Origin of the sequence: Promicromonospora sp. Populi, from assembly GCF_041081105.1 — a bacterium.
In the GTDB taxonomy this organism is placed as follows: domain Bacteria; phylum Actinomycetota; class Actinomycetes; order Actinomycetales; family Cellulomonadaceae; genus Promicromonospora.
The window spans coordinates 1,373,189-1,430,416 of sequence record NZ_CP163528.1; the positions used below are offsets into that span (position 1 = coordinate 1,373,189).

Consider the following 57,228-nt stretch of genomic DNA (forward strand, 5'->3'; position numbering starts at 1 on the left):
GCTCAGGCTCTGGAAGAGGTCCGGGTCGTTGAAGCCCCACTCGGACGACTCGGCGCCGAAGAACGTGCCGATGAAGTTGTAGGTGTCGTTGTAGTCACCCGTCCAGCCCAGCAGGTGCAGCCCGTGGTTCGCGCTGCCCTGGATGGTGTCGAGGTAGGTGGGGCTCCACGGCTCCGGCGTTGCCGTCACCGTGATGCCGACCTCCTCCAGGTCGGCCGAGATGGCCTCGTAGATCGCCGCCGCGTCCGGCATGTACGGCCGCGAGACGTCGGTCGGGTAGTTGAACTCGAGCTCGAGGTTCTCCTGCCCGGCCTCGGCCAGGAGCTCACGCGCGAGGTCCTGGTCGTACTCGTACGTGGCGACGTCCTCGCTGTAGCCCGACACGATCGACGGGACGAACTGCGTGGCGACCTCGGTGCCCTCGGGGAGCGCGGCCTGGACCAGCGCCTCCTTGTCGATCGCGTGGGCGATCGCCTGGCGCACCAGCGGGTCGTCCAGCGGCGCCTGCGCCTGGTTCATGCCCAGGTACAGGATGTTGAAGGGCTCACGGTCCAGGATCTGGTAGCCGGCCGTCGCGAGTGCGTCGACGTCGGCGGGGGCGACCAGGTCGTAACCGTCGATGTCGCCGGCCTCGAGCGCCTGGCGGCGCGCGGTGGGCTCGGCGATCACCGTGAAGACGATCTCCTGGACGTCGCCGAACTCGCCCCAGTAGTCGTCGTACGCGCTGAGGTTGATCGACTCGCCGGTGTTCCACGACTCGAACGTGTACGGGCCGGTCCCGACCGGGTGCCCCATGGCGTACTCGGAGAGCTCGGGCGCGTCCTCGGCGCCACCGATCTCGTCAGCGCCGAACTCCTCCAGCGCCGTGGGCGACTGGATCGAGAACGACGGCAGCGAGAGCGCCGGCACGAGCTCGGGCAGCGGGCTCCGCAGCGTCACGACGGCCGTTGCGGCGTCGGAGGCCGCGCAGGACTCGTACTTGCCGTTCTCGCCCTGACCACCGAACACGTGCGTGTAGTAGTACGACAGCGACTCCGACGCGGCCAGGCCGGTCCAGCTGGCCCAGCGGTCGAAGTTGAAGCACACGGCCTCGGCGTCGAAGGGCGTGTCGTCGTGGAACGTGACGCCCTCCTTGAGGTGGAAGGTGTACTCCAGGCCGTCCTCGCTGATGTCCCAGCTCTCCGCGAGCAGCGGAGCGGGGTCGGCGGTGCCGGGCTCGACACCGACGAGGCCCTCGAAGATCTGGCGTGCGACCCGGAACGACTCGCCGTCACTGGCGAACGCCGGGTCGAGCGAGCCGGGGTCGGCGGAGGCGGCGAACACGAACGTGGTCTTGGCGTCCCCCCCACTACCCTCGGGGTCCCGCTCGCTCGCGACACAACCACTCAGCGCTACTGCGAGCGCGGTCACCAAGGTGACGCCGCCCGCGAGGCGCGTAGCGCGTCGACGCATGGCACTCTCCTTCCTCGGGCGCACCGGCGGGTCCCGGGTTCGGGCACGACGGCGCGCAGACGTTTGGGCTGACCTTAGGAGCCCTTTCGTTGCTTCCGTATTTCGCTCCTCCACTCGCAATCCAATCGTGACCCTTTCGTTACCGCCAGGACTGTGGTAAGTGGCGGGTAGTTCACCCAGCCGTGCGGGCGTGGATGATGGCTCCGTGAGCAACGACGAGCCCGTGTCCTTCGGCTACCGCGACCTGCCGGACGACGGCGGCGCGGCCCGCAGCTGGTGGGACGCCAACGCCGGCGAGTACCTCGACGAGCATCGGGACTTCCTCGGCGACGCCGGGTTCCGCTGGGGCCCGGAGGGGCTCACCGAGGCGGAGGCGGGCCTGCTGGGCGACGTCGCCGGGCGGGACGTCCTGGAGGTCGGGGCCGGAGCCGCGCACTGCTCGCGCTGGCTGGTCTCCCGCGGCGCCCGAGCGGTCGCCACCGACTACTCGGCGGGCATGCTGGCGGGCGCCACTCGCCTCGACGGCGCCACCGGCGTCGTCGTACCCCTGGTCCAGGCGGATGCGCGGGCGCTGCCGTTCGCGGACGGCTCGTTCGACATCGTCTTCACCTCGTTCGGCGCCCTCCCGTTCGTGCCCGACGCCGGTGCGGTGCACCGCGAGGTCGTCCGGGTGCTGCGCCCTGGCGGCCGCTGGGTGTTCTCGGTGACCCACCCCCTGCGGTGGGCGTTCCCGGACGACCCGACAACCCGCGGCCTGACGGCGACCCGCTCGTACTTCGACCGCCGCCCCTACGTGGAGGCCGACGCCGCGGGCCGCGTCCTGTACGCGGAGTACCACCGCACCGTCGGCGACCACGTGCGCGACATCGCCGCCGCGGGCCTGCGCCTGGTGGACCTGGTCGAACCGGAGTGGCCGGACTGGAACACCCAGACCTGGGGCGGCTGGGGCCCGGACCGCGGCCGCTACCTCCCGGGCACAGCAATATTCGTGACAACCCGCCCGGAGTAACGGCGAGACCTGGTGCCTGCGCCGATCAGTGGCCCGCCTCGTGCCAGGTCTGGCCCGTGCCTACCGAGACGTCCAGCGGGACGTTCAGCTCGAAGGCGGCGCCCATCTGGGTGCGCAGCACCTCCTCCGCCGCGGGCCGCTCCCCCGGCGAGACCTCGAGAACGAGCTCGTCGTGCACCTGCAGCAGGAGGCGCGAGGTGAGCCCCCGCGCGTCTAGCTCACGCTGCACACCGAGCATGGCGAGCTTGATGATGTCGGCGGCGCTCCCCTGGATCGGCGCGTTGAGCGCCATACGCTCGGCCATCTGGCGGCGCTGCCGGTTGTCGCTCGTGAGGTCGGGCAGGTAGCGGCGCCGGCCCAGGATGGTCGCGGTGTAACCCGTGGCGCGGGCCTCCTCGACCACACCCGCGAGGTAGTCGCGCACGCCCCCGAACCGCTCGAAGTAGTCGTCCATCAGGGTCTGCGCCTCGCTCGTGGCGATGTTCAGCTGCTGCGACAGGCCGAACGCGCTCAGGCCGTAGGCCAGGCCGTACGACATCGCCTTGATCTTGGAGCGCATCTCCGGCGTCACGTCGGCGGGCTCGACCTCGAACACCCGCGAGCCCACGTACCGGTGCAGGTCCTCCCCCGAGTTGAACGCTGCGATCAGGCCCTCGTCACCCGACAGGTGCGCCATGATCCGCATCTCGATCTGGCTGTAGTCGGCAGTCAGCAGCGACTCGAAGCCGGCACCGACCTGGAAGGCCCGCCGGATCTGCCGGCCGGCCTCCGTGCGGATCGGGATGTTCTGCAGGTTCGGGTCGGTCGAGCTCAGGCGGCCGGTGGCGGCGATGGTCTGCTGGAACGTCGTGTGGATGCGGCCGTCCGGGGCGACGGACTTGAGCAGCCCCTCCACCGTGACCCGCAGGCGCGACACGTCGCGGTGGGCCAGCAGGTGCGCGAGGAACGGGTGCTCCGTCTTGACGAACAGGTCCTGCAGGCTCGCCGCGTCGGTTGTGTACCCGGTCTTGATCTTCTTCGTCTTGGGCATGCCCAGCTGGTCGAACAGGACCTCCTGCAGCTGCTTGGGGCTGCCGAGGTTCACCTCGCGGTCGATCACGGCGTACGCGTCGGCGGCGGCGTCGGCCACCCCCTGCGCGAACTGCTTCTCCAGGCCGGTGAGGTACTCGGTATCGGCGGCGATGCCGGTGCGCTCCATCCGTGCCAGCACGGCCGACAGCGGCAGCTCGACGTCGTCCAGCAGGTGGGTGGCCCCGCGGTCGGCGAGCTCGCCCGCCAGGGCGGTCGCCAGCTCGGCGACGCCGTGGGCGCGCACCGCCTCGGCCTGCCCCTCGGACTCGCCCTCGAGCGAGAGGTCCAGGGCGCCCTGGGCGCCTTCGGGCTCCACGACCTTGAGCGGATGGCCGAGGTGGCGCACCGCGAGGTCCCCCAGGTCATAGCCCCGCTGGTCGGGGTAGCACAGGTAGGCCGCGAGCTCGGTGTCGAACACGACGCCGTTGAGGTCCAGGCCGCGCGCGGAGAGCATGTGGGCCGCCGCCTTGGCGCCGTGCAGGGTCTTGGGCGCCCCCGCGTCGGCCAGCCAGGCCGCGAGCGCCTTCTCGTCCTCGGGTCCGAGCTGCGTGAGATCGAGGTAGGCGGCCACGCCGTCGGGCTCCGCCACGGCCACGGCCCAGGCATCGCCGCCGCCGGGTACCGCCTTGCCGGCCACCTCCACGCCCACCTGCTCCGTCCGGGCCGCCAGCCAGTCGCCGAGTGAGCCGGGGATAACGTCGACCAGGTCGAGCTCGACCCCGGCCTCCGTCGGGACCTCCTCGTCGGCAACGCCCGCGGGGTCCACGGCGAGCAGGCGATCACGCAGCTGGCCGAACTGCAGGGTGTCGGAGACGAGGTGCACGGCCTCGCGGTCGAAGCCCTCCAGGGCGAGGTCGGCCACCCCGAGCGGCAGCTCGACGTCGGTCAGGAGCGCGTTGATCTCTCGGTTCAGCCGCACCTGCTCGAGGTGCTCGCGCAGGCTCTCGCCGGCCTTGCCCTTGACCTCGTCCGCGGCGTCGAGCAGCGCGGCGAGGCCGTCGTGCGCGGTGATCCACTTGGCGGCCGTCTTGGGCCCGACGCCGGGCACCCCCGGCAGGTTGTCGCTGGTCTCGCCCACGAGGGCCGCCAGGTCCGGGTAGCGCTCGGGCGGGACGCCGTACTTGGCCTCGACCGCTGCCGGGTCCATGCGGGCCAGCTCGGACACGCCCTTCTTCGGGTACAGCACCGTGACGTCGCGATTGACGAGCTGCAGCGTGTCGCGGTCGCCCGAGCACACCAGCACGTCCATACCGGCGGCACTGGCCTGCGTGGCGAGCGTGGCGAGGATGTCGTCCGCCTCGATGCCCGGGAGCTCGACCGACCGAACGCGCAGGGTGTCCAGCACCTCCTTGATGAGCGGCACCTGCCCCTTGAACGCGTCCGGCGTGGCGGCTCGCGTGCCCTTGTACTCGGGGAACCGCTCGGTGCGGAACGTCACCCGGCCCGCGTCGAACGCAACAGCCATGTGGGTCGGCTGCTCGTCCCGGAGCAGGTTCGTCAGCATCGACGTGAAGCCGTAGACGGCGTTGGTGATCTGTCCTGAGCTGGTCGCGAGGGTGTCGGGCAGCGCGTAGAACGCCCGATAGGCCATGGAATGGCCATCGATCAGCAGGAGACGGGGGCGGCCTGACGCAGGCTTGCCCGGAGTACGGCTTGGCACGGTGGAGGTCACGCCTGACAACATAGCCCGCATGACTGACACGAGCCCTTCCGCGACGCCCCCAGCAGCCGGCACGGAGACCAGCCCAGCGGCCACCCCGCCGGCCGTCACCGACTGGAAGGCCTTGTACGCCGGTGCGGAGACCACCGGCACGCTCTTCGAGCGGATGGAGATGGAGCTCCTGGAGCTCGCGCCGGACCGCGCGGTCGGGCGGCTCCCGGTGAAGGGCAACACGCAGCCGGCGGGGCTGCTGCACGGCGGGGCGTCGGTGGTGCTCGCCGAGACGCTCGGCTCGCTGGCCGCGCAGGCGCACGCTGGGCCGGGCAAGAAGACCGTGGGGATCGAGGTCAGCGCCACGCACCATCGCGGGGCCCGCGAGGGCTACGTCACGGGTACCGCGACGGCGGTCCACCTGGGCCGCACGACGGCGTCCTACGAGATAGTCATCGTCGACGATGCCGGCAAGCGCGTGTGCACGGCCCGCCTGACCTGCCTGATCCTGAGCTGACGCGCAGAGCTGACGCGCAGAGCCGAGGCTCAGCCGGCCTTCGCCGGGTGGCGGCGGGACGGCGCGCCGCCACCCACCGTGCGCATGTCGATGGGCCCGGACTCCATGACGGAGCGGGCGCGGCGGCGTCGGGCGATGAGGTCCTCGATACCGAGGCGAGCGGACCGGCGGCCGGCGGTCGCCGTGGCGTCGGCCGCGAGGCGGCGCTGCAGCGCGGCGACGGAGACCACGCGGTGGCCCGCGGCCGGGGCGAACCCGAGCCGGGCGAGGAAGCGCTGGACCCCGCGGTTGCCGGGTACCGGCGCGGAGTAGATGTCGTGGCACTCGTGCTGGGCGGCGAGGTCGGCGGCGGCGCGCAGCAGCGCGTGCCCGACGCCGTGGCGGCGCGCCCGCGGGGCGACGAACAGCATGTCGATGTACAGGCTCGCGTGCTGCGCGAACATGTACGCGGCCACCACCCGGCCGAGGATCACGCCGACGACCTGGCCGTCCAGCCGTGCGACCAGCACGTGGCCACCCGCCGAGAGGAGGACGCTGAGGTGCTCCAGCAGCCGGTCGGCCTCCTGGGCCCCGAGCTGTGCCCCGGTGGGCGAGTCGTCACGTGCCTCGGTGGCCAGCGCGGCGACGGCCGGCAGGTCGTCCTCGCGTGCGAGATGAATGTCGGACACTGTACGCACGCTCATCTCCTCCCGGGTTCCTTTGGGCACGGACGCGAGGTCCGGTTCCGCGCAGACACTAGTCCTGACCGGGCCCACAGAAAACCGGCTCACCCCTTTTTCACCCGCTCTAGGGCCGCCAGGCGTCAGACGCCTTCGCGGCCCCTGATCAGGCGCCGACCTGCTCGATGACGGCGTCGGCGACCTCGCGCATGGTCAGGCGGCGGTCCATCGACGTCTTCTGGATCCAGCGGAACGACTCCGGCTCCGACAGGCCCATCTTCGTCATCAGGAGGCCCTTGGCGCGGTCCACGCGCTTGCGGGTCTCGAAGCGCTCGGTGAGGTCGGCGACCTCGGCCTCCAGCGCGCCGATCTGCGAGTACCGGGAGATGGCGATCTCCACGGCGGGCAGCAGGTCGGCCGGGGTGAAGGGCTTGACGACGTACGCCATCGCGCCGGCGTCACGCGCCCGCTCGACGAGTTCGGTCTGCGAGAACGCCGTGAGCAGCACCACGGGCGCGGCGTGGGCCTTGCCGATGCGCTCGGCGGCGGAGATGCCGTCCAGCTCGGGCATCTTGACGTCCATCACGACGACGTCGGGCTTCAGCTCGATCGCCAGGTTGACGGCGGTCTCGCCGTCGCCGGCCTCGCCCACCACGTCGAAGCCCGCCTCGCGCAGGGTCTCCACCACGTCCATGCGGATGAGCGCCTCGTCCTCCACCACGATCGCGGTGCGGCGGGGGTTGGCAGGAGCGGCCGCCGGCTCGGCGTCGACCAGCGGGGGCAGATCCAGGGAAAGCTTCTCGGTGTTCTCGTCGGTCACGGGGTACATCCTACGATGCGCGGACCCGGGCTTGGGGCCTGGACCTGGGGTGTGGTTCGATGTCCGCCGGGACATGTTTTATGTCCAGCAGGCCGGGTTGGCGGAACAGGCAGACGCGGCGCTCTCAAAAAGCGCTGTCCGAGAGGACATGTGGGTTCGAGTCCCACACCCGGCACACATCCACAGGCCTCCAGGCCCAGCAAGGGCTCAGCGCACGGAGCGCAGGACTATCTCGTCGAACGCCCGGTCCGGAAGCGTGCGGCCGAGCTGCAGCAGGTCCTCCGCCATGAGGCCGACGGCGTAGCGCGTCTCCGGCCGGTCTGCCTCGATCGCCTTCCGGATCACCTCCGCGACCACGCTGCCCTCCGAACCCTGCTGGTCCGGACCGGACCCGGTGCGGGCCGCCATGGCGTTGGCCATGTGCCGGTAGGCGCCGTCGCCGGAGAACTCCCGGAGCTGGTCGGCGGCGTGCTCGCCGAACTCGGTCTTGATGATGCCGGGCTGGATGATCACCACGTCGATCCCGAACTCCCCGGCCTCCATGCGGAGCGTGTCGGAGAGCGCCTCGAGCGCGTGCTTTGCCGCGTAGTACCAGGCGCCGAGCGGCATCGCGATCTCGCCGGCGACGGAGGACACGTTGACGATCGTGCCGGACCCCTGCGCCCGCATGTGCGGCAGCACGAGCTGGGCCAGCCTGGCGGGCGCGAGCAGGTTCAGGTCGAGGTACTCGCGGGCCGTGCCGATCGGCACGTCCTCCACGGCTCCGTGCAGGACCGTCCCCGCGTTGTTGACCAGCACGTCGATCCGCCCCTGCTCCGCGATCACCGTCTCGACCACCCGGTCCAGGTCCGCGGGCTCGCGCAGGTCCGTCGGGACCACGTGCCCGCCCGCGGCCCGGAGCGCGTCCATCCGCCCGACGCGCCGCGCGGCGCCGTACACGACGTAGCCCGCGGCCAGCAGGTCGAGCGCGGTCGCCAGCCCGATCCCGGACGAGGCTCCCGTGACAAGACACACCTTCATCGCGCAGACCTTTCGAGCAGGGGGTTCGTGGACGGACCGTATCGCACGACCTCCAGGCCGAACTCCGCCAGGATCTCGGGCAGGAGCCGCACCACGTCGCGGTCCTTGTCCCGGTTCGCCTCGGACAGGTCCGCCCACGGCACGCCGATCATCGGGTGCACCCGGTTCTTGTCGTCCCGCACCGGTCCCGCCCGCCAGCCCTGCGCCACACGCACCGACTCCCACAGGTCGTGCTCCGCCTCGGCCAGCTTGTCCAGCTCGGCGCCCTCGAACACCACCTCCGGGGCCCCGTCGCGCGGCGCGATGGTCGCACCCATCCGCGCCAGGCGAGCGGGCAGGCCCACCACCCAGCCCCGGTTGGACGCCCGCAGGTCCTCGGACAGGTCCTCCCAGCGCACCATGGCGGGCACCTCGCCCCAGGCGACGCCCCGCTCCAGCTGGTTGCGCAGGTACACGTGATGCACGGACCGCGCGATCCGCTCGTACATGTCGTCGTGCGCGCGGGCCTCCGCGCGCTCGACGTCGGCGAGCAGGCCGCGCACGGTCACGGTCCGCAGCCGCCCGTCGAGGTTGTCGAGCACCCGCGAGGCCTCGGTGCCGAAGGCACCGGTCAGCCCCGCCAGGCCGTCGAGCAGCAGCACGAGCGACCCGGGGCCGCCGTGCCACAGCTTCGTAGCGGTGAGCGCGACCCGCAGGGATGCCCCCTCGTCGGCGTGGCACACGTACACGGTGTCCGGCGCCGCGGCGCCCCCACGCCCGGGCTCCGGCGCGACCCGCAGCTCGATCTTCTCGGCGACCGGCGACCACCGGGCGCGCAGCTCCGCGACCACCTCGACGGCGTCGTCGGCCAGCAGGTCGACCACCAGCCGCACGCGGTCGCCGGCGAGCTCCCACTCGCGCGCCAGGCCCACCACCAGCGCCTTGGCGAACTCGCCCGAACCGATCACCAGCACGTGCGTCGCCGTGGCGGGCCCGCCCGGGCCGTCCAGGATCCGCCGCACCTCGCGCACCGCGAGCGCCTGGGCGGCGATCACGTCGAGCGTGAAGAAGTCGACGCCCGGCTCGGCGCAGCTGAGGTGCCGCGCCTGGAGCGCTATGCCGAGGTCGGGGTCGCTGACGTGGGCGTACAGCCGCTCGGGGCCCTTGCCCGCGCGGCGCACGATGTTCTCCGCCTCGGCCACGGTCAGCACGTTGGCGGTTGCGTCGGTGGTGTCGTCGCCGCACGCGTACAGCACGGTCGCGCCGGTGAGGCCGACGGCGGGCAGGCCCTCGGCGTCCGCGGCGCGCAGGACCCGGTGGCCGGCCTCCTGCAGCGCGGCCGTGACGGTGTCCGCGGCGCCGGTCTGTCCGACGACGATGGCGTGCCCCCGGGCGCGCCGGTCCCTGAACCGGCGGATCTCGCCGGTGAACAGGGCGCGTGCCGCCTCGAACAGCGCGTAGACGGCAGTGCCCGGTGCGAGGAACCGCGCGACCTGAAGCTGCCAGGAGAGCGGGCCGCCGCCGCTGGCCGGGTCGGCGCCCATCACGAAGAGCTGCAGGTCGTGGTAGACGACGTCGTACCAGGTGCGGCCCGGGACGTGCGTGGTGTCGAGCGTGAGGCCCCACCACCCGAGGCCGAGCGAGACCACTACCAGGACGGCGAACCCGAGGCGGGTCCAGGGAAAGGAGGCGCGAGACACGAGAAGGAACAATAGCGACATCTACCCCAGCGCCTCGTCGCCCGGCCAAGGTCCGGGACACGAGAAGGCCCGGACTCCCGCAAGGGGGTCCGGACCCGTTCGTGCGGCCGGCGCTGCCGGCCGTCCACTTCAGTTGGTGCTGTACCCGTCGACGTGCGAACCGATGCGGTGCACCAGGATCGAGTTCGTGGTGCCCGGCACGCCGACCGGCGCACCCGAGACCACAACCACCAGGTCGCCCTTCTCGGCGAGGCCCTGCTTCTGCAGGGTCAGGTCCACCTGGTCGACCATCGCGTCGACGTTGTCGACCTTCGGCACCAGGTACTCGGTGGTACCCCAGGTCAGGGCGAGCGTGTTGGCGACGTCCTGCTCCGGCGTGAAGGCGAGCAGCGGGATGGACGAGCGCAGGCGGGACATCCGGCGGGCGGAGTCACCGGACTGCGTGAACGTGACGAGGTACTTGACCCCGAGCGTCTCGCCGATCTCGGCCGCGGCGCGGGTGATGGCGCCACCGCGGGTGTGCGGGGTCGAGCCGAGCGGCGCGATGCGCTCCCGGCCTGCCTCCTCCGTGGCCTCGATGATCCGGGCCATGGTCTCCACGGTGAGGATCGGGTAGTCGCCCACCGAGGTCTCACCGGACAGCATCACGGCGTCGGCGCCGTCGAGCACCGCGTTGGCGCAGTCCGACGCCTCGGCGCGGGTCGGCGTGGGCGACGTCGTCATCGACTCGAGCACCTGCGTGGCGACGATGACCGGCTTGGCGTTACGCCGCGCCATCTCGACGATGCGCTTCTGCACGAGCGGCACCTGCTCCAGCGGCATCTCGACCGCGAGGTCGCCACGCGCCACCATGACGCCGTCGAACGCCGCGATGATCTCGCTGAGGTTCTCCACCGCCTGCGGCTTCTCGATCTTGGCGATGACGGGGACCGTGCGGCCCTCCTCCTCCATCACGCGGCGGACGTCCTCGTAGTCCTTGGCGGACCGCACGAACGACAGCGCGATGAAGTCGGTGCCGAGCTGGAGCGCCCAGCGCAGGTCGGCCTCGTCCTTGTCGGACAGGGCAGGCACGGAGACCGCGACGCCGGGCAGGTTGATGCCCTTGTTGTTCGAGACGGGCCCGGGGACCTCGACCTCGGTGATGACACGCGGCCCCTCGACGGCGGTGACGCGCACGCGCACCTTGCCGTCGTCGATCAGCAGCGGGTCGCCGACCTTGGCGTCGTTCGGCAGCCCCTTGTGGGTCGTCGAGACGATCTCCCGCGTACCGTCGATGTCCTCGGTGGTGATGATGAACGTGTCACCCTTGTTCAGGAAGTGCTTCTCGTCCCCCGCGAACCGGCCGAGCCGGATCTTGGGGCCCTGCAGGTCGACCAGGATGGCGACCGACTTGCCCGCCTCCTTGGCGGCCTCTCGCACGTTGCGGTAGACGGCCGCGTGCGCCTCCTGCTCGCCGTGGCTGCGGTTGATCCGCGCCACGTTCATGCCGGCGTCTACGAGCTCCCGAAGTTTTTCGGGGCTCTCTGTGGCGGGTCCGATGGTGCACACGATCTTGGCTCTGCGCATGTCTCCAGCCTAGGCACGTTGGGCGCGGTGGCGCCCTGTGGGGGTGTACAACTCCCGGTGAAGTTCTCGGGTCACGATCGCAGAGCGAACGTGCGCGGACGCACCGGGGCGGGCAGCTCGGTGCTGCCCTGCAGGTAGGTGTCGGCCGCGGCAGCCGCGGCGCGGCCCTCCGCGATGGCCCACACGATGAGGGACTGTCCGCGGCCGGCATCGCCGGCGACGAACACGCCCGGCAGGCTTGCAGCGTAGTCCTCGCCGCGGGCCACCAGGCCACGCTCGGTGATCTCGATGCCGGTCTGCTCCTCCAGCACCCCGGTCTCGGGACCGGTGAAGCCCATGGCCACGAGCACGAGGTCCGCGGGGATCTCGTGCTCCGTGCCCGGGGTCGCGGCACGACGGCCGTCGGGCAGGTACTGGGTCTCGGCGACCCGGAGGGCCCGGACGTTGCCGTCGGCGTCCGGCAGGAACTCGACCGTTGAGGCCAGGTACGTGCGCTCGCCGCCCTCCTCGTGCGAGGTCGAGACCTCGAACAGGATCGGGTCGGTGGGCCAGGGCTGGTTCGCCGCGCGCTCGACCGGCGGCTTCTTGCCGATCGCCAGCGTGGTGACGCTCGCGGCGCCCTGGCGCAGCGCGGTGCCGAGGCAGTCCGAGCCGGTGTCGCCGCCGCCAATGATGACCACGTGCTTGCCGGCCGCCGACGGCGCCCCCTCCGGGAGCACCTCCGGGGTGCCCGCCTCGGCCGCGTGGTTGGCGGGGGTCAGGTAGTCCATCGCGAAGTGGATGCCGGCCAGGTCCCGCCCGGGCAGGGGCAGGTCGCGCGGCACGGTGGCGCCGGTGGCGACGACGACGGCGTCGAACCGGCGACGCAGGGCGTCCCAGCTCATGTCCTCGCCGATCGTGACACCCGCGCGGAAGCGCGTCCCCTCGGCCTCCATCTGCGCCAGGCGGCGGTCGATGTGGTGCTTCTCGAGCTTGAAGTCGGGGATGCCGTAGCGCAGCAGGCCGCCGATGGCGGGGTCCCGCTCGTAGACGACGACGGTGTGCCCGGCGCGTGTCAGCTGCTGCGCCGCGGCAAGGCCCGCGGGGCCCGAGCCGACGACGGCGACCGTGGAGCCCGTCAGGCGCTCCGGCACGTGCGGCGTGACCAGGCCGCGGGCGAACGCCTCGTCGATGATGGAGACCTCGACGTTCTTGATCGTCACCGCGGGCTGGTTGATGCTCAGCACGCAGGACGACTCGCAGGGCGCCGGGCACACCCGCCCGGTGAACTCCGGGAAGTTGTTCGTCGCGTGCAGGCGGTCGATGGCGTCGCCCCACTGCCCGCGCCAGACCAGGTCGTTCCAGTCCGGGATCAGGTTGCCCAGCGGGCAGCCCTGGTGGCAGAACGGCACGCCGCAGTCCATGCAGCGGCCCGCCTGCTCCTTCAGGAACGGCTGGCCCTCCGCGCGGTGCGCGTGGGTGTCCTTCCAGTCCCGCAGACGCACCTCGACGGGCCGGTTCGGCGGGAGCTCCCGCTCGGTGACCTTGAGAAATCCTCTGGGGTCAGCCACGTGCCACCTCCATGATCTGGTTCCACACCGACGGGTCCCACTGGGTCCGGCCCGAGAGGTCGGCGCCGCCGGCCTCCGCCTCGGCCAGGGCCAGGCGCACACGCGCCCAGCCGGGCGGCAGCAAGCGGCTGAACCGGCCGCGGGCCGCAGCGGGGTCGGCCAGCAGCTCGGCCGCCACCGCCGAGCCCGTCTCGGCGTGGTGCCGCTCCAGCAGGCTGCGCACGGTCGCCCAGTCGGCGTCGTCCAGGACGCCGATGGCGAGCTCGCCCGACTCCAGCGCCGCCTGGTTGACGCGCGAGACCCGCAGGTCCAGGAAGTACGCGGTGCCGCCGGACATGCCGGCGCCGACGTTGCGGCCCGTGGGGCCGAGCACCAGCACGGTGCCGCCCGTCATGTACTCGCAGGCGTGGTCGCCCACGCCCTCCGACACGAGGGTGGCGCCGGAGTTGCGCACGCCGAACCGCTCCCCCACGCGTCCGCGCAGGTAGACCTCGCCGGACGTGGCGCCGTAGCCGATGACGTTGCCCGCGATGACGTTGCCGCCGTCGAGCACCGCCGCCCGGTCGGGGCGCACCGCTATGCGGCCGCCGGACAGACCCTTGCCGACGTAGTCGTTCGCGTCGCCGAACAGGCGCAGCGTGATCCCGCGCGGCAGGAACGCGCCGAGCGACTGGCCGGCCGAGCCTGTGAGGGTCACGTCGATCGTGTCGTCGGGCAGGCCCGCGCCGCGGTACCGCTTGGTCACCTCGTGGCCGAGCATCGTGCCGACGGTGCGGTTCACGTTCCGCACGGGCAGCTCGATCCGGACGGGCTCGGCGCGCTCCAGCGCCGGCGCGGCCGCCTTGATGAGCTGGTTGTCCAGCGCCCGGGCCAGGCCGTGGTCCTGGGCCTGGGTGTGGCGCAGGGAGGAGCCCTCCTTGAGCTGCGGCCGGGCGAGCACGGGGGTCAGGTCGAGCCCCTGCGCCTTCCAGTGGTCCACGGCGCGCCGCGTGTCGAGCACCTGCACCTGGCCCACCGCCTCCTCCAGGCTGCGGAAGCCCAGCGCCGCGAGGTGCTCGCGCACCTCCTGGGCGATGAACTCGAAGAAGTTCACGACGAACTCCGGCTTGCCGGTGAACCGGCTGCGCAGCTCGGGGTTCTGCGTGGCGACGCCGACCGGACAGGTGTCCAGGTGACAGACCCGCATCATGACGCAGCCCGAGACGACCATCGGCGCCGTCGCGAAGCCGAACTCCTCGGCCCCGAGCAGCGCCGCGACGATCACGTCGCGGCCGGTCTTCATCTGCCCGTCGACCTGCACCACGATCCGGTCGCGCAGGTCGTTGAGCACGAGCGTCTGCTGGGTCTCGGCCAGGCCGATCTCCCAGGGGGTGCCGGCGTGCTTGAGCGAGGTGAGCGGAGAGGCGCCCGTACCGCCGTCGTGCCCCGAGATGAGGACGACGTCCGCGTGCGCCTTGGACACGCCTGTGGCCACAGTGCCGACGCCGAACTCGCTGACCAGCTTCACGTGGACGCGCGCCGCCGGGTTGGCGTTCTTCGCGTCGTGGATGAGCTGGGCCAGGTCCTCGATCGAGTAGATGTCGTGGTGCGGCGGCGGCGAGATGAGCCCGACGCCCGGCGTCGAGTGCCGCGTGCGCGCCACCCACGGGTACACCTTGTTGCCGGGCAGCTGGCCGCCCTCGCCGGGCTTGGCGCCCTGGGCGAGCTTGAGCTGGATGTCGGTGGCCTGCGTCAGGTACTCCGAGGTGACGCCGAACCGGCCCGACGCGATCTGCTTGACGCGTGAGCGGCGCTCGTCGTCGTACAGGCGCTCTGGGTCCTCGCCGCCCTCGCCCGTGTTGGACCGGCCGCCGAGGCGGTTCATCGCTATCGCGAGGGTCTCGTGCGCCTCCGCAGAGATTGACCCGTAGGACATGGCGCCCGTGTTGAACAGCTTGACGATCTCGCTGACCGGCTGGACCTCGTCGATCGGCACGGGCTCGCGGTCCGGGCTGAAACGCAGCAGGCCGCGCAGCGTCATCAGGCGGTTGGACTGCTCGTCCACGCGCCGCGTGTACTGCCGGAAGACGTCCATCCGGCCGGACCGGGTGGCGTGCTGCAGGCGGAACACGGTCTCGGGGTCGAACAGGTGCTCCTCGCCGTCGCGCCGCCACTGGTACTCACCGCCGGTGGTCAGTCGCTCGCCCGGCTTCTTGTTGCCCGACGGCGGGTACGCCTCCGCGTGCCGGGCCGCGACCTCGGCCGCGATGACGTCCAGGCCGATGCCGCCGAGCCGGGAGGTGGTGCCGGTGAAGTAGTCCTCGACGAGGTCGTGGGATAGGCCGATGGCCTCGAAGATCTGGGCGCCGCGGTAGGACATGATCGTGGAGATGCCCATCTTGGACATCACCTTGAGCACACCCTTGCCGAGCCCCTTGATGAGGTTGGCGACCGCCTTCTCGGGCGTGACGTCCAGGTACCCGCGGCGGGCGAGGTCCTCGACCGTCTCCATCGCGAGGTACGGGTTTACCGCTGCCGCGCCGTAGCCGATCAGCAGCGCGACGTGGTGCACCTCGCGCACGTCGCCCGCCTCGACCACCAGGGAGACCCGGTTGCGGGTGTGGTTGCGCACCAGGTGGTGGTGCACGGCGCTGGTCAGGAGCAGCGACGGGATCGGGGCCAGCTCGGAGTTGGCGTCCCGGTCGGAGAGCACGAGGAAGCTCGCCCCCTCCTCGACGTACCGGTCGACGTCGGCGAAGATCGCCTCGAGGCGGGACAGCAGCGCGGCGCCACCCCCGGAGACGTCGTACAGGCCCTGGATGGTCTCGGCCTGGAACAGGCCCTCCAGCTCCCGGTCGCGCTCGACGTGCACAACCTTGGCGAGCTGGTCGTTGTCCAGCACCGGGAAGCCGAGCACCAGCTTGCGCGCGTGCTCGGGCAGGTCGGCGAGCAGGTTCGGCTCCGGCCCGATGGCGCTGCCGATGGCGGTGACCAGCTCCTCGCGGATCGCGTCCAGCGGCGGGTTGGTGACCTGCGCGAACATCTGCGTGAAGTAGTCGAACAGGAGCCGCGGGCGCTGCGAGAGCACCGCCACGGGTGTGTCGGAGCCCATGGCGCCGAGCGGCTCGCCGCCGGTGGTCGCCATGGGCGACAGGATGATCTTGAGCTCTTCCTCGGTGTACCCGAACGCACGCTGCCGACGACGGACCGACGCCGGGCTGTGCGCCACGTGCTCGCGGTCCGGCAGGTCCTCCAGGCGGACCGAGTGCTCGCGGATCCAGTCCCCGTACGGGTGCATCGCCGCCAGGCCCGACTTGATCTCCTCGTCGTCGACGATCCGGCCCGAGCCGGTGTCCACCAGGAACATCTTGCCGGGCTCCAGGCGGCCCTTGCGGACCACGGTGGCGGGGTCGAGGTCGAGCACGCCGGCCTCGGAGGCCAGCACGACGAGCCCGTCCTCGGTGACCCACCAGCGGCCGGGGCGCAGGCCGTTGCGGTCGAGCACGGCGCCGATCAGGGTGCCGTCGGTGAACGTGAGGGAGGCCGGGCCGTCCCAGGGCTCGATGAGGTTCGCGTTGTACTCGTAGAACGCCCGCAGCGCGGGGTCCATGCCCGGGTTGTTCTCCCAAGCCTCCGGCACCATCATCAGCACGGAGTGCGGCAGGGACCGCCCCGACAGGTGCAGCAGCTCCAGCACCTCGTCGAAGCTCGCCGAGTCGCTCGCGCCGGGCGAGCAGACGGGCTGCAGCGCCTTGAGATCACCGAGCAGGTCGGACTCCATGGTGCCCTCGCGCGCCGCCACCCAGTTGCGGTTGCCGCGCACGGTGTTGATCTCGCCGTTGTGGGCCAGCAGCCGGAACGGCTGGGCCAGGGGCCACGACGGGAACGTGTTGGTGGAGAACCGCGAGTGGACCAGCGCGAGCTCCGTGGCGTACCGCGGGTCCGACAGGTCGGGGAAGAACGGCTCCAGCTGCGCGGTGGTCAGCATGCCCTTGTACGTCAGGGTCCGGGCGCTGAGCGACGCGAAGTACAGGCCGATCTCGTTCTCCGCGCGCTTGCGCAGGCGGTACGTACGCCGGTCCAGGTCGATCCCGGACAGCCCGCGCGACGGGTCCGCGACCACTATCTGACGGAACACCGGCATGGAGGCGCGCGCCGTCGGGCCCACGATCCCGGCGTCCACCGGGACGTCGCGCCACGCCAGCACGTCGAGCTTCTCCTCGACGGCCAGCGCCTCGACGCGGCGCACGACGGCGGCCCGCTCGGCGTCGTCGGTCGGCAGGAACGCCGTACCGATCGCGTACATGCCTGCGGGCGGCAGGTCGACGCCCACCACGTCGCGGACGAACGCGTCTGGGATCTGCGTCAGGATGCCGGCGCCGTCGCCGCTGTCCTCCTCAGCCCCCACCGCGCCGCGGTGGTCCAGGTTCAGCAGGGCGGTAAGCCCGGCATCGACGATGTCGCGCCCGGGCGTGCCGCGCAGGGTCGCCACGAAGGCGACACCGCACGCGTCATGCTCGGCCGCCGGGTCGTACAAGCCCTGTGCGGGCATCCCCACCTGTTGTGTCGGCAACGGCTTGGTCATGGGTCCTCACAGGCACCCGGCCGCAGCCGAGCGCAGATCCTTGCGGTGGTCCGGGACGACGGCGGCCCGGTCGGTCAGGGGCTCGTCGTCCGGTGGTCCCGGCGGTCGTGCCCCTCAGGTGCGCGCGGAGGTGTCCGCGTCGGACTCCTCCACTGCTGCTGTCTTGCCTTCCTCCGGCTCGGCAGCTGCCTCGTCGGTCTCTTCACCTTCTGCTGGGTCAGGCTCCGGCCCGGCCTCACCTACGGCCGGCGGATGATCCTCCGTTGGCCTGGGCCGCACCGACTCCTCCCGGGTGGGGAACCTGCGAGCCAGCACTATCGAGACCACCAGAGCTGCCAGTCCCAGGAGGACCGAGGTCCAGACGTTGAGGCGGAGCCCCAGCACCTGTTCCGCATCGTCGATGCGAAGCATCTCGATCCAGACCCGTCCGAGAGTGTAGAACAGGACGTACGCCCAGAATACCCGCCCATGACCCAACTTGAACCGACGGTCTAGATAGAGCAGAACTCCGGCCATCACCAGGTTCCACAGGAGTTCATACAGGAAGGTCGGGTGGAAGAGGGTGCCCTCCGGGTACGCCACGCCGGTGGCGGGGTTCGCGACCAGGTACTCGGCGTCGATCCGCAGGCCCCAGGGCAGCTCGGTGGGCTGCCCGTACAGCTCCTGGTTGAACCAGTTGCCTCAGCCGGCCCACGGCCTGCGCGACCAGCAAGCCGGGCGCCACGGCGTCGGCGAAGGACGAGAAGCGAACCCCCTGGCGGCGGCAGCCGATCCACGCGCCGACGGCGCCGAGCGCCACCGCGCCCCAGATGCCGAGGCCACCCTCCCAGACGTAGAGCGCCGCGACGGGATCGCCTCCGCCCGAGAAGTTCTCGCCGAAGTACCGGTCGGGCGACGAGAGCACGTGGTAGATCCGGCCGCCGACGATGCCGAACGGCACCGCCCAGAAGGCGATCTCCAGCACGTCGTCGGGGTTGCCCCCGCGCGCCTTCCACCGCCGCGCGGTCATCCAGAGCGCGATGACGATGCCAGCGAGGATCGCGAGCGCGTACGCGCGCAGCGGGAAGATCCCGAGGTACCAGGTGTGCTCGGGCGGGCTGGGGATCTCGGTGGCCAGAGCGGCCGGCAACACAGCGGACAGCTCAGCGGGCACGGAGGCCTGCAGGGCGGTCAGCAGCGTCACGGGGCCTCTCCGGAGGTTGTCGTCGGGCCGGCGGCCGGGTCGGCGGGCAAGTCGGCGGGCGCGGTAGCGCGTGCCGACCGTACCCCGGCCGCCAGGTCCTCCGTCAACGCGGCCAGATTTCTGAGACGGGCCGCCCACTCGTCGTCTCGCACCGGGCCCTCGGGCACCAGCCCGTCCGACAGGAGCTGCCGCACCAGGGCCGAGCCGACGATGACGCCGTCGGCATACCGGCCCACCTGTGCGGCCTGGGCGCCGGTCGAGACGCCGATCCCGACACAGACGTTGGTCGCGCCGGCGGCGCGCGTGTCGGCCACGAGGCGCTCCGCGTGCGAGCCGACCTCGGACCGGATCCCCGTCACGCCCATCAAGGAGGCCGCGTAGACGAACCCGCGCGACGCATTCACCGTGAGCCGCAGGCGCTCCGTGGTCGAGCTGGGGGCGACCAGGAACACCCGGTCCAGCCCGCCCGCACCACCGTGCGCGTCGCTCGCCGCGAGCCAGTCCGCGGCCTCGTCCGGAATGAGGTCGGGGGTGATCAGGCCGACGCCGCCCGACGCCGTCAGGTCGCGCGCGAACGCGTCCGGCCCGTACTTGAGCACCAGGTTCCAGTACGTCATGACCACCACCGGGACCTGCGGCGCGTAGTCGGTCAGCTCGCGCAGCACCCGGAACACGTCGTGCACGCGGACGCCCGCGTCGAGCGCGCCCTGCGCCGCAGCCTGGACCACTGGACCGTCCAGCACGGGGTCGGTGTACGGGAGGCCGAGCTCGATGATGTCGACGCCGTGGTCGACGAGCGTCTTGAGCGCCTCGATCGACCGGTCCACCGTCGGGAAGCCGACGGGCAGGTAGCCCACCAGGGCTGGCCGGTTCTCCTGCTCGCGCAGGCGGGCGATCAGGTCGCCCGTGCTCAGTCCCGTCTGCGGCCCGGTGGCCGGCTCTGTCACTGTGCTCATCCCCGGCCCTCCTGCCGCTCCAGCTCCTCGGCTGCGACGTTGTTGTCGCCGCCGTCCAGCAGCCCGAACCACCTGGCCGCCGTCGCCACGTCCTTGTCGCCTCGACCGGACAGGTTGACGAGGATCACCAGTGGCTCGCCGTCGGGCCCGGTGCGGCCCTGTTCCGCCGCCGCCTTGCCGATACGCAGCACCCCCGCGAGCGCGTGCGCCGACTCGATGGCCGGGATGATGCCCTCCGTGCGGCACAGCAGGCGGAACGCCTCCATTGCCTCGTCGTCGGTCACCGGCTCGTAGGTGGCGCGCCCGAGGTCGTGCAGCCAGGCGTGCGCCGGGCCGACGCTCGGGTAGTCCAGGCCCGCGGAGACCGAGTGGCTGGGCAGGGTCTGGCCGTCGTCGTCCTGCAGCAGGTACGACTTGGCGCCGTGCAGCACGCCCAGCGCTCCGCCGCTGAACCGGGCCGCGTGCCGGCCCGACTCGATGCCCTCGCCGCCGGCCTCGAAGCCGCGCAGCTCGACGCTCTGCTCGTCGAGGAAGGCGTTGAAGATGCCCAGCGCATTGGACCCGCCGCCGACGCACGCAGCGACGACGTCGGGCAGGCGCCCGATACGCTCGTGGAGCTGCTCGCGCGCCTCCTCACCGATGATGCGGTGGAACTGGCGCACCATCTCGGGGAACGGGTGCGGGCCAGTGACGGTGCCCAGCAGGTAGTGCGTGGTCTCGACGTTCGCCACCCAGTCGCGCAGGGCCTCGTTGATCGCGTCCTTGAGGGTGCGCGAGCCGATCTTGACCGGCACCACCTCGGCGCCGAGCAGGCGCATGCGTGCCACGTTCAGGGCCTGCCGCCGGGTGTCCTCCTCGCCCATGTAGACCACGCACTCGAGGTCCATCAGGGCGGCCGCGGTCGCCGTGGCGACGCCGTGCTGGCCCGCCCCCGTCTCCGCGATGAGGCGCGTCTTGCCCATCCGCTTGACCAGCAGCGCCTGGCCCAGCACGTTGTTGATCTTGTGCGAGCCGGTGTGGTTCAGGTCCTCGCGCTTCAGGAAGACGCGGACCCCGCCGGACGCGCCGCCCGCGTGCGCGGCGAACCGCGGCACCTCGGTCAGCGGGCTCGGCCGGCCCGTGTACTCCCGGTGCAGCCGCTGCAGCTCGGCCGCGAACTCGGGGTCGTCGGCCGCCTTGCGGAACTCGGTGTCCAGCTCGTCGAGCGCGGCGATGAGCGCCTCGGGCACAAACCGCCCGCCGTACTGACCGAAGTACGGGCCGGAGACGTCGGAAAGCTTCACGGAGGTCACCTCGGATCCCTTCAAGCCGGACGGACGGACCGCAGCGACGGGTGGGAGCCCGCGGCGACGAGGTCGGCCACCGAGGCGCGCGGGGCGCCGTCGGTCACGAGCGCCTCGCCTACCAGGACGCCATCGGCGCCGGCGCGGGCCATCTCCATCACGTCGTGCGGGCCGCGGATGCCGGACTCCGCGATCTTGATCACGTCGTCCGGGATGTGGTGGGCGAGGCTGCGGAACAGGCCGCGGTCCAGCTCCAGCGTCTTGAGGTTGCGGGCGTTGACGCCCACCACGCGCGCACCGGCGTCGACGGCCCGGCTGACCTCTTCCAGGTTGTGCGCCTCCACGAGGGCGGTCATGCCGAGCGAGTGCACGCGCTCCACGAGCGACTCCAGCACGGTCTGCTCCAGGGCGGCGACGATGATCAGCACCAGGTCGGCCCCGTGCGCTCGTGCCTCCCACACCTGGTAGGGCGTCACGACGAAGTCCTTGCGCAGCACCGGGACGTCCACCCGGCCGCGCACAGCGTCCAGGTCGGCCAGCGAGCCGTTGAACCGGCGCTGCTCGGTGAGCACCGAGATCGCGGACGCGCCGCCGGTCTCGTACTCGACGGCGAGCGCTGCCGGGTCGTCGATCTGCGCGAGCGAGCCCTTGCTCGGGCTCGACCGCTTTACCTCGGCGATCACCGAGACGGCGTCCGCCTGCTTGAGGCGGCCGAGGCACTCGAGGGCCCCGGGCACCGCGGTGGCGCGCTCCTTGAGCGCGTCGAGAGGCACACGTGCCTCACGCTCCGCGAGGTCCTCACGAACCCCCGCGACGATGTCCTCCAGGACCGACATGTAATGAGCCTCCCCGTGCCTTTGCGCTGCCCTCGTCATGCACCTGACTACGCCTCGTACGCCTGCTGGGGACGTTCGCCCCATGGTCATCGTAGGCGGATCGAAGGTGTGGTCCTGACCACTCCCGGACGGTGAGACGACGCCCCGTCAGATCCTGGGCCGGGAGTCGTCCGGGGATTGTCTGGACATTTCCTGGTCAGTTGGCAGGCCGGCGGCCGGGTCGGTGGCCGGGCCGCGGGACCGGTCAGAGCCAGGGGGTCAGATAAGGCTGCAGCCCAGGGAGGTTGCGCGCCACGAAGAACGCCAGCGCGACCCCGAGCGTGATCCAGCCCGCCGTGCTCGACAGGCCGCGGAAGGGCCGGCCGCGCGCGGCGGCCAGGAGCCAGGCCAGCCAGATGACGACCAGCACGGGGGCGGTCACGGTCCACAGGGCGTTCGCGGACCAGGCACCCGCCAGGTCGAGGTGCGCCAGATCGTGCGTGGCACGCAGCCCCCCGCACAGCGGGCAGGCGAGGCCGGTCAGCTCCAGCAGCGGACAGAACCCGTACGAGCCGCGCGCGTGCGGGTCGCGCACCGCGAGCAGCAGCGTTGCCGCGCCGACCGCCGCACCAGTCAGCAGGGGCGCCCGCAGCGCCGAGCCGACGCCGGACCGGGCAGCCGCCTCAGGAATCGGGGCCACCGGCCAGGTACCGGACCACCACGAACACGACGACCAGCACGAGCGCCGCCACCGAGAGCCAGCCCAGCACGACGCCGGTCATCGCCATGCCCTCGTTGTTCGCCTCGCCGGCGCGCACCGCGCGGCGGCCCTGGTTGCCGACGATGATCGCGGGGACGCCGGTGAAGACGCCCAGCAGGAGCACGATCGAAGCGATGCCGAGGACGAGCGACCACACCCCCAGGTTGTTCTGGGGGTACGCGGCGGGCGGCGCGGCCATCTCGGAGGTGGCCAGCTCGGCGGCGGTCATCGCGGACCTACCGCTGAACCTTCTTCTGACCAAAACCCAGGTTGCGCAGCACCAGGCCGACGATCAGCGAGATGCCGATCACGACGAAGCCCGCCACGAACAGCGCCACCCAGGCCGACGACGTCTGCGCCACCAGGACGCCCCACGCGGAGATGAGCGACCCGAGCGTGATGCCCGCCATCGTCACCCACGAGGCGATCGTGTGGCCGTGGTTGGTCGGCGGTACACCCGGCGGCAGGTAGGCGGTCTCGGACTTGTTCTCGGTCATCGCGGGTTGGTGCCTCTCATGTCGTGCGGAACACGCTCAGCCTAACCGTTCCCGGCGAGGTCAGCGGCCCGTGGGGTCGTCGCCACGGGACAGCGCGTCCCAGGCGTCGTGGGGGTCGATCTCGTCGTCGTCCGCGTCGCGGGGCGCGGTTTCGGACGCCGTACCGGACGTGGTGTTCGTGCCGCCGCCGGACGGACCGGCGGGGCTGGCACCCGGATCGCGTTCCGCGCGCTCGTGCCTGCCCGACGTCGCCGCCCAGCCCCGCGCCGCCACCGCGCCCCAGACCGCGACGACCACGGCGAGGACGCCGACCGCGAGCGCGGCCCACGGCCACGCCGTCAGCACGACCGGTGAGGTGAGGTCGGTGACGCCGCTCGTCGCGGACGCCGCGGCGGTCGCGGCAGGCGTGGGGTCGCCGACGACGACGAGCGTGCTCGCCACCACCAGCACCCCCGCCGCCGCGGCCACCGCGAGCGCCACGTACCTGGCCACCCGGCCGGTGAGCGCGCACGCGATGCCGGCGGCGAGCAGCACGAGGGCTCCGGCCCCGACGCCCGGGGCCGCGGAGGTGCCCGCCGCGGCGACGGCCACCTCGGGCTCCAGCGCGGTGGCGACCGTCGTCGTCACCCAGGTGGGCGAGCCGGTGCCGAACGTGAGGGCGCCCAGGACGAGCAGGGCGAGGACGGTGCGGGTGCGGGTCACTTGCCGCCCCCTGTCGTCCCCAGCGAAGCGGTCCCCGACTGCGCGGTCCCCAATGGCGTCAGGCGCGACGCGAGCTGGATGGCGCGCACCGCCGCGGCCGCCTTGTTGCGCGACTCCGCGTACTCGGTCGCGGGCACCGAGTCGGCCACGATGCCCGCGCCGGCCTGGACGCTGGCGCGGCCGTCGGCGATGTACGCGGTGCGGATCGCGATGGCCACGTCCATGTTGCCGCCGAAGTCGAAGTACCCGCAGACCCCGCCGTAGATGCCGCGAGAGGCAGGCTCCAGCTCGTCGATCAGGGCGATCGCGCGGGGCTTGGGCGCGCCGGACAGGGTGCCGGCCGGGAAGGTCGCCCGCAGCGCGTCGAGCGCGCTGCGGCCCGCGCGCAGCCGGCCCACCACTGTCGAGCACATGTGCATGATGTGGCTGAACCGGCGCACCTTCATGAACTCGACCACCTCGACGCTGGTGGGCTCGCAGACCTTCACCATGTCGTTGCGGGACAGGTCGACGAGCATGATGTGCTCGGCCCGCTCCTTGGGGTCGGCCATGAGCTCGTCGCCAAGCTCCTGGTCCTCCTCGGGGTGCGCGCCGCGCGGCCGGGACCCGGCGATCGGGTAGGTGGTGACGTGGCCGTCGTCCACCTTCACGAGGGTCTCCGGGCTGGAGCCGACCACGGCGAACTCGGCGCCGTCGGGCTTCGCCAGGTGGAAGTAGTACATGTACGGGCTCGGGTTGATGGTCCGCAGCGCCCGGTACACGTCGAGCGGGTCGGCCGGGCAGTCCAGGTCGAGGCGCTGGGAGAGCACCACCTGGAACACGTCACCGTCGCGGATCGCCTCCTTGCCGGCGAGCACCGCGTTCTCGAACTCCTCCTGGGTGGACCGGAACTCGAGCTGCGGCTCGGGTGCGTCCTCCACGAGCACGGAAGTGACCCGCGGGCCGACTGCCGCGAGCTGCGCCTCCATGGCGTCGAGCCGCGCGACGGCGTCCGCGTACGCCTCGTCGACGCGCTCGTTGGTGGCGTCGGCGTTGATCGCGTTCGCGACGAGCCACACCGTGCCCTCCCGGTGGTCCACCACCGCGAGGTCGGTGGCGAGGCACAGGGCGAGCTCAGGCGCGCCCACCTCGTCGGGGGCGGTCGCCGGGAGTGTCGGCTCCCAGTGCCGCACGATGTCCCAGCCCAGCACGCCCGCCAGGCCGCCGGTCAGCGGCGGCAGGTTCGCCACCCCGGGGGTGCGGAGGGCGGCGAGGGCCGCCTCCAGCACGTCGACGACGTCGCCCTCGGTCGGGATGCCGACCGGCACGTCGCCCGTCCACACGGCCTGGCCATTGTTGCTGGTCAGGGTCGCGCGGGACGCGACGCCCACGAATGACCAGCGCGCCCATACGCCGTCGGACTCCGCCGACTCCAGGATGAAGCTGCCCGGCCGGCTCCGGGCCAGCGTGCGGTAGAGGCCGACCGGTGTCGCGTCGTCGGCCAGCAGCGGCCGGACCACGGGGATCACCCGGCGGTCGACGGCCATCTCCCGGAACTGCGGCAAGCCCGGCCAGGTACGACCCCAGGGCAGGTCGGCGGGTGCTGTCGCCGCGCGGGCCTCGTGGGTGTCGGGCTGGCTGTCGAGCTGGGTCACCGGTTCTCCTCGTTGCGCGCTTTGGTGTCCGGCTGGTCGCGTTCGCCGACGACGGCGCCCAGGTCGCCGCCGGCCTCAAAGCAGGTGCGCGTCCCGGTGTGGCACGCCGCGCCCACCTGGTCCACCTGGATCAGCAGCGCGTCGCCGTCGCAGTCGATGCTGGCGGCCTTGACGTACTGGGCGTGCCCGGACGTGTCGCCCTTGCGCCAGTACTCCTCGCGGCTGCGGGACCAGAAGGTCACGCGGCCCTCGGTGAGGGTCCGGCGCAGGGCCTCGTCGTCCATCCAGCCGACCATGAGCACCTCGCCCGTGTCGTGCTGCTGTACGACGGCGGCCACCAGGCCGGCGTCGTCCCGCTTGAGCCGTGCAGAGATGCTGGAACTAAGAACGTCGGGCACCAGAGAATCCTGCCACGTCCACGCTGACCACCCCACCGCCAGTCGAGATCTAGCGGGTCTGGGAGACCCAGCTCGCGTGCATGCGGGCGTAGATCCCGTTTGCCGTCACCAGGTCGGCGTGCTCGCCTACCTCTGCCACGTGGCCCTCGTCCACCACGACCACCAGGTCGGACGCCTCGGCGGTGGAGAGGCGGTGCGCGATCGTGATCGTGGACCGGCCCGCCGTCAGCGAGTCCAGGGCCCGCGCGATGCGGACCTCGGTGGCGGGGTCGACCGCGGAGGTCGCCTCGTCGAGCACCAGCAGGTCCGGACTCGCGAGGTAGGCACGCGCGATCGCGACGAGCTGCCGCTCCCCCGCCGAGAGCGCCTCCCCCCGCTGCCCGACGGCGGTATCGAGCCCGTCCGGCAGATCGTCGACCCAGTCGGACAGCCCGAGCTCACCGAACGCCCCGACCACCGCCGCCCGTTCTCCCCCGCTCAGCGGCGTGCGGAGCCCGTAGGCCGCGTTCTCCAGCACCGTGCCGTCGAAGAGGAAGCCCTCCTGCGGCACCAGTACCACCCGCTCGCGCAGCGAGGCGAAGGACAGGTCGCGCAGGTCCACGCCGTCCAGCTCCACGACGCCCGCCGTCGGGTCCATGAGGCGCGTGACGAGCTTCGCGATGGTCGTCTTGCCCGAACCGGTCTGGCCCACGACCGCCACCCTGGTGCGCGCCGGCAGGTCGAGCGTCACGCCGTGCAGCACCTCGGGGCCGCTCGGGTAGGCGAACCGGACGTCGCGCAGGGTCACGCGCGCCGGCCCGCGCTGCTGCGTTTCCGCCCCGGGCTTCTCGGCCACCTGGACCGGCGTGTCGAGCACGGCGATCACGCGCCGCCAGCCGGCCACGGCGTTCTGCAGCTCGTTGAGGATCTCGGTGGCCATCTGCACCGGGCCGGTGAACAGCTGCACCAGGAACAGGAACGCCACGAGCTGCCCCGCGCTGAGGCCACCGCCCACACCGGGCAGCGTGCCCACGACCACCACCACAGCCAGCACGAGGTTGGAGATCAGCACCCCGGACGAGAACGTCGCGGCGACCAGCACCTGCGACCGGGCCTGCGCGCTGCGGGTGTCCTCGACGGCGCCGGCGATCCGCCGTCCCGTGCGTGCGGAGGCGCCGTAGGCGCGCACCGTCTCCGCGCCCACCACGGACTCGGAGATGGCGCCGAGCATCGCCCCGACCCGCTCCCGGACCAGCGTGTACGCGCGGTTCACGTACTTCTGCCCGTACCGGATGACGAGGAACATCGGCACAAAGCTGATCCACACCACCGCCGTCAGGATCGGCGAGTAGACGAGCATGAGCCCGGTCGCGACCAGGACCTGCAGCGCGCTGACGAGCAGCATGATGCCGCCCCACTGCACGAACAGCGACACCGTGTCGACATCGTTGGTCACGCGCGAGACCAGGGCGCCGCGGCGCTCGGTGTTCTGCGTGAGGGTCGACAGGTTGTGCACGTGCCGGAACGCCTTGACCCGCAGCGTCGCCAGCCCGGCCTCGGCCGAGCGGAACAGGCGCACGTTCACCAGCGCGGCGCACAGCCCGGCCAGCACCAGCGCCCCGACCGCGAGGGCGGCCAGGAGGGCCACCCGGCCGACGTCGGGCCCGGCGTCGGCCAGGATGCCGACGTCGATGGTCTGCTGCACGGCGAGCGGAACCACCACGCGGCCCGCGGCGGCCAGGGACGCGAGACCCAGCGTGATCCAGATGCCCCTCGTCATCTCGGGGCTGATCTGGATCCCACGCCGCAGCGTGGCCAGCACGCCGAGGCTGCTGGTCGACTCGATCCGCGCGCCGTCGGCGTCGAGCTCGTCCTCCGGCAGGTCGGTCACGTCGGGCTCGCCTGTCACCGCGGTCATCGGGATACCTCTTCCAGCTCGTCGTCCAGCGCACCAGCCGCGGCCTCGTCCGCCCGTTCCTGCTCCCTGCGCTCGGTCTCGACCTCGTAGGCCGTGGCGAGCGCGCGGTAGCCGGGGTCGCGCGCCATGAGCTCGTCGTGCGAGCCGGAGTCGACCACACGGCCGCCCTCGACGTGGATGACCCGGTCGGCGAGCGCCACCGACGACATGCGGTAGGCGACCATGATCACGGTCGTACCGGGGGCGCTGTCCGCCCCGTCGTCCGCCTGGTCGGCGAGGCCGCGCAGGATCTCCTGCTCCACCCGCGGGTCGACGGCGCTGGTCGCGTCGTCGAGCACGAGGAGCCGTGGGCCGCGCACCAGGGCGCGCGCGATCGCGAGGCGCTGCCGCTGCCCGCCCGACAGGTTGGCGCCGCGTTCGCCCAGCGGTGCGTCGAGCCCGCCGGGCAGGTCCCGCACGGTGTCGTCGAGGCGGGCGATGCGCAGGGCGTCCCACACCTCGTCGTCGGACGGCGCGTCGGGCGCGGCCCTGCCGGTGGTCGCCTCGCCGCTCCGCTCGTCCCTCGCTACGCCCGTCGGCTCCGGGTCGGCGAGCGTCACGTTGCCGCGCACCGTGTCCTCGAAGATGAATGTCGACTGCGCGACGAGGGCGACCTGCGCCGGGATCTCGCCGTCGGCCAGGGTGCTCGCCTCGACGCCGTCGAGCAGGATCTGCCCCCGGGTCGGGTCGGAGAGCCGCGCGAGCAGGCTCACCAGCGTGGTCTTGCCCGCGCCGGTCGTGCCGACGACCGCGACGGTCGTTCCCGGCTCGACCGCGACGTCGATGTCGTCGAGGAGGGTGAGGGTGCGGCCCCGCAACCCGCTGCTCGCCGGCACGTCGACGCCGACGCCGGTCAGGCGGACGCTCATCCCGGCCTGACCCGGGTGCCGCGGCAGCCGGGCGTCGCCGTAGGCGAGGGCGCCGGTCGCGTCGACGACCTGCGCGATGCGCTCGTAGCCGACCAGGGCGCGCGGCAGCTCGCCGAGCACCCAGCCGAACGCCTGCACGGGCACCGTCATCATGGTGAGCAGGTAGGCGGCGGTCACGATGTCGCCCGGGACGACGTCGCCGGTGGAGATGCGCCACGTGCCGATGCCGAGCACCAGCAGGGTGCCGACCGCCGGGAGGGTCTGGATCACTGGGTCGAACAGCGAGCGGACGATCCCGACGCGGACGTTCGCGGCCCGCAGCTCCTGGGCTCGCGCGTCGAACCGGTCCTCCTCGCGGTCCTCGGTGCCGAGCGACTTGACCAGCAGCGCGGCCTCGAAGCTCTCGTGCGCGACGTCGGCGACGTCGCCGCGCAGCTTCTGTGCCCGCGTCGCGGCCGGCGACATGTGGCGCTGGTAGACGGCGTTGACCGCCACCGTGACCGGGATGACCGCGAGAGCCGCGAGCGTCAGCCAGGGGTCGATCGCCAGGAGCGTCGCGACGGAGACGCCGATCATGACGACGACGCCGAGTGCGAACGGCAGCGGGTTGAAGACGCCGGTGGCGGCCTCGGTGTCGGAGGTGGTGTGGTTCAGCAGCTGCCCGGCCGGGTGGGCCCGGTGCCAGGACACGGGCAGACGCAGGTACTGGCGGGTCAGCGCCGTGCGGTGGTCCGCCTGGATGTGGACGTTGCCGAAGCCCGCCCAGATCCTGCGTCCCGCCACGGACAGGGCCAGCGTCAGGGCTACCGCGGCGAGCACGAGGCCGGCGGTCCAGACCCGGCCGCGGGCCGCCTCGTCGCCGGCGATGGCCGGGACGACCACGGAGTCGGTGGCCCAGCCGACCGCCCGGCTGACCGCGACGACCAGGGCACCGAACATCGCCGAGGTACCGACCGCGAGGACGTAGGTGCCGGGGTGGGCGCGCATGCCGCGCCACATCAGGGCCATCGACCGGCGCATCCGCGATCCGGTCAGGGCCATCGGTCTCGGTCGCGGGGCTTCTGGGGGCACGGCAAGACCTCGCTTCGCTAGGGGGCAACGTGATTTTCGCACGATCCAAGAATCGATTCGAGGGTTTTTCGCCCTGGGCGTTTTTCACGTTAGAACCTCGACTTTGGTTGAGGTCAAGACGCCGTGCGTCTCAGGCCGTCAGGTCATCCGGGTGACCTGACGGCCCGACACGTTCGTCAGCGGACGTCGAGTCCCGCCGCGCGCATCGCGTCCTTGACCTGACCCACCGTCAGCACGCCGAAGTGGAACACCGACGCCGCGAGGACGGCGTCCGCCCCCGCCTCGGCGGCCTCGACGAAGTGCTGGGGCGTGCCGGCTCCGCCCGACGCGACGAGCGGGACGTGCACCCGCCCCCGCACGGCGCGGATCATCTCGAGGTCGAACCCGGCGGTCGTGCCGTCGGCGTCCATCGAGTTCAGCAGGATCTCCCCCGCCCCCAGGGCCGCTGCCTTCTCGGCCCACTCGACGGCGTCGATCCCGGTGCCGCGCCGTCCGCCGTGCGTGGTGACCTCGTAGCCCGACGGGGCTGTGCCGCCGCCTGTGATCCTCCGCGCGTCGACGCTCAGGGTCAGCACCTGCGAGCCGAACCGCTGCGCTATCTCGGAGATCAGCTCCGGCCGCGCGATCGCCGCGGTGTTCACGCCCACCTTGTCGGCGCCCGCCCGCAGCAGGCGGTCCACGTCGTCGGTCGACCGCACCCCGCCGCCCACGGTCAGCGGCACGAACACCTGGTCCGCGGTGCGCCGCACCACGTCCACCATGGTCTCGCGGTCGCCGGAGGAGGCCGACACGTCCAGGAACGTGAGCTCGTCGGCGCCCTCGGCGTCGTACCGGCCGGCGAGCTCGACCGGGTCCCCGGCGTCGCGCAGGTCGGCGAAGTTGACGCCCTTGACCACCCGGCCCGCATCGACGTCCAGGCATGGGATCACGCGGATCGCGACGGACATCAGCCCTCCTCGTTCTGCTGCTGTGGTTCTTCCTGCTGTGCTTCTTCCTGCTGCTGTCCTTCTTCCTCGGCGACCGCCTGGTGCGCGTCGAGGATGTCGACCACGTAGACCATCGTCTCGCCGGCCAGTCGGCTCCGGGTGTTGGCGAAACCGTCCTCCGGCGGCACCACCAGCATCACCTGGGAACCGACGGTCTGTTCCGGCAGGCCCTCGTCCCAGCCCGCGACGAGCTTGCCGATCCCGATCTCCGCCGACTGCGGCGGTGTGCCCTCAGTCCACGTCGTGTCGTCCACCCCGCCGTCGCTCCAGCGCACGGCGGTGAACTCCACGGTGAGAATCTGGCCGGCCCGCACCTGCGGCCCCGTCCCCCGGATCAGGGGATGCACCACAAGGTCCGACGGCGGTTCGACGCCGCGCGGGACCCGGACCGTCGGGGCACCGAGGTCGTCCAGCTGGACCTGCGGCAGCTCCGCCCCGGGCGGCTCCCCCTGTGTGCCCGCCGCACGGGCGGGCAGCGCGTCCACCACCAGCAGAACGGGTACGCCGTCCTGCTCCTCCACGAGCGAGAGCCGGGTACCGACGCGCCTGCCCTCAAGGGCCTCGAAGAGGTGGTTGCCCAGGGAGCTCTCGGTCATCGTGTACGCCGCGGGCGCGGTCCGGAACGTGTTCTGCAGCTCCGTGCCGTCCCGGCCGTCCTGCGCGTAGAGGTTCAGCAGCACCGGGTCGTCCCGCTCCAGCACGTCACCCGTGCCGGGCCACACCGTGCGCGAGCCTGCTCGCACCACGGTGAACGGCTTCTCGTACTCGAGGATCGGCGGTCCGCCCGCCTCGCCGGTGACCTGCAGCGGTGCCTGCGACGCCGACGACGTCGGTGCGGGGCCGATGTCGACCGGCAGCGAGGCCGGCGAGCACGCAGCCGTCACCATCACCGCCGCCGCTGCCAAGCCGCCGGCGGCGACGCGTACCCAGGAACTCACCCAGAGAGTCTCCCATGACGCGAAGGTGCCCCAGGAACGACGGGCCCCGGAACAGCGGTGCCCCGGGATCGACCCTGTGGTCGGTCCCGGGGCTCCGCCGCGCCGTCACATGCTCTCGATGAGGCGCTCCACTCGGTCGTCGACGCTCTTGAACGGGTCCTTGCACAGCACGGTGCGCTGGGCCTGGTCGTTCAGCTTGAGGTGCACCCAGTCCACCGTGTAGTCCCGCCGGGCCTCCTGGGCCGCCCGCACGAAGTCGCCACGCAGCTTGGCCCGGGTGGTCTGCGGCGGCAGCGCCGTCGACTCGAAGACCTCCAGGTCGGTGGTGACCCGCTCCACCATGCCGCGTGCCGCGAGCAGGTTGTACAGGCCCTCGGTCCGGGAGATGTCGTGGTAGGCGAGGTCGAGCCGGGCGATCCGCGGGTCGTCGAGCCCCATGCTGTGCTTCTCCTGGTACCGCCGGATCAGCTTGAGCTTGATGGCCCAGTCCAGCTCGTGGTCGATGAGCGACAGGTTCTCCGCCTCCAGCGCGCGCAGCCCGCGCTCCCACAGGTCGAGCACCTGCTTGACCACCGGGGTGACCTCGAGGTTTGCCTCCACGAGCTCCCGGGCCCGCTCGTAGTACTCCGACTGGATCTCGATCGCCGTCATGGTCCGGCCGTTGGCCAGCGTCACCGCGTGCTTGCCCGTGCGGTCGTGGCTGATCTCCCGGATCGCGCGGATCGGGTTCTCCAGCGTGAGGTCCCGCATCGGGACGCCCGCCTCGACGAGGCGGAGCACCAGGTCGGTGCTGCCCACCTTGAGCATCGTGGTGGGCTCCGCCATCGACGAGTCACCCACGATGACGTGCAGCCGGCGGTACAGCTCGGCGTCCGCGTGCGGCTCGTCGCGGGTGTTGATGATCGGGCGCGACCGCGTGGTGGCACTGGAGACCGCCTCCCAGATGTGGTCGGCACGCTGCGAGAGGCAGAAGACGGCGCCACGCGGCGTCGAGAGCACCTTGCCCGCCCCGACCAGGATCTGGCGCGTGATCAGGAACGGCACCAGCACGTCGGACAGCCGGGAGAAGTCGCCCGACCGCCGCACGAGGTAGTTCTCGTGGCACCCGTAGGAGTTGCCCGCCGAGTCGGTGTTGTTCTTGAACAGGTGGATCTTGCCCGGCAGGTCCTCGTGCTCCAGACGCTGCTGCGCGTCCGCCACGAGGCCCTCCAGGATGCGCTCTCCGCCCCGGTCGTACGAGACGAGCTGGCGCACGTCGTCGCACTCGGCGGTCGCGTACTCGGGGTGCGAGCCGACATCCAGGTAGAGGCGGGAGCCGTTCCTCAGGAACACGTTCGAGGAACGGCCCCAGGCCACCACCTTCCGGAACAGGTAGCGGGCAACCTCGTCAGCCGACAGGCCACGCCCGTCGTCGGCCGCACACGTCACGCCGTACTCGGTCTCGAGACCGAAGATCCTGCGGTCCATGGACTTCCCCTCCCTGTTCGCGGAAACCTGCTGCTAGTGGTCGGTGCCAGGCGTGGTGCCGGACGCGTCCGGCCCCTCGTCGGGCTTGTCCTCGGTCGGGGATTCGTCGGTGGGTTCGGCCGCGTCGGTCGGTTCCGCCTCCTCGGTGGATTCGGCCTCCTCGGTCGATGCAGCCTCCTCGGTCGATGCAGCCTCGTCGGTCGTGTCCGGCGGGACCGTGTCCGCGGTTGACAGGCCCGGTGTGACCGGCCCCTCCGGCAGGTCGTCGGCCGGCGGGAGGCTGTCCGCGGGAGCCGCGTCACCCGACGCCGCCGTACCCTCGGCCAGCAGGTCGGCCAGCACCTGCCGGGTCAGCCGCCGGAACGACCGCCGAGGCCGGTCCCGCTCCAGCACTGCAACCTCAAGCTGGGCCGCCTCGATGGTGCGCGACGCCGAACCCTCGCCCGAGCCAAGCGCCGCCACGGCGAGCCGCAGCGCCTCCCCCAGCGTCAGGTTCTCCCGCCAGCCCTCCTTGACCCGTCGGCCGAGCTGCTCGGCCTGGCCGCCCATGACGACAAAGCTGTGCTCGTCCGCCACCGTGCCGTCGTAGGTGAGCCGGTAGATCTGGTCGTCGGCCGAGTCGGCGCCCACCTCGGCGACGACGACCTCGACCTCCAGCGGCTTGGACTCCGTGATGAACACGCTGCCGAGCGTCTGCGCGTACGCGTTCGCCAGGCCGCGCGCCGTCACGTCCGACCGGTCGTAGGAGTAGCCACGCATGTCGGCGTACCGCACACCGGCGACCCGCAGGTTCTCGAACTCGTTGTACTTGCCCACGGCCGCGAAGGCGATGCGGTCGTAGATCTCCGAGATCTTGTGCAGGGCACGGGACGGGTTCTCCGTGGCGAACGCGATGCCGCCGTCGTAGGCAAGCACCACCACGGACCGGCCACGGGCGATGCCCTTACGGGCGAAGTCCGCCCGGTCCTTCATCAGCTGCTCGGGCGAGACGTAGAACGGCATGTTCATGCGAGGTGCCCCCTCTCTCGGCGCTCCGCCACGATCTGCTCCGCAACGCGGGCGACCTCTGCGTCCTCGATCCGCTGGTACCCGTCCACGGACACGGTGGCGACCACCGGGAAGATGCCGCGCACGGTGTCCGGACCGCCGGTCGCCGAGTCGTCGTCCGCGGCGTCGTACAACGCCTCGACCGCCACGTGGACCGCGGCCTCCGCATCCATCCCGCGGCGCCAGAGCTTCTTCAGCGCGCCCCGCGCGAAGATCGAGCCCGAGCCCACGCCGTGGTGCTCGTGCTCCTCGTACCGACCGCCGGTGACGTCATAGCTGAAGATGCGGCCGGTGTCCTTGTCCAGGTCGTAACCGGCGAACAGCGGCACCACCGCCAGCCCCTGCATCGCCATCGGCAGGTTGCCGCGCAGCATCGTGGCCAGCCGGTTCGCCTTACCGGTGAGCGAGAGCAGCGAGCCCTCGATCTTCTCGTAGTGCTCCAGCTCGAGCTGGAAGAGCCGCACCAGCTCCAGCCCGATACCCGCGGAGCCGGCGATGCCGACGGCCGAGTACTCGTCCGCCGGGAACACCTTCTCGATGCTGCGGCTGGCGATCATGGGCCCGGCGGTGGCTCGCCGGTCGCCCGCGAGCAGGACGCCGCCGTCGAAGGTCAGCGCCACGATGGTGGTGGCATGCGGGGACAGGGTCGCCGGGTCGGTCACTCCGACGGGCATGATCCGGTTCCCGGGCAGCCGGTCGGGGGCATGCTCGGCCAGGAAATCCACGAAGGACGACGATCCCGGGCGCAGGAAGGCGTCCGGGAGTCGTCCTGTGGTGCGGTCTGCGCTCAGGTCACTGCCCACCCTTCTGGACGAATCCACGAACGAAGGACTCGGCGTTGGTCTCCAGCACCTCGTCGATCTCCTCGAGCAGGGCGTCGACCTCGTCGTCGTCCTTCTGCGCTGCCGCGGCGGCGGGCGCCGGGGTCTCGGCGTCGTCGTCGGGAGTGCGGTCCTCGTGTGACGGGTTGATTTGTTCCTGACCGGCCATGATCGCCTCCTGGTGATTCACTGACGTGTTACTGGCCTCGAAGCCTAGGCCCCGACCCTAGATTGACCTAGATGCTGGCCCTAGTTGCCGACCCTAGACGGTGACACTGACATCGACCGTCACCTTCTTCCGGAGAGTCCTGCGAGCAGGGCCGCGGCGTCGGGGCTCGCGTCGAGCAACGCGCCGATGTGGCGTCGAGTGCCGCGGGTCGGGTCGAGCATCGGTACCCGCTGCAGGGCCTGGGACCCGTCGACGTCGAAGATCACGGAGTCCCAGCTGGCCGCCGAGATCTGGCTCCCGTAGCGGGCCATCACCTCGCCCCGGAAGTAGGCACGCGTATCCGCCGGCGGGTGCTGCACCGCCCGCGCGACGCTCGCCTCGTCGACGATGCGGTCCACCGCCCCCTTGGCCAGCAGCCGGTGGTAGATGCCTCGCTCGGGGCGCACGTCGGACCACTGCAGGTCCATGGCGTGCAGGCGCGGGTGGTCCCACTCCAGGTTGTCGCGCGTGCGCAGGCGGTCCAGCAGGCGCAGCTTGGCGACCCACTCCACCTCGCGCGCGCAGCTCGCCGGATCGGTACCCAGCCGTTCGACGACGGACGCCCAGCGGTCGAGCACCGCGTCCGACTCCGGGTCGGTGCCGAGCACCTTGAGGGACCGCCGGACGACGTCGGTCACCTCGCCCTGGAGCTCCAGGGCCGTCATCGTCCGCCCGTCCACGAGGTCGAGCCGCGCGGTCAGGCCGAGATCCCGCGAGACCTTCTGCACGTCGCTCACCGGTGCGGCCAGCCGCAGGGCGGTGAGCTCGGCACGGGCGTCGACCCCCGCCTCGGCCAGCTCGTCCAGGTGCTCCAGCACCCAGAGCACCAGCGACGTCGTGCCCGCCTTGAGGTAGGTCGGCACCTCCATCAGGTTGGCGTCGCCGAGGATCAGGTGCAGGCGGCGCCAGCGCTGCCGGTCGGCGTGCGGCTCGTCGCGGGTGTTCACGATGGGGCGGCGCAGCGTGGTCTCCAGGCCGATCTCGGCCTCGATGTAGTCGGCGCGCTGCGAGATCTGGAAGCCGGCGGCGCCGCTCGTCGCGCCCAGGCCTACGCGGCCGGAGCCGGTGAACACCTGCCGCGTGACGAGGAACGGCGTGATGAGCTCGGCGAGCGTGCTGAACGGCAGCGCCCGGTCCACGAGGTAGTTCTCGTGGGTGCCGTAGCTGGCCCCCTTGCCGTCCACGTTGTTCTTGTAGAGCACCACCTCGCTGCCGGGGAAGCCCGCCAGCTCACGCAGGGCCGCGAGCATCACCCGCTCGCCGGCGACGTCCCAGCGCACGAGGTCCTCGGGCGTCATGACCTCGGGCGACGAGTACTCGGGGTGGGCGTGGTCCACGTACAGGCGGGCGCCGTTCGTCAGGATGACGTTCGCGGCGCTCGGGTCGTCGTACTCCTCCGCGACCGGGCGCTCGACCTCCTGGGTCGAACCCGATCGGCGCCGGCCCCGGCCGGGCAGGCCGGGCTCCACGACGGGCACCTGCCCGGTGACCGGGCCCCGCCGGCGCGGGTCGCGCCGGGTCGTCGGTCAGCATCGAGGGCTGTGCCGAGGCGCGGTCGAGGTGGAACCCGCGGGCGTCCTGCAGCGGGTCCTCGTCGTCGTAGTCCCACCGGGCCTTGCCACCCTTGCCGTCGGTCCGCGTGGAGATCGCCCGGTAGGTGGTCACCACCTGGCTCGACAGCAGCATGGGGTTGGCCAGTGGCCGACCCGGTTGCAGGACTCCGTACTCGGTCTCGATACCCATCACACGACGCGCGCTCACGTTCACCACCCTATGTCGGAGTAGTCCCGTTGGTCGGGCAGGCCCGCGCCGGTCTGGCACGGACCTGCCCGGTGTGCGATCAGAGGTACTGGCCGGTGTTCTGGACGGTGTCGATCGTGCGAGGTGTGGCGCCCTCGCCCTTCTTCTGGACGATGGTGCGGATGAAGACGATGCGCTCGCCCTTCTTGCCGCTGATGCGCGCCCAGTCGTCGGGGTTGGTCGTGTTCGGGAGGTCCTCGTTCTCCTTGAACTCGTCGACGCACGCGGTCAGCAGGTGCTCCACACGGATGCCCTTCTGCCCCGAGGCCAGGAAGTCCTTGATCGCGTTCTTCTTGGCCCGGTCCACCACGTTCTGGACCATGGCGCCCGAGTTGAAGTCCTTGAAGAACAGGGTCTCCTTGTCGCCGGACGCGTACGTGACCTCGAGGAACTGGTTCTCCTCGTCCTCGGAGTACATGCGCTCCACGACCGACGTGATCATGCCGTCGAGGGCCTCGGGCATGTTGTTGCCGTACTCCGCCAGGTCGTCCGCGTGGATCGGCAGGTCCTTGGTCAGGTACTTGCCGAAGATCTCCTTGGCACCCTCCGCGTCGGGCCGCTCGATCTTGATCTTCACGTCGAGGCGTCCCGGGCGCAGGATGGCCGGGTCGATCATGTCCTCACGGTTCGAGGCGCCGATCACTATGACGTTGTCGAGCCGCTCGACGCCGTCGATCTCGGCGAGGAGCTGCGGCACGATGGTGGTCTCCACGTCCGACGACAGGCCGGTCCCGCGGGTGCGGAACAGCGACTCCATCTCGTCGAAGAAGACGACGACGGGCATGCCCTGGCTGGCCTTCTCCCGGGCGCGCGCGAAGATCAGGCGGATGTGCCGCTCGGTCTCACCGACGTACTTGTTGAGCAGCTCCGGACCCTTGACGTTGAGGAAGAAGCTCTTCGCGTTGGGGTCTCCCCCGTTGGCACGGGCCACCATCCCTGCCAGGGAGTGCGCCACCGCCTTGGCGATGAGCGTCTTGCCGCAACCGGGAGGACCATAGAGGAGCACACCCTTGGGCGGGCGCAGCCCGTGCTCGCGGAACAGGTCGGGGTGGGCGAACGGCAGCTCGACCGCGTCCCGGATCGCCTCGATCTGCGGCCCGAGACCACCGATGTCCTCGTACTCGATGTCCGGGACCTCTTCGAGGACCAGCTCCTCGACCTCGGACTTGGGCACTACCTCGAACACAAAACCGCTGCGCGTGTCGACCGTGAGCGAGTCGCCCACCCTCAGGGGCACGTCCATCACGGAGCCGGCGAGGCGCACCACGCGCTCCTCGTCCGCACGGCCGACCACGAGCACGCGGTCCCCGCCGAGCATCTCCTTGACGGTCACCAGCTCGCCGGTGGTCTCGTACTCGCCCGCACCGACGACCGTCATGGCCTCGTTGAGCTTGACCTCCTGGCCAGGGCTCAGCCGGGTGACGTCAAGGGTGGGGCTCGCAGACACGTGCATCTTGCGGCCCGCGGACGAGATGTCCACCGAACCGTCCGAGTGCGCCCCCAGGAAGACGGCGTACGTACCCGGCGGCTTGGCCAGATCGTCGAGCTGTTTCTTCAGCTCGACTATCTGGTCGCGCGCCGCGCGGAGTGCCTCCGCGAGGCGTTCGTTCTTTGCAGAGAGGAGGGCAATCTGGCGCTCGTAGTCGCGGTTCGGCAAAGGCTCGTGCTCGGGATGGTTGTATCCTGACGTGTTCTCGGTCATGACATCCCCTCTCGTAGGGCCCGGGAGGCGACCATATGACGCAAACGCCTCCGAGAACAGCACTCTAAGCACAGTCACTGACACACCGGGAGTAAGAACACCCGTTTGAGACGTCCGGGGTACTCGATCGTTACAGCCCGTTCACGCAGGCGGGGTGTTCGTGTCCTCGGGCGCAACGCCCAGGTCACGTCGCACCTTGCGGACCTTCTTGTCGGACACTGCACGCTCCCCGAGCTCCTCCGGCGTCCACTCCGACTCGGGCGTCACGGGGTACGCACCCTTGGCAGGACGCCGTTTCCGCATGGGTGGAGTAACGCCGTCGGCCAGCCGGCGGGCGGTGATGAGGAAGCCCGTGTGCCCGATCATCCGGTGCTCGGGACGCACCGCCAGACCCTCGAGGTGCCACCCACGGATCATCGTCTCGAAGGCGGCGGGCTCGGCGAACCGGCCGTCCGCACGCAGATCTTCCGCTGTGCGCGAAAGTTGGGTTGTTGTGGCCACGTAGCAGACCAGAACCCCGCCGGGCGCGAGCGCCGAGGCGACGACGTCGACGTTCTCCCACGGCGCGAGCATGTCCAGGACCACCCGGTCGACGGTGCCCGGACCGGCGATCTCGGGCAGCACGTCGGCCAGGTCACCGACCGACAGCTCCCACGCCGGGTGCGGCCCGCCAAAGAAAGTCTCCACGTTGCCCTGCGCGATCGCGGCGAAGTCCTCGCGCCGCTCGATCGAGTGCACGTGGCCGGCATCACCGACGGCCCGCAGCAGGGACATGGTCAGCGCGCCGGAGCCGACACCGGCCTCGACCACCCGGGCGCCCGGATAGATGTCGGCCATCGCGACGATCTGGGCGGCGTCCTTCGGGTACACGACAGCGGCGCCGCGCGGCATCGACAACACGTAGTCGGCGAGCAGCGGGCGCAGGACGAGGTACTCGATCCCGGCGGTGTTGGTCACCACGGAGCCCTCGGGCTGCCCGACGATCTCCTCGTGCTTGAAGTAGCCCTTGTGCGTGTGGAACGTCCCGCCGGGCTGCAGCGTGATGGTGTGCAGGCGGCCCTTGGGGTCGGTCAGCTGGACCTTGTCGCCCACGCGGAACGGGCCGCGGCGCAGCTCGGCGCCCGTGGCGGTAGGGGTTTCGGTGGGTGTGGTCACGACCGATCATCCTAGTTGCTGGCCCGGTTGCCCGCGTGCGCCGGCAAGGCTCCACGGTCGGGTGCGGCGGGTCACGCGGGGAGGTCGCGGCAGGTCAGGCGCCGCGTCAGGTGCGGCGGATCGCCCGCGCGACGTCGGCGAGGTCGAGCACCCCGGTCACCTGTCCCCCGTCGACCACAGGCACCAGGCGGGCGCCGCGCGACGTCTGGGCCAGGCGGTTCAGCAGCTCAGTGCCGGACAGGCCCGGGTCGACAGCGGACCCCGGGGTGAACGGCACGGCGACGGCGTCGACCTGAGTGAGCGGCTGTGCCGAGGCGGGCACCGCGTCGACCGCGTCGTCGTCGAGCACGGCGATCGGCACCTGGTCAGGCCCCACCACGACCAGGCGGTACGACGACGCCGGTGCCGCTCCCCCCGCGACCGCCGCCGCCCGCGCGCCCAGCGCGTCGGCGACGGTCGAGCCGAGCGGCACGGAGATCACGGGGACCGCGAGGGCGCCCGCGGACAGCAGGTCGATCGCGGCACGGCGATGGCCGTTGTTGATCGCCGCGCCCGCCCCGGCCCAGAGGAACGCGCCGATCAGCGCCGACCACAGGACGGTCGTCAGGCTCGGCGTCGTGCCCTGCAGGAACGGGAGCACCAGAGCCCAGAGCAGCACGCCGACCGCGACGACCCGGCCGACCCAGCCGGCCACGACAGTGCCGGTCGTGCGCTTGCCGGTGACCGCCCAGACTAGGGACTCGAGGATCTGGCCGCCGTCGAGCGGCAGGCCGGGGAGCAGGTTGAACGCGCCGACGAACGCGTTGGAGACGGCAGCCGCGTAGAGCAGGAGCGTCGGCACGTCCTGCACCGGCGCGGAGATGTACGCGAACCAGAATCCGGCCGCGAGCGCCAGGTTCGTCAGCGGCCCGACGACGGCGACCAGGAACCCGTCCAGGGGCCGCCCCAGGCCGCCCGTGTATGCGGTGTGCCCGCCCCAGAGCGTGACGGCGAGCTCGGTCACGTGCTGACCGCGCGCCCGGGCTACCAGGGCGTGCGCGGCCTCGTGCAGGAACACCGAACCGAACAGGAGCAGCACGAACACGAACGCGACGAGGTAGGCGCTGGCGCCGAGCTGCGGTGCACGGGCCTGGACGTTCGGCACGAACAGGACCGTCAGAACCAGGGCCGCGAGGAACCAGGACGGCGTGATGATGACTGGCGCGCCGGCGACGCGGCCGACGACGAACCCCTTCGAGCGCGGTGGGGCGGGCGGTGCTGGTGTGGAGGCGGACTCCGAGGTGGTCACCGGACCAACCTATCCGGCAGATCGGTGCGGTGTGGCGGCACACTGTGGACAAGTCCCGGAGGATGTCAGTGCCCGCCCCTAGGGTTGGGGGCATGACGACGACGGAGCTGTCCGAAGGGCTGGTGCAGAGCCCGGCGCAGGACGTGGCGGCGAAGACCGCAGACACCACGTCCGCCGTGCGTGCGCCCTCCCGGCCGCCCGCCCTGTCGCCGTCGCGGGCGAACGACTTCATGCAGTGCCCCCTGCTGTTCCGGTTCCGCACGGTGGACCGGCTGCCCGAGCCGCCGTCGGCCGCGGCGGCCCGCGGCACCCTGGTGCACTCGGTGCTGGAGCGGCTGTACGACGCGCCGCTGGGCGAGCGGACCCTGGCCGCCGCCCACGACCTGCTGCCCGGGGAGTGGGACCGGCTGCTGGAGGCGGACGAGCGGTACACGTCCTTGTTCACCGACGGGGTCGGCCCGGACGGGCAGGACCGCGCGGGCTGGCTCGCGGAGCCGGCGCGCTGCTGGGCACGTACTTCACGCTGGAGGACCCGAACCGGCTGGAGCCCGCCGAGCGAGAGCTGCTGGTGGAGTCGCAGCTCGACGGCGGACCGCTGCTGCGCGGCATCGTGGACCGGCTGGATGTAGCGCCCGACGGCGCCGTCCGGGTGGTCGACTACAAGACGGGCAAGTCGCCCCGTCCGGGCTACGAGGGTTCCGCCGTGTTCCAGATGCGGTTCTACGCCCTGGTGCTGTGGCGGGAGCGCGGGGTGCTGCCCAAGATGCTGCAGCTGGTGTACCTGGGCGACGGTCAGGTTCTGCGCGGTGAGCCCACTACCGGCCAGCTGGAGCAGACGGAGCAGAAGGTCCGCACCATCTGGTCGGCCATCGAGGATGCCGCCCGGAGCGGCGAGTGGAAGCCGCGCCGCTCCAAGCTGTGCGGCTGGTGCGCGCACCAGGACGTGTGCCCGGAGTTCGGCGGCACACCACCCGAGATCCCGGAGGGTGCGGTCGAACTCCGGCTGGGCATCACTGTCTGACCCGAACGTGGCTGTGAGCGCGGCTCAGCCGAGCAGATCCACGACCTCACCCGACACGATCCGGCCCAGCACCTCGAGGTCGACCTGCTTGAGCGAGGCCGCCCGGCTGAGGCCCGGGCGCGGCGGGACGGGCACCTCGTTGGGTACGCCCAAGGTGCGGGCGCCCGACGCGAGCGCGGACGTGATGCCGGGACCGGAGTCCTCTATCGCCACGCAGTCCTCGGCGCGCACGCCGAGCAGGCCGGCGGCCACGAGGTACGGCTCCGGGTGCGGCTTGCCGTGCGTCACCTCGTCGCCGGTGACGAGGTACCTGAAGGTGCCTGCGGGGGCGCCGTCGGCCACGACCTGGGCCTGGCTGCGGTAGGACATCGTGACGATCGCGCACGGGACCTGCGCCGCGCGCAGGTCCGCGAGCAGCTCGAGCACGCCGGAGCGCCACGGCACGGCCTCGCGCAGCTGCTCGTTGACCCGGTCGACGAGCAGGGTCACGATCTCGGTGGGTTCGAGCGGGACGCCGGCGTCGTGCAGCATGCGGCCGGTGGTGATGAGCGCCTGGCCGACCGCGCCGAGCGCGTCCTCGTGCGTCCACGACGCCCCGTGCTCCGCGACTATCTCGTGCTCGGCACGCATCCAGTACGGCTCGGTGTCGACGAGGGTGCCGTCCATGTCGAACAGGACGGCGGCGGGCAGGACACCTGATGAGTCTTGGGGCACCGGCACATGCTAAGTGCCCAGGTCGTACGGCCGGTAAACGGCCGCACGACCGACCGGAACCGGACAGCCCGCGAGAACCGTCAGTCCGCAAGAACCGTCAGTCCGCGAGTAGCTGCTCCATGCGGCGCTCCCGGTCCGCGTCCAGCACGGCCTCGTCGAACGCGGCGACCGCCTCGTCGAACGTGTTGTTCACCCGCGGGTCGATCTCGACGACACCCGCGGGGGCGACGATCGTCTGGTCGTACTCCGCGACCCACGCGTCGATGTGCGCAACGTAGGCGTCGCGGGCCGCGTCGAGCTTGCCACCGTCCTTGAGCGGCACGGCCTTTGCGTCGTCCTTGGCGTCCAGGGTTGCCGACCGTGCCTGTTCGGCGAGGCCGGGCACGTCTGTCATGAGCGCGGTGGCGAGCTCCTCCTGCTGCTCGCCGTCGGCGGTGGCCTCGATCTCGTCGAGCCGGTCGCTGACCTCGTCGATGTAGCCACGCATCGACGACTCGCTGTGCTCCACGGCGTCGAGCAGCACGTCAGCGGGTTCGCGCGTGCGCTCGGCCTCGGACCAGGCGATGCCGCTGCCGGCGCCGGCGACGACGAGCGCCCCGGCGACAGACAGCAGGACCCGGTGATTTCGCAGGTTGAGCATTAGTTCATCGTCACCCGAACCAGGGGTGCTCAGCACCGTGAACGGTGTGATCCGTGGCGGAGCAAACGCCCATACCTGTACTTTCCGGGCAGCATTCGGTGGCACGGGCCCGACTCGGCAAAGATCTCCGACCTGCGGCGCAACCCACACCTCCGCCGCGCGCACCGCGACGTCCTGGGTGATGCTGGCTCTCGGTCGGCGGTCACCGCGGACGACTCCGGCAGCACCGACAAGGAGGACAGACCGTGTTCGGACCCGATTTCTTCGAGCGGCTCTCGCAGCGGACGTACTACGACCTCGACGGCAACCGGATCACGCAGGACCAGTGGTCCGTGCTGCGGCTGGGGGCCGGCGGGGGCCACGTCGCGCGCGACCAGATCGGGTTCTACCACGTGTCGACGGTGTGGACCGGGATCGACAACGCGGCCTCCATCGAGGACGAGCACGGCCACACCCCGCTGATCTACGAAACCATGGTCTTCGTCGAGCGCCTCGACCCGGACGGCGTGCTCTCCGAGGACGAGCTCCTCGACTGCACCGAGCAGTACGCGGAGCTGCACGCGACACGCGAGACCGCGCTTGCCGGCCACCACCGCGCGACAGCGATGGTCCACGACTGGGTAGTCAACGGACGCCCGGAGCTCTGACGAGGAGGCCCACGGATGCAGACACGGCCGCACACCAGCACAGCTGTCCGGACCATCTTTTCCGCTCCCCGTCGCGCCGCGCACGACCCGGCGCTCTACGGTGAAGCGATGCACCGAACCACCCCGCGGGAGCTGGACCCCGCGGGAGCACAGGCACTGCTGACCGAGCTCTTCGAACCCGGTGCCGACCGGCTCGCCCACTCGATCGGCGTCGGACGGCGCGCGGAACACGTCGCCCGCGTGCTGGGCCGGCCGGAGCTGCTCGTCTCCGCGGCATACCTGCACGACGTCGGCTACGCCGCGCCCGCCTGCGACACCGGCCTGCACCAGCTCGACGGCGCCCGGTACCTCCGCTCGCTCGGCGCCCCGGACCAGCTCAGCAGCCTCGTCGCACACCACACCGCGGCGACCGTCGAGGCGGCAGCACGGGGCCTCGACACGACGCTGCGGCAGGAGTTCCCCGCGCCGTCGGGCGATCTGCTGGACCTGCTCACCTACTGCGACCTGACCACCTCCGCCCAGGGCGAGGTAGTCACCGTGGACCAGCGGTTCGACCGCATCTACGACCGCTACCCGCCCGGCCACGTGGTCTCCCGCAGCATGCGGCGCGCGGAGGCCCGGGTGCGGCGGATCGTGTACGCGGTCGAGCAGCAGCTCCGGTAGGCCCGGTCGCCCCGGCAGGTCAGGTAAGGAACGGCTGCGTCCTGGTCCCGTCCACCGCGTGCGCGATCCGCAGCCGCATCGAGGGGTGGATGTCCAGCTCGTCGAGCCGGTCGACCTGCTGCCACACGACCTCGCTCGACTCCTCCGACGTCCGCGCGTACCCGGCCGTGACGGTGCCGCGCATGCAGATCGAGAACTGCGACCGGACCTCGCCGTCCGAGTACACGATCACGTGCCGGGGATCGGTGTAGATCCCGACCAGGCCCGTGATCCGCACGCGGTATCCGGTCTCCTCCTCGGTCTCCCGGACCCCCGCCTCGCGGACGGTCTCGCCAGGGTCGATACCGCCGCCAGGGAGCGCCCAGAGGTTGTTGTCGGTGCGATGGATCATCAGCAGGCGTCCGACGTCGTCCTGGACTGCCACCGTGACCGAGGGGACCACGGAGTTCACGGCCGGCGCGGCCGGGTCGTCGAAGTAGTCGGACCGGACCATCACGCGACCCTGCCCGAGTCCTCCGTCCGAGGCCATGCCTCCAACGGCTTCGCGGCGGACCACACCCGCTCGAACCCCGCCTGGTAGGCGGGTGCCATCGACGCCTCCGGGCCGTCCTTGAGGTGCAGCAGCGGGTTGGCCCCCGCGGGCGAGCCCCACACGTGGGTGTTGACCAGCAGGTCGTCGTCGAACCGGAAGGTCGTGGCGTACAGGGTGCTGCTGTGCAGCCGGACCTCGACGCCCGGGGTGCCGAGGGCGGGCGCGAGGTAGCCCAGCACGAGCGCGATCCGGCCGGCCAGGCCCGTCCCGCCCTCCTCCGTGGTGCGTACGGACACGGCGTCGCTGTCCGGGTCGCCCAGCAGCAGCCGCACCCGGACGCCGCGCGCGGCCATGGACACGATCTCGGTGGTCAGGTCCAGCGTCTGGTCGGGCAGGAAGGTCGCCGCGAACGCGTGCAGCTCGAACCGCTGCTCCACACCCGCGACGAAGGCGCGCCAGGTCCCGGCCGGCACCGCACGCCGTGCGGGATACACACCGACGATCTCCTGGGCGGCGGCCTCGGCCCGGTCGACGTCCCCCCACAGCGCCGCGACGTCGCAGCCCAGGGCGTCGGAGACGGCGACACGATGGCGTGGGTGCGGGGTGCGGCCCTGGGCTACCCACCGCTCCACGGTCTTCGGATCCACGCCGACGGCGGCCGCGAGCCGGACCTGGCTCAGGCCGGCCTGGCTCATCGCTGCGACCAGTCGTTGATTCCTCACGTGATACCCCCTAGGGACGTATCTACCACCGAAACGTCCCGGCCGCTGCCGATGGCACGTCCCATGCCCCCGGCGCACAGTGGTATCGAACACCCAGTGGTATCCAGAACACCCAGCGACACCCAAGCAGTCGTCCCTGTCCGCCCCGTGTACCGGAGAGTCCCGTGAACCCAATTGCGTCGCAGTCGGTCACCGAACGCCTCGGCGATGTCATCGATCTGCTGCGGCACGTCCGGGCGGACTGGATCGAGGTCCTCACGGTCACACCCGACCGGGTGACGCTGCAGCCCTGGCACCTGGACGACGGCGAGAGCATCGCCCGCTCGCTGGGCCTCGACCACGCGATCGACCAGCGCATGCTGGACCCTGGGTACACGCTGTGGACCGGTACCTGGCGAGGCGTCGAGGTGCAGGTCCGCGGCGCGCTGCGCGCGGGCGTGCCGGTTTCCTGACAGCGCTGCACCGCCCCCGGACCGTCGTCGGCAGGCCCTCGATTCGCCCGTCCGCGAACGCGCCCGTGCCCCAGGCCTCTCCGAGCGCACCACGCCCTAGGGTGGGGGGATGACCGACGCGCATCACGAGCAGCCGGAGCAGGCCTCGCCTCGCCAGACCGTGCTCCTCGCTGCCTTCGAAGGTTGGAACGACGCGGGGAGCGCTGCCACGACGGCACTGACGCACCTCGCCGAGGTGTGGGGCGCCGAGAAGGTGACCGAGCTCGACCCCGAGGAGTTCCACGACTTCCAGGTCAACCGGCCCTACATCTCGCTGGACGAGGACGGCAAACGCTCCATCACCTGGCCCACGACGTCCATCTCCGTGGCCCAGGTAGGCGAGCGCAAGGTGGTGCTGGTGCACGGCGTCGAGCCGTCGATGCGATGGCGTAAGTACTGCGAGGAGCTGCTGCAGGTGGCCGACGACCTGGGGGTGCGGACGGTCATCACGCTCGGCGCGCTCCTGGCCGACGTGCCCCACACGCGGCCCATCCCGATGACCGCGACCTCCGACAGCGTGGGCCTGCAGTCCGTGCTCGACATCGAGGCCAACACCTACCAGGGCCCCACCGGGATCGTGGGGGTGCTGCAGCACGAGGCCGCCGAGCTGGGCCTGCAGTCGGTCAGCCTGTGGGCAGCCGTGCCGCACTACGTGGCCAACCCACCGTCGCCCAAGGCGACCCTCGCGATCCTCACGCGCGTGGAGGAGATCCTCGGCGAGCCGGTGCCGATGGGCGAGCTGCCCGACGACGCTGCCGCCTGGCAGCACGGCGTGGACGAGCTGGCGTCCGAGGACTCGGAGATCTCCGAGTACGTGGCCCAGCTGGAGGAGGCGAAGGACACCGCGGAGCTCCCGGAGGCGTCCGGTGACGCCATAGCGCGCGAGTTCGAGCGCTACCTGCGCCGCAGGGACACCGGCGGCAAGGACAGCGGGCCGGAGAAGCTCTGACCTCAGGACAAGCAACAAGTAACAAGCACAGAGGCCTGAGCCCCCGGGGGGGCTCAGGCCTCTGGCGTTCAGTCAGGCTTGGTGTTCACACACTGGTAGTGATCGGCTCGATCCGCACTCCGGCGTCCGGACCGTGAAAGCCCACCCACTTCTCGAGGCAGCGTGCCGCGTCCTCGACGCGGTCATAAACCGGCGCGAATCCTGGTCCGTTGCGTACGACGCGATAACGCGTGCCGTGCCGGGGCGTCATCGTGACGGTGACCCGGGTCTCGCCCGTGAAGTCTTCCTCGTACTCCGTCATGTTCACCATCCTGCCCCGGGTTAATTACAAACGGAAGCAGGGGCTAAAACTAACCCGGTGGGCGCCTGGTGCGGCTCTGCCCAACCTGGACCGAACCGGGTTGCCAACCACTCAAAGACGCACTCCGAGCAGGGCATTCACCGTTCGGGCCATGATCCCGGGAGCGCCCTCCGTGTCCGCGGACGTGTCCCGCGACGGGTCCAGGGACTCCTCGGCCCAGGCGTCGACGGCGGCCAGCGCGGCCGGTGCGTCGAGGTCGTTCGCGAGCGCGGCCCGGACCGCGGCCAGGGTCACGCCGGCGGACGGGCCGCCGTTGCCGGACATCGCGTCCCGCCAGCGGACGAGCCGCGCCTCGCCCGCGGGCAGCGAGGTCTCGTCCCACTCCCACTCGGTGCGGTAGTGGTGGGCCAGCAGGGCCAGCCGGATCGCCATCGGGTCGTGGCCGGCGGACCGCAGGCGCGAGACCAGGACCAGGTTGCCGAGCGACTTGCTCATCTTCTCGCCCTGGTAGGCGACGAGGCCGGCGTGCACGTGCGTACGCGCGCCGGCCGGCTCGCCGCCGTCGGGCCCCGGACACAGGACGCGCAGGTGCGAGGTCGACATCTCGTGGTGCGGGAACAGCAGGTCCGAGCCGCCGCCCTGCACGTCGAACCGTTCCCCCGCGGCCAGGCCGAGCCCGTCGCGGGCGATCACCGCGCACTCGATGTGCCAGCCCGGGCGGCCGGTGCCGAGCGGGCCGCCGTCCCACGCGGGCTCCCCCGGGCGTTCGCGCCGCCACAGCAGCGGGTCCAGGGGGTCCTTCTTGCCCGCGCGGCCGGGGTCGCCGCCGCGCTCGGCGAAGGTGACCAAGGCCTGCGCGCGGTCGAGGTGCGCGACGGCCCCGAAGTGCGGGTCGGCGGTGAGATCGGCGTAGACGTCGCCCAGCTCCGGCGTCGGGCCGCCTGCGCCCGGCTCGACCGGGACGCGGTAGGCCGCGCCGGACTCGAGCATGGCCGCCACGGCCCGCGCGACGTCGGGGACCGACTCGACGGCGCCCGTCCACGTGGCCGGCGGTATGACGCCGAGCGCGGTCATGTCCTCGCTGAACAGCGCAGTCTGGGTGGCGGCGAGCTCGCGCCAGTCCACGCCGGTCGCCGTCGCCCGCTCCAGCAGCGGGTCGTCGACGTCGGTCACGTTCGAGGTGTAGACGACGTCCTTGCCCGCGTCGCGCCAGGCGCGCACCAGCAGGTCGAAGGCGACGTAGGTGTTCGCATGCCCGATGTGGGTGGCGTCGTACGGCGTGACGCCGCACGCGTACAGCCGGGCCTGCGGCCCCGGCGCCGCCTCGACGAGCTCACCGCTCGACGAGTCGTGGACCCGCACCGGGTCGGAGGCGGGGAAGCCGGGAAGCTCCGGGACTTGGGGGGTGGGCCAGGCGTGCACGCGACCAACGATAACTGCCGCCCCCGACACTCCCGGACCACCTCACGGCCCCGGTGCCAGGTCCTAGACGACGCCGCCCTGCGCGTCGAGCGTGCCCGACACGAGCAGCCAGACGACCACGGCGGCGAGCGCGAAGCGGTAGTACACGAACGGCTTGTACGAGTAGTTGCCGATGATCTTCAGGAACCCGATGATCACTGCGTAGCCGACACCGAAGGCGACGATCGTGGCGATGATCGTGGCGCCCCAGCCGGGCGCCCCGGCGGGCAGCGGCTCGCCCAGGCTCCTGAACAGCTGGTAGAAGCCCGAGCCGAGCACCGCGGGCAGCGCGAGCAGGAACGAGTAGTCGGCCGCGGCCTTCCGCGAGAAACCCATGGCCAGGCCCGCGGTGATGGTGCCGCCGGAGCGGGACACACCCGGCACCAGCGCCAGCGCCTGGGCCAGGCCGAAGGTGATCGCGCTGCGGCCCGTGAGCGACGTCAGCTCGCGCTCCTGGCGGCCGAAGATGTCTGCCAGGAGCAGCAGGAGCCCGAAGAACGTGAGCGTGCAGACCGTGAGCCAGAGGTTGCGGAAGGTGGTCTCGATCTGGTCCTCGAACAGCAGGCCGAGCACCACGATCGGGATGGAGCCGAAGATGATGTACCAGCCCATCGCAGCGTCGTGGTTCGCTGCCGCGTCGCGGCCGTGCCGCACGTCGACGGAGCCGGGGCCCGCCCCCAGGCCGGTGCGCGCCCGCCAGCCGCTGCCGTTCGCACCGGTCAGCGCCTTGAACCAGGCGACGAGGATGGTGCCGATCTTCTCGCGGTAGTAGATGATCACCGCGGCCTCGGTGCCGATCTGCGTGATGGCGGTGAAGGCCGCACCGGGGTCGCCCGAGCCGATCAGCTCGCCGACGATCCGCAGGTGCGCCGACGACGAGATCGGGAGGAACTCGGTCAGGCCCTGGACCAGGCCCAGAAGGATGGCTTCCCACGCAGTCACGGGCGGTGACACTACCCCACGGCGCGCCTCCAGACGCACCGCCAGGACGCGCAGGTAGCCTGCCGCACATGGAAAGACGCCGGGTGGGCACCTCAGGCCTGCGGGTCTCGGAGCTCGGGCTCGGGACCATGACATGGGGCCGCGACACCGACGAGATCGACGCCGCCGAGCAGGCGCGAGACTTCCTCGACGCGGGCGGCACCCTGGTCGACACCGCCGCCAGCTACGCCGACGGCGACGCCGAACGCGTCATCGGGACCCTGCTGTCCGGCAAGGTGGCGCGCCACGAGATCGTGCTCGCCACCAAGGCGGGCATCCGTTCCGAGTCGCGGCCCGACGGCGGTGCGGGCCGCGTGGTGGACGCCTCCCGCGGCGCACTGCTCGACAGCCTGGACGAGTCGCTGCTGCGGCTGGGCACCGACCACGTGGACCTGTTCCAGGTGGCGTGCCCGGACCCGCACACGTCGCTCGAGGAGACGTGCAACGCGCTGCGGATCGCGGTCACCAGCGGGCGCGCCCGGTACGTGGGGCTGAGCAACCACCCGGGCTGGGCCATGGCGCGCGCGGCGACGCTGCTGGAGCCCGACGTCGGCCTGGCCGCCGTCGAGCTCGAGTACTCGCTGCTGCAGCGCGGGGTCGAGCGTGACGTCCTGCCCGCGGCGGAGGTCCTGGGCACCGGGCTGCTCGCCTGGTCGCCGCTCGGACGGGGTGTGCTGACCGGCAAGTACCGGCGCGCCATCCCGGCGGACTCGCGCGCCGCCGGATCGCTCGCCGGGTTCGTCCAGCCGTACCTGGAGGGGCCGGCGTCCGCCGTCGTCGAAGCGGTGGCGACCGCCGCCGAGGGGCTGGGCCGCACCGCCGGCGAGGTCGCCCTGGCCTGGCTGCTGGAGCGGGAGGGCATCGCGTCGGCGATCGTGGGCGCGCGAACACCGGCCCAGCTGCGTTCGTCGCTGGGAGCCGTGACCCTCGAGCTGCCGTACGAGGTGCATGCCGCCCTCGACGACGTCTCCGCGCCCGAGATCGGCTATCCCGAACGCTGGTGACAGTGCCGGTGCCTGGTCAGCGCTGCTGCGCAGGCTGCGGCTGGTCCCCTACTGGCTCGTCGATGTCGTCCAGGTCGTCGTCGAAGTCGATGTCCTCGATGTCTTCGAGGTCCTCGTCCTCGTCTTCCTCGTCGTCGTCCTCGTCCACCTCGTCGGCCAGGTAGAAGGGCGTCACCTCGCCGAACACTGTGGCGAGCGAGTCCTCGTACACCTCGTAGGCGTCGGCGAGCACGTCGTAGGCGTCGTCAACTGCGGGGTCGTCGTCACTCCGGCGAGTGGCGACCGCGTGATGGTGCGCCTCAAGTGCGGCTATGAGGCGGTCGAGCGCGGCACGCGGTTCAACGGTCATGCCTTGAACCTAGCGCCCCATGGGCCACAATGGGCACACGAAATTTGTGGTTGCCGCGGCTCAGCGATGAAACCGGCATAAACTGACCTCACCCGCGATCCGAGGACGGTGCATCAGATGGCAAGAGACGGTTCCTTGTTCCGCAAGCACAGTCAGTACGAGTACCGCGTCGTGACCTTCGAGCCGGACACGACCGTGCCGGACGCCCGTCGGTTGCTCACCGAAGAGGCCGAGTACGGCCGTTGGGAACTAGCAAGGACCCTTCTCTACATCGGCGGAAGACGCAAGGTCTGGCTCCGTCGGAAGATCATCAAGGTCTCCTCGACGCTCTGACCCCGAGCCGGTTCGTGCCGGCGGGTCAGCAGGTCGCCAGGAGGCGGTCCAGCACGCGGGTGCCGAACTTCAGGGCGTCGGTCGGCACACGCTCGTCCACGCCGTGGAACATGCCCGCGAAGTCGAGGTCGTTCGTGAGCCGCAGCGGCGCGAAGCCGTAGCCGGTGATGCCCAGCCGGTGCAGCGACTTGTTGTCCGTACCGCCCGAGAGCGTGTAGGGCAGCACCGTCGCGCCCGGGTCCTCGGCGCCGAGGGCGGCGACCATGGCGTCGACCAGGGAACCGCTGAACGGTACCTCCAGCGCCGTGTCCAGGTGGATGGGCTCGATCCGCACGCGGTCGCCCGCGAGCTCGCGCAGCGTCGCCATGCCGGCCTCCTCCTGGCCGGGCAGGAGCCGCACGTCGATCGCCGCCTCCGCGCGGCTCGGGATCACGTTCGCCTTGTAGCCGGCCGTGAGCTGGGTCGGAGCCGACGTGTTGCGCACGGTGGCGCCCACGAACTTGGCCGCCGGGCCGAGCGCGGCGACCAGCGCGTCGATGCTGGCGGGGTCGTCAGTGTCCACGGGCAGCCCCGTGAGGTCGCCGACGCCGCGCAGCAGCGCGTCCACCGTCGGGGTGATCGTGTACGGCCAGGCGTGCTGCCCGATCCGCGCGACGGCGGCGGCGAGCTCGGTGACCGCGTTCTCCTCGTTGACCTGCGAACCGTGCCCGGCGCGGCCGTCCGCGATCAGCCGCAACCAGGCGATCCCCTTCTCCGCCGTCTGCAGCAGGTAGGCGCGCTTGCCGCCCACCTCCACCGAGAAGCCACCCACCTCGGAGATCGCCTCCGTGGCGCCCTCGAAGAGCTCGGGCCGGTTCTCCACGGCCCACCGGGCGCCGTGCACGCCGCCGGCCTCCTCGTCGGCGAAGAACGCGACCACTACGTCGCGCGCCGGCTTGCGGCCCTCGCGCGCCATCTGCCGCACGACGGCCAGGATCATGGCGTCCATGTCCTTCATGTCGACGGCGCCGCGCCCCCACAGCAGCCCGTCGGTCAGCTCCGCGCCGAACGGGTCCACGCTCCAGTCGTCCTTCGCCGCCGGTACGACGTCGAGGTGCCCGTGCAGGACGAGCGCGGGGCGACTCTGGTCCTGCCCCTCCAGCCGCACGACGACGGAGGCGCGCCCCGGCCTGGACTCGAACAGCTCGGGCGCAAGGCCGACCTCGTGCAGCAGCTCCATGACGTACTCGGCGGCGGCGCGCTCCCCCGGCCCCTCGTCGTTGCCGAAGTTCGAGGTGTCGAACCGGATCAGGTCCTGACAGATCCGGATCACCTCGTCGGCGGCTGCGGGGACGGCAGTGGCGGTGGGAACAGTCTCAGTCACATGGGCCACCGTACCCAGCACATGTGACACGGACGGTCCCCGGCCGCCTCCGTCTCGCCGTTTGACCCGCCCGGGCGCAGACCCGCCCGACCTCAGACCAGACCGCGCCGCTTCAGCAGCGGCGCGATCTCCGCGGCTCGTCCCCGCAGGTCCTCGAACGACACCAGCGGGTCCTGCGAGCCGCCACGGGCCAGCAGCTTGCGCCGGAACGCCTCGCCGTTCTCCCGGGTCAGCCCGCCGTGCTCGGCGTACCACTCGACGGTGTCGGCGTCGAGCACCTCGGACCAGATGTACGAGTAGTACCCGGCCGAGTACCCACCGCCGAAGGCGTGGTTGAAGTAGGTGGTGCGGTACCGCGGGGGTACGGACGCGAAGTCGACACCGGCTGCCGCGAGCGCCGCCGCCTCGAAGGGCAGCACGTCCTCGACCGACGCCGGGACCTGCTCCGGCGTGAGCTGGTGCCAGGCCTGGTCGAGCAGCGCGGCGGCGAGGTACTCCGTCGTCGCGAATCCCTCGCCCCAGATGCGGGAGGCGAGCATCGTGTCGACCCACTGGGCGGGCATCGGCTCGCCGGTGGCGTGGTGCACCGCGAACGACCTCAGGATGGCGGGCTCCCACGACCACATCTCGTTGACCTGAGACGGGTACTCGACGAAGTCGCGCGGCACCGAGGTGCCCGACTGCGACGGGTAGCGCACGTCGCTGAGCAGCCCGTGCAGCGCGTGCCCGAACTCGTGGAACAGGGTGGTGACCTCGTTCCACGCGAGCAGGGTGGGCTCGCCCGGCGGCGGCTTGACGATGTTGAGGTTGTTCACCACGACGGGCCGCTGGCCCAGCAGGTGGCTCTGGCGCACGAGGCTGTTCATCCAGGCCCCGCCGCGCTTGGACTCGCGGGTGTACCAGTCGGCGAGGAACAGGCCGAGGCCGGTGTCGGGCTCCCCCGGTTCCGGCGCGTCGAACACCTCGAAGACCCGCACGTCCGGGTGGTAGCCCTGCAGGTCGGTGCGCTCGGCGAACGAGAGGCCGAACAGGAGGTGCGCGGCCTTGAACACGCCGTCGTGCGCGACACGCTCGAGCTCGAGGTAGGGGCGCAGCGCGGCGTCGTCCAGGTTGAACCGTTCCTTGCGCACCGCCTCGCTGAGGTAGGACCAGTCGGCCGCGGCGACGCCGTCCGAGCCCTCGCCGTCAGTACCTTCGCTGTCCGACGTCGTCCCGCTCACCTTCGCGAGCTCGCTCGCCTCCCGCCTCGCGTTGGCTACCGCGGCCGGGGCCAGGCGAGCGAGCATCTGGTTGACGGCGGCTGTGGTGCCCGCTGTCGCGTCGGCGGCGACGTACGCGCCGTGGTGCTCGTAGCCGAGCAGCTGCGCATGTTCGGCGCGCAGTCGGACGAGCTCGAGGAGCACCTCGCGGGTGTCTGCGTCGCCGCCGGTGGCGCCACGCTCCATGGAGGCCTGCTGCACCCGCTCGCGGACGGCGGGGTTCTCCAGGGAGGCGAGCACGTTCTGGTGGGTGAAGAGCTGCATCTCCAGGAGCCAGCCCTCCCGTCCGCGCGCCTCGGCGGCGGCCCGGGCGCCGGCCTTGGCGTCCGCGGAGAGGCCGGCCAGCTCGGCCTCGTCGGTCACGAGCACGCTCGCCTCGTTGGCGCCGGCCAGGATCTTGCGCCCGAAGCTCGCCTCCAGCGAGGTGATCCTCGCGTTGAGGTCGCGCAGCGTGTCCTGGTCCGCCTCGGCCAGAGCGATGCCGGAGCGCTTGAACTGCGTCATGAGCCGGTCGAGGAGGTACGCGGTGTCGGGCTCCAGGGCGAGGGTGCCTGCCGCGGCGGCGTCGGCCAGGGAACGTACGCGCGCGTACAGGCGGGCGTCCATCAGGATCGAGTCCTGGTGCGCCGCGAACCGGGGCGCGAGGCGCTCCTGGATGTCCTCCAGACCCGGCGTCGAGTCCGCGGACAGCCGGCCGTGGAAGGTCGCGGCCGCCCGGGCCAGGGGCTGGCCTGCGCGCTCCAGCGCCTCCAGGGTGTTCTCGACGCCGGCCGGCTCGGGGTTCGTCGCGATCGCCTCTACCTCGGCGCGGTGGGCTGCCATGCCCGCGACGATCGCGGGCTCGTAGTGTTCCTCGCGGATCGCGGAGAAGTCCGGCAGCCCGTACGGCAGGGTGGACGGGACGGCGAAGGGGTTGGCCGGATCGAGCTCGGTGCGCTCGCCCTCGAAGGTGGTGTCGCTGGGGGAGGTCATAGGGACATCTTTACGCATGGTTCCGACTGCTCCACGCCTTAGGGTTGGGGCGTGGATCCTCTTCTGCTTGCCGGTAGATGGGCGTTCTGGCGGGAGGTCCACGACCATCTGGACGGCGTGGAGTACACCGCCGACGGCGACGCCGAGCTCACCCTTCAGGACGACGGGCGGGTCCGCTGGGCGGAGCACGGCACCCTGCGCTGGGCCACGGGTACGACGCCGGTCGAGCGCACGCTGTTCCTGGTCCGTGCCGATCCGGCCGCCGCTGACGCCCCGGCCACCGTCGACCAGTCCAGCTGGCGCGTCACGTTCGAGGACGGCCGCGACTTCCACCCCTGGACCGCGGGGCCGGTGGAGCACCTGTGCGGGCGCGACCTCTACCGGGGCGGGATCGAGGCGCCGGCCGACCGGCCGCCGTCGTCGGCATGGCACCTGACCTGGCGTGTGACGGGCCCGGAGAAGGACTACACCATGCACACCGCCTACTCCCGCCCCACCCCACACAACTGAGTGCGGGGTATCTGTCGGACCAACGAACGTCGGCCCAACAGATACCCCGCACTCAGCTAACGCACCCGCCTAGGGGATGACGTTCGGGTTGTTCGCATGCGTGAGGGTCTCCCACGCGACGAACAGGTTGTTGGTGCCCGCCGGCCGGGTCGACTCGGTCAGGGCCCGGGTGTTCGTCATGACGTTGCCCTGCCGGAAGCTCAGGGCGTTGAGCCCGACCTCCGTGATCGGGCCGAGGCCCAGGTGCACCGTCCCGCCGCAGAGCCAGGACGGCACCGCGGTACCGCGCTGGTAGGTCGAGTGGAAGCCGAGCGCGTACCTCAGCCGCTCCCCCACCTGCGGGTAGACGTCGTCGCCCTGGATCAGGGCGGTCTCCGCCACGTGGGAGATCGCCGAGATGCCGTAGCCCGTGTGCGTGAAGTCCCGGCAGGTCTCCTGCGCCAGGCCGTTGACCAGCGTGCGCTGGTTGTGCCAGTACGCGAAGATCTGGTCGGGCGTGTCCCGGCCGGAGCCGGGCACGGTGCGCGGCACCGACCCGTCGGAGGTCAGGTAGATGAACGCCGGCACTCGGGTGAGGAACCGCGCACGGGCGGAGGCGTAGGCGTTCCGGTCGTCGAGGAAGATGGAGATGTTGATGGCTGCCTCCATCATCGACAGCTCCCAGTTGCCGTTGCTGTTCGACCCGTTGATGACCTCGGGCAGGTAGACGTTGCGCAGCATCGTCTCGAACCGGTCGGCGTCGGCCGCGGACCAGCCCGCGCCCGTGAACCGGATGATCTCTGCGGCGCGCGGCCACACCGAGCCCGCCCACCCCGTCTGCAGCGGGGCGTTCGAGTTGGTGTGGTCCCGGATCACGGGCGACCACGCGTTCATGATCTGGATCGACTTCTGCGCGTACCGCGTGTCCCTGGTCACCGACCAGGCCAGCGCGTGGGTGTACGCGGCGATCGCGTCCTCCCGCTCGTCCGTGCACCCGTTGTTCGGGTTCGAGTAGGACCCGCACTCGACGATCGCCCGCGGGTGCGGGGTGTACGACAGGGACGCGTACCGGCTTCCCATCATCGAGTTGTAGGCGCTCGTCCACGGCTGCGCCCCGGCCTGCACCCGCCCCCGGATGAAGTCGAGCTGCGGCGCGCTGACGTGCACACCCGGGTGGGTGAACGTCACGGGCACGTCGGCGGGAGCGATCGGGTCTGCCTCTGGCGCCGGCAGCGCCTCCTGCCCGACGGTGGCACCCGCCTC

50 protein-coding genes, 1 tRNA gene and 3 pseudogenes (2 of these 54 only partly in view) are annotated in these 57,228 nt (G+C 71.6%); 11 read left to right on the plus strand and 43 right to left on the minus strand.

Annotated elements, in window-relative coordinates:
- Positions 1-1,452 carry the 5' portion of an ABC transporter substrate-binding protein gene (locus AB1046_RS06085; RefSeq protein ID WP_369373388.1) on the minus strand. 192 nt of this gene lie to the left of the window's left edge, so the window shows 1,452 of its 1,644 coding nt (coding positions 1-1,452); it begins with the start codon at positions 1,450-1,452; its stop codon lies beyond the left edge, outside the window.
- 205 nt (positions 1,453-1,657) lie between these two features.
- Here AB1046_RS06085 and AB1046_RS06090 point away from each other — a divergent pair, with 205 nt between their 5' ends.
- Entirely contained in the window at positions 1,658-2,461 is an 804-nt protein-coding gene (locus AB1046_RS06090) for a class I SAM-dependent methyltransferase (protein ID WP_369373390.1), read from the plus strand.
- Positions 2,462-2,486: 25 nt separating this feature from the next.
- Here the strand turns inward: AB1046_RS06090 and polA are convergent, their stop codons facing one another.
- A complete protein-coding gene (gene polA, locus AB1046_RS06095; protein WP_369375592.1) occupies positions 2,487-5,216 on the minus strand; it encodes a DNA polymerase I in 2,730 nt (909 codons plus the stop codon).
- Between the two features lie 142 nt (positions 5,217-5,358).
- Here polA and AB1046_RS06100 point away from each other — a divergent pair, with 142 nt between their 5' ends.
- Positions 5,359-5,700, plus strand: a complete 342-nt coding sequence (locus tag AB1046_RS06100) for a hotdog fold thioesterase (RefSeq protein ID WP_369375594.1) — start codon at positions 5,359-5,361, stop codon at positions 5,698-5,700.
- A 29-nt stretch (positions 5,701-5,729) separates the two neighbouring features.
- Here the strand turns inward: AB1046_RS06100 and AB1046_RS06105 are convergent, their stop codons facing one another.
- On the minus strand, positions 5,730-6,383 hold the full coding sequence (locus tag AB1046_RS06105) for an N-acetyltransferase family protein (RefSeq protein ID WP_369373392.1): 654 nt from the start codon (positions 6,381-6,383) through the stop codon (positions 5,730-5,732).
- Between the two features lie 142 nt (positions 6,384-6,525).
- Complete coding sequence (locus AB1046_RS06110; RefSeq protein ID WP_369373394.1) at positions 6,526-7,188, minus strand: ANTAR domain-containing response regulator; 663 nt, start codon at positions 7,186-7,188, stop codon at positions 6,526-6,528.
- Between the two features lie 82 nt (positions 7,189-7,270).
- On the opposite strand from AB1046_RS06110, the gene AB1046_RS06115 reads away from it, so the two are divergent.
- A tRNA-Leu gene (locus AB1046_RS06115) sits at positions 7,271-7,354 on the plus strand.
- 32 nt (positions 7,355-7,386) lie between these two features.
- Here the strand turns inward: AB1046_RS06115 and AB1046_RS06120 are convergent.
- The 28 genes and pseudogenes from AB1046_RS06120 to AB1046_RS06255 form a co-directional block, all read right to left on the minus strand.
- Positions 7,387-8,199 (minus strand): oxidoreductase, encoded by an 813-nt coding sequence (locus tag AB1046_RS06120; RefSeq protein WP_369373399.1) that lies wholly within the window; start codon positions 8,197-8,199, stop codon positions 7,387-7,389.
- Positions 8,196-9,878 carry a RyR domain-containing protein gene (locus AB1046_RS06125; RefSeq protein WP_369373401.1) on the minus strand — a complete coding sequence of 561 codons (1,683 nt, stop codon included), beginning with the start codon at positions 9,876-9,878 and terminating at the stop codon, positions 8,196-8,198. The genes AB1046_RS06120 and AB1046_RS06125 overlap by 4 nt, the downstream gene beginning before the upstream one ends.
- 129 nt (positions 9,879-10,007) lie before the next feature.
- The gene (gene pyk / locus AB1046_RS06130) at positions 10,008-11,444 is read right to left on the minus strand and encodes a pyruvate kinase (protein ID WP_369373403.1); all 1,437 of its coding nucleotides are present in this window, start codon (positions 11,442-11,444) and stop codon (positions 10,008-10,010) included.
- A gap of 71 nt (positions 11,445-11,515) precedes the next feature.
- Positions 11,516-12,994 (minus strand): glutamate synthase subunit beta, encoded by a 1,479-nt coding sequence (locus tag AB1046_RS06135; protein ID WP_369373406.1) that lies wholly within the window; start codon positions 12,992-12,994, stop codon positions 11,516-11,518.
- Positions 12,987-17,558: a glutamate synthase large subunit gene (gene gltB, locus AB1046_RS06140; protein ID WP_369373408.1), complete on the minus strand. Its 4,572-nt coding sequence runs from the start codon at positions 17,556-17,558 to the stop codon at positions 12,987-12,989. The genes AB1046_RS06135 and gltB overlap by 8 nt, the downstream gene beginning before the upstream one ends.
- A gap of 114 nt (positions 17,559-17,672) precedes the next feature.
- Positions 17,673-18,699 (minus strand): annotated as a pseudogene (lgt, locus tag AB1046_RS06145) (prolipoprotein diacylglyceryl transferase).
- A 38-nt stretch (positions 18,700-18,737) separates the two neighbouring features.
- The gene (gene trpA / locus AB1046_RS06150; protein WP_369373410.1) at positions 18,738-19,697 is read right to left on the minus strand and encodes a tryptophan synthase subunit alpha; all 960 of its coding nucleotides are present in this window, start codon (positions 19,695-19,697) and stop codon (positions 18,738-18,740) included.
- Positions 19,694-20,989: a tryptophan synthase subunit beta gene (gene trpB / locus AB1046_RS06155; protein WP_369373412.1), complete on the minus strand. Its 1,296-nt coding sequence runs from the start codon at positions 20,987-20,989 to the stop codon at positions 19,694-19,696. The genes trpA and trpB overlap by 4 nt, the downstream gene beginning before the upstream one ends.
- Positions 20,990-21,000: 11 nt before the next feature.
- The gene (trpC, locus tag AB1046_RS06160; protein ID WP_369373414.1) at positions 21,001-21,816 is read right to left on the minus strand and encodes an indole-3-glycerol phosphate synthase TrpC; all 816 of its coding nucleotides are present in this window, start codon (positions 21,814-21,816) and stop codon (positions 21,001-21,003) included.
- Between the two features lie 244 nt (positions 21,817-22,060).
- Positions 22,061-22,495 carry a DUF2752 domain-containing protein gene (locus AB1046_RS06165; RefSeq protein WP_369373416.1) on the minus strand — a complete coding sequence of 145 codons (435 nt, stop codon included), beginning with the start codon at positions 22,493-22,495 and terminating at the stop codon, positions 22,061-22,063.
- Positions 22,479-22,784, minus strand: a complete 306-nt coding sequence (locus tag AB1046_RS06170) for a DUF4190 domain-containing protein (protein WP_369373418.1) — start codon at positions 22,782-22,784, stop codon at positions 22,479-22,481. The genes AB1046_RS06165 and AB1046_RS06170 overlap by 17 nt, the downstream gene beginning before the upstream one ends.
- 7 nt (positions 22,785-22,791) lie before the next feature.
- Positions 22,792-23,052, minus strand: a complete 261-nt coding sequence (locus AB1046_RS06175) for an HGxxPAAW family protein (RefSeq protein WP_369373420.1) — start codon at positions 23,050-23,052, stop codon at positions 22,792-22,794.
- A gap of 60 nt (positions 23,053-23,112) precedes the next feature.
- Positions 23,113-23,754: a Trp biosynthesis-associated membrane protein gene (locus AB1046_RS06180; RefSeq protein ID WP_369373422.1), complete on the minus strand. Its 642-nt coding sequence runs from the start codon at positions 23,752-23,754 to the stop codon at positions 23,113-23,115.
- A complete protein-coding gene (locus AB1046_RS06185; protein ID WP_369373424.1) occupies positions 23,751-25,388 on the minus strand; it encodes an anthranilate synthase component I in 1,638 nt (545 codons plus the stop codon). Before AB1046_RS06185 ends, AB1046_RS06180 begins: the two co-directional genes overlap by 4 nt.
- Positions 25,385-25,786, minus strand: a complete 402-nt coding sequence (gene hisI / locus AB1046_RS06190) for a phosphoribosyl-AMP cyclohydrolase (RefSeq protein ID WP_369373426.1) — start codon at positions 25,784-25,786, stop codon at positions 25,385-25,387. Before hisI ends, AB1046_RS06185 begins: the two co-directional genes overlap by 4 nt.
- 49 nt (positions 25,787-25,835) lie before the next feature.
- Positions 25,836-27,683 carry an ABC transporter ATP-binding protein gene (locus tag AB1046_RS06195; protein WP_369373428.1) on the minus strand — a complete coding sequence of 616 codons (1,848 nt, stop codon included), beginning with the start codon at positions 27,681-27,683 and terminating at the stop codon, positions 25,836-25,838.
- A complete protein-coding gene (locus AB1046_RS06200; protein ID WP_369373430.1) occupies positions 27,680-29,632 on the minus strand; it encodes an ABC transporter ATP-binding protein in 1,953 nt (650 codons plus the stop codon). Before AB1046_RS06200 ends, AB1046_RS06195 begins: the two co-directional genes overlap by 4 nt.
- A 206-nt stretch (positions 29,633-29,838) precedes the next feature.
- Positions 29,839-30,609 (minus strand): imidazole glycerol phosphate synthase subunit HisF, encoded by a 771-nt coding sequence (gene hisF / locus AB1046_RS06205; protein WP_369373432.1) that lies wholly within the window; start codon positions 30,607-30,609, stop codon positions 29,839-29,841.
- Positions 30,609-31,586 carry an FKBP-type peptidyl-prolyl cis-trans isomerase gene (locus AB1046_RS06210; RefSeq protein ID WP_369373434.1) on the minus strand — a complete coding sequence of 326 codons (978 nt, stop codon included), beginning with the start codon at positions 31,584-31,586 and terminating at the stop codon, positions 30,609-30,611. Before AB1046_RS06210 ends, hisF begins: the two co-directional genes overlap by 1 nt.
- Before the next feature lie 105 nt (positions 31,587-31,691).
- Entirely contained in the window at positions 31,692-33,053 is a 1,362-nt protein-coding gene (gene pafA / locus AB1046_RS06215) for a Pup--protein ligase (RefSeq protein ID WP_369373436.1), read from the minus strand.
- Between the two features lie 318 nt (positions 33,054-33,371).
- Positions 33,372-34,061, minus strand: a pseudogene (prcA, locus tag AB1046_RS06220) (proteasome subunit alpha); the annotation flags it as partial.
- Positions 34,058-34,891 carry a proteasome subunit beta gene (prcB, locus tag AB1046_RS06225; RefSeq protein WP_369375596.1) on the minus strand — a complete coding sequence of 278 codons (834 nt, stop codon included), beginning with the start codon at positions 34,889-34,891 and terminating at the stop codon, positions 34,058-34,060. The gene prcB and the pseudogene prcA, both read right to left, overlap by 4 nt.
- Position 34,892: 1 nt before the next feature.
- A complete protein-coding gene (locus AB1046_RS06230) occupies positions 34,893-35,090 on the minus strand; it encodes a ubiquitin-like protein Pup (RefSeq protein ID WP_369373438.1) in 198 nt (65 codons plus the stop codon).
- A 119-nt stretch (positions 35,091-35,209) separates the two neighbouring features.
- Entirely contained in the window at positions 35,210-36,466 is a 1,257-nt protein-coding gene (gene dop / locus AB1046_RS06235; protein WP_369373440.1) for a depupylase/deamidase Dop, read from the minus strand.
- Positions 36,360-36,872 (minus strand): proteasome accessory factor PafA2 family protein, encoded by a 513-nt coding sequence (locus AB1046_RS06240; protein WP_369375598.1) that lies wholly within the window; start codon positions 36,870-36,872, stop codon positions 36,360-36,362. Before AB1046_RS06240 ends, dop begins: the two co-directional genes overlap by 107 nt.
- A gap of 97 nt (positions 36,873-36,969) precedes the next feature.
- Positions 36,970-38,631 carry a proteasome ATPase gene (gene arc, locus AB1046_RS06245; RefSeq protein WP_369373442.1) on the minus strand — a complete coding sequence of 554 codons (1,662 nt, stop codon included), beginning with the start codon at positions 38,629-38,631 and terminating at the stop codon, positions 36,970-36,972.
- A 141-nt stretch (positions 38,632-38,772) separates the two neighbouring features.
- Complete coding sequence (locus AB1046_RS06250; RefSeq protein ID WP_369373444.1) at positions 38,773-39,786, minus strand: tRNA (adenine-N1)-methyltransferase; 1,014 nt, start codon at positions 39,784-39,786, stop codon at positions 38,773-38,775.
- A 106-nt stretch (positions 39,787-39,892) separates the two neighbouring features.
- On the minus strand, positions 39,893-41,074 hold the full coding sequence (locus tag AB1046_RS06255; RefSeq protein WP_369373446.1) for a site-2 protease family protein: 1,182 nt from the start codon (positions 41,072-41,074) through the stop codon (positions 39,893-39,895).
- Positions 41,075-41,304: 230 nt separating this feature from the next.
- Between AB1046_RS06255 and AB1046_RS06260 the strand changes: the two are divergent.
- Positions 41,305-42,095 (plus strand): annotated as a pseudogene (locus AB1046_RS06260) (RecB family exonuclease).
- 24 nt (positions 42,096-42,119) lie between these two features.
- Here AB1046_RS06260 and AB1046_RS06265 read toward each other — a convergent pair.
- Both AB1046_RS06265 and AB1046_RS06270 read right to left on the minus strand, forming a co-directional pair.
- Positions 42,120-42,809, minus strand: a complete 690-nt coding sequence (locus AB1046_RS06265; protein WP_369373448.1) for an HAD family hydrolase — start codon at positions 42,807-42,809, stop codon at positions 42,120-42,122.
- Between the two features lie 97 nt (positions 42,810-42,906).
- The gene (locus AB1046_RS06270; RefSeq protein ID WP_369373450.1) at positions 42,907-43,449 is read right to left on the minus strand and encodes a hypothetical protein; all 543 of its coding nucleotides are present in this window, start codon (positions 43,447-43,449) and stop codon (positions 42,907-42,909) included.
- A 245-nt stretch (positions 43,450-43,694) separates the two neighbouring features.
- Between AB1046_RS06270 and AB1046_RS06275 the strand changes: the two genes are divergently transcribed.
- Together AB1046_RS06275 and AB1046_RS06280 are read left to right on the plus strand one after the other, a co-directional pair.
- On the plus strand, positions 43,695-44,096 hold the full coding sequence (locus AB1046_RS06275; RefSeq protein ID WP_369373452.1) for a hypothetical protein: 402 nt from the start codon (positions 43,695-43,697) through the stop codon (positions 44,094-44,096).
- Between the two features lie 108 nt (positions 44,097-44,204).
- Complete coding sequence (locus AB1046_RS06280) at positions 44,205-44,759, plus strand: HD domain-containing protein (RefSeq protein WP_369373454.1); 555 nt, start codon at positions 44,205-44,207, stop codon at positions 44,757-44,759.
- Positions 44,760-44,778: 19 nt separating this feature from the next.
- Here the strand turns inward: AB1046_RS06280 and AB1046_RS06285 are convergent, their stop codons facing one another.
- Both AB1046_RS06285 and AB1046_RS06290 read right to left on the minus strand, forming a co-directional pair.
- A complete protein-coding gene (locus tag AB1046_RS06285; RefSeq protein WP_369373456.1) occupies positions 44,779-45,252 on the minus strand; it encodes an NUDIX hydrolase in 474 nt (157 codons plus the stop codon).
- Positions 45,252-46,013 carry an XRE family transcriptional regulator gene (locus tag AB1046_RS06290; protein ID WP_369373458.1) on the minus strand — a complete coding sequence of 254 codons (762 nt, stop codon included), beginning with the start codon at positions 46,011-46,013 and terminating at the stop codon, positions 45,252-45,254. Before AB1046_RS06290 ends, AB1046_RS06285 begins: the two co-directional genes overlap by 1 nt.
- A 164-nt stretch (positions 46,014-46,177) precedes the next feature.
- On the opposite strand from AB1046_RS06290, the gene AB1046_RS06295 reads away from it, so the two are divergent.
- On the plus strand, positions 46,178-46,465 hold the full coding sequence (locus tag AB1046_RS06295) for a hypothetical protein (RefSeq protein ID WP_369373461.1): 288 nt from the start codon (positions 46,178-46,180) through the stop codon (positions 46,463-46,465).
- 109 nt (positions 46,466-46,574) lie between these two features.
- Positions 46,575-47,453, plus strand: coding sequence for a PAC2 family protein (locus tag AB1046_RS06300; protein ID WP_369373463.1), 879 nt, complete (start codon positions 46,575-46,577; stop codon positions 47,451-47,453).
- Positions 47,454-47,538: 85 nt separating this feature from the next.
- Here AB1046_RS06300 and AB1046_RS06305 read toward each other — a convergent pair whose 3' ends face one another.
- The 3 genes from AB1046_RS06305 to AB1046_RS06315 all read right to left on the minus strand — a co-directional run bounded on the left by AB1046_RS06305 (position 47,539) and on the right by AB1046_RS06315 (position 50,157).
- Positions 47,539-47,754, minus strand: a complete 216-nt coding sequence (locus AB1046_RS06305; RefSeq protein ID WP_369373465.1) for a hypothetical protein — start codon at positions 47,752-47,754, stop codon at positions 47,539-47,541.
- A 111-nt stretch (positions 47,755-47,865) separates the two neighbouring features.
- Positions 47,866-49,176, minus strand: coding sequence for a cysteine--1-D-myo-inosityl 2-amino-2-deoxy-alpha-D-glucopyranoside ligase (gene mshC, locus AB1046_RS06310; protein WP_369373467.1), 1,311 nt, complete (start codon positions 49,174-49,176; stop codon positions 47,866-47,868).
- A gap of 63 nt (positions 49,177-49,239) precedes the next feature.
- Positions 49,240-50,157: an undecaprenyl-diphosphate phosphatase gene (locus AB1046_RS06315; RefSeq protein ID WP_369373470.1), complete on the minus strand. Its 918-nt coding sequence runs from the start codon at positions 50,155-50,157 to the stop codon at positions 49,240-49,242.
- 68 nt (positions 50,158-50,225) lie between these two features.
- Between AB1046_RS06315 and AB1046_RS06320 the strand changes: the two genes are divergently transcribed.
- Positions 50,226-51,200 carry an aldo/keto reductase gene (locus AB1046_RS06320; RefSeq protein ID WP_369373472.1) on the plus strand — a complete coding sequence of 325 codons (975 nt, stop codon included), beginning with the start codon at positions 50,226-50,228 and terminating at the stop codon, positions 51,198-51,200.
- A gap of 16 nt (positions 51,201-51,216) precedes the next feature.
- Here AB1046_RS06320 and AB1046_RS06325 read toward each other — a convergent pair whose 3' ends face one another.
- The gene (locus tag AB1046_RS06325; RefSeq protein WP_369373474.1) at positions 51,217-51,549 is read right to left on the minus strand and encodes a primosomal protein; all 333 of its coding nucleotides are present in this window, start codon (positions 51,547-51,549) and stop codon (positions 51,217-51,219) included.
- A 117-nt stretch (positions 51,550-51,666) separates the two neighbouring features.
- Between AB1046_RS06325 and AB1046_RS06330 the strand changes: the two genes are divergently transcribed.
- Positions 51,667-51,882: a DUF5703 family protein gene (locus AB1046_RS06330; protein WP_369373476.1), complete on the plus strand. Its 216-nt coding sequence runs from the start codon at positions 51,667-51,669 to the stop codon at positions 51,880-51,882.
- Positions 51,883-51,907: 25 nt separating this feature from the next.
- On the opposite strand, the gene AB1046_RS06335 is transcribed toward AB1046_RS06330, so the two are convergent.
- On the minus strand, positions 51,908-53,245 hold the full coding sequence (locus tag AB1046_RS06335) for a M20/M25/M40 family metallo-hydrolase (protein WP_369373478.1): 1,338 nt from the start codon (positions 53,243-53,245) through the stop codon (positions 51,908-51,910).
- A gap of 92 nt (positions 53,246-53,337) precedes the next feature.
- Positions 53,338-55,476, minus strand: coding sequence for a M3 family metallopeptidase (locus AB1046_RS06340; RefSeq protein ID WP_369373480.1), 2,139 nt, complete (start codon positions 55,474-55,476; stop codon positions 53,338-53,340).
- 51 nt (positions 55,477-55,527) lie between these two features.
- On the opposite strand from AB1046_RS06340, the gene AB1046_RS06345 reads away from it, so the two are divergent.
- A complete protein-coding gene (locus AB1046_RS06345) occupies positions 55,528-55,986 on the plus strand; it encodes a DUF6314 family protein (protein ID WP_369373482.1) in 459 nt (152 codons plus the stop codon).
- 69 nt (positions 55,987-56,055) lie between these two features.
- Here AB1046_RS06345 and AB1046_RS06350 read toward each other — a convergent pair whose 3' ends face one another.
- Positions 56,056-57,228, minus strand: partial view of an alginate lyase family protein gene (locus tag AB1046_RS06350; RefSeq protein ID WP_369373484.1) — the 3' portion only. It continues 111 nt past the right edge of the window; only the last 1,173 of its 1,284 coding nucleotides appear in the window; its start codon lies beyond the right edge, outside the window; its stop codon occupies positions 56,056-56,058.

Bases quoted from the DNA above. Each gene is read 5' to 3' on its own strand.
- polA (WP_369375592.1), bottom strand. From the start codon at position 5,216: ATGTTGTCAGGCGTGACCTCCACCGTGCCAAGCCGTACTCCGGGCAAG.
- AB1046_RS06100 (WP_369375594.1), top strand. From the start codon at position 5,359: ATGGAGATGGAGCTCCTGGAGCTCGCGCCGGACCGCGCGGTCGGGCGG.
- AB1046_RS06105 (WP_369373392.1), bottom strand. From the start codon at position 6,383: ATGAGCGTGCGTACAGTGTCCGACATTCATCTCGCACGCGAGGACGAC.
- AB1046_RS06110 (WP_369373394.1), bottom strand. From the start codon at position 7,188: ATGTACCCCGTGACCGACGAGAACACCGAGAAGCTTTCCCTGGATCTG.
- AB1046_RS06120 (WP_369373399.1), bottom strand. From the start codon at position 8,199: ATGAAGGTGTGTCTTGTCACGGGAGCCTCGTCCGGGATCGGGCTGGCG.
- pyk (WP_369373403.1), bottom strand. From the start codon at position 11,444: ATGCGCAGAGCCAAGATCGTGTGCACCATCGGACCCGCCACAGAGAGC.
- gltB (WP_369373408.1), bottom strand. From the start codon at position 17,558: ATGACCAAGCCGTTGCCGACACAACAGGTGGGGATGCCCGCACAGGGC.
- trpA (WP_369373410.1), bottom strand. From the start codon at position 19,697: ATGAGCACAGTGACAGAGCCGGCCACCGGGCCGCAGACGGGACTGAGC.
- trpC (WP_369373414.1), bottom strand. From the start codon at position 21,816: ATGTCGGTCCTGGAGGACATCGTCGCGGGGGTTCGTGAGGACCTCGCG.
- AB1046_RS06170 (WP_369373418.1), bottom strand. From the start codon at position 22,784: ATGACCGCCGCCGAGCTGGCCACCTCCGAGATGGCCGCGCCGCCCGCC.
- AB1046_RS06175 (WP_369373420.1), bottom strand. From the start codon at position 23,052: ATGACCGAGAACAAGTCCGAGACCGCCTACCTGCCGCCGGGTGTACCG.
- AB1046_RS06195 (WP_369373428.1), bottom strand. From the start codon at position 27,683: ATGACCGCGGTGACAGGCGAGCCCGACGTGACCGACCTGCCGGAGGAC.
- AB1046_RS06200 (WP_369373430.1), bottom strand. From the start codon at position 29,632: ATGGCCCTGACCGGATCGCGGATGCGCCGGTCGATGGCCCTGATGTGG.
- hisF (WP_369373432.1), bottom strand. From the start codon at position 30,609: ATGTCCGTCGCGATCCGCGTGATCCCATGCCTGGACGTCGATGCGGGC.
- pafA (WP_369373436.1), bottom strand. From the start codon at position 33,053: ATGGACCGCAGGATCTTCGGTCTCGAGACCGAGTACGGCGTGACGTGT.
- AB1046_RS06230 (WP_369373438.1), bottom strand. From the start codon at position 35,090: ATGGCCGGTCAGGAACAAATCAACCCGTCACACGAGGACCGCACTCCC.
- AB1046_RS06240 (WP_369375598.1), bottom strand. From the start codon at position 36,872: ATGGGTATCGAGACCGAGTACGGAGTCCTGCAACCGGGTCGGCCACTG.
- arc (WP_369373442.1), bottom strand. From the start codon at position 38,631: ATGACCGAGAACACGTCAGGATACAACCATCCCGAGCACGAGCCTTTG.
- AB1046_RS06270 (WP_369373450.1), bottom strand. From the start codon at position 43,449: ATGCTCAACCTGCGAAATCACCGGGTCCTGCTGTCTGTCGCCGGGGCG.
- AB1046_RS06280 (WP_369373454.1), top strand. From the start codon at position 44,205: ATGCACCGAACCACCCCGCGGGAGCTGGACCCCGCGGGAGCACAGGCA.
- AB1046_RS06285 (WP_369373456.1), bottom strand. From the start codon at position 45,252: ATGGTCCGGTCCGACTACTTCGACGACCCGGCCGCGCCGGCCGTGAAC.
- AB1046_RS06300 (WP_369373463.1), top strand. From the start codon at position 46,575: ATGACCGACGCGCATCACGAGCAGCCGGAGCAGGCCTCGCCTCGCCAG.
- AB1046_RS06305 (WP_369373465.1), bottom strand. From the start codon at position 47,754: ATGACGGAGTACGAGGAAGACTTCACGGGCGAGACCCGGGTCACCGTC.
- AB1046_RS06320 (WP_369373472.1), top strand. From the start codon at position 50,226: ATGGAAAGACGCCGGGTGGGCACCTCAGGCCTGCGGGTCTCGGAGCTC.
- AB1046_RS06325 (WP_369373474.1), bottom strand. From the start codon at position 51,549: ATGACCGTTGAACCGCGTGCCGCGCTCGACCGCCTCATAGCCGCACTT.
- AB1046_RS06330 (WP_369373476.1), top strand. From the start codon at position 51,667: ATGGCAAGAGACGGTTCCTTGTTCCGCAAGCACAGTCAGTACGAGTAC.
- AB1046_RS06340 (WP_369373480.1), bottom strand. From the start codon at position 55,476: ATGACCTCCCCCAGCGACACCACCTTCGAGGGCGAGCGCACCGAGCTC.